Genomic DNA, 55,008 nt, shown 5'->3' with positions numbered 1-55,008 from the left:
CTGAGATGGAAGCGGTCGCGCGGCGCCTGCAAGACGAGTTCGGCGGTCTCGACGTGCTGTTCGCCAACGCCGGCATCGCGCAGCCCCGGCCGATCGCCGAGGTCGACGCCGACCACCTCGACCGCCTGATCGACGTGAACTTCAAGGGCGTCGTCCACAGCGTGCAGACGATGCTGCCGCTGCTGCGCAACCCCGCGAGCGTGGTCCTCAATGCCACCACGATGATCGAGCGCGGCATCGCCGGCATGAGCATCTACTCGGCGACCAAGGCCGCCGTGCGCTCGCTGGCCCGCTCGCTGTCGGCGGAACTGGTCCATCGCGGGGTGCGCGTCAACGCGGTGAGCCCGGGGCTGGTCGAAACGCCGATCTACGGCAAGCTGGGCCTGCCGCCGGAAGCCGTCAAGGCCTGGGCCGAGCAGTTGCTGGCCGGCGTGCCAGCCCAGCGCTTCGGCCGCGACGACGAGATCGCGAAGGCGGTGCTGTTCCTGGCGAGCGACGACTCGAGCTACGTGCTGGGCGAGAACCTGCTGGTCGACGGCGGCGTCGCGACGGTGTAGGGCGGCTCGCTCGCCGCGCCCGCCAGCCGGCGCGCCAGGCCACCGAAGCGCCGCCGGTACTGCGCGGGCGTGAGCCCGATCTTGCGCCGGAACAGCCGGCCGAAGAAGCTGGCGTCCTGGTAGCCCACCTCCAGCGCGACAGCCTCGACCGGCGCGTCGCCCGACTCCAGCATCTGCTTGGCCTCTTCGAGCCGCAGCGTGTGGATGTAGTCGAGCGGCGCGAGCCCGGTCGCCTGCACGAAACGACGTTGGAAGGTGCGCTCCGGCAGGCCGCTCATCTGCACCATCGCGGCCACCGGCGCCTCGCTGTCGTAGTGCTGTGCAGCCCATTCCTGGCAGCGCGCGATCACCGGGTCGGCCACCTGGCCGGTACGCGTCATCGCCGCATATGCCAGCGGGCTGGTCGCGTTCCAGTCGAGCAGGTTCAGACGCGCGAGCTGCATGGCTTCTTCGGCACCGATGTAGCGTGCAATCAGGAACAGCGCCAGCGCATGCCAGCTGGTGCCGCTGCCCGCCATCACCAGCCGCTGCCCGGTGCCGGTGGCGACGAGCGCCTTGTCGGGTTGCCAGCGGGTGTCGGGGTGCTCGCGTTGCAGTGCTTCGCAGTAACCCCAGTGCGAGGTGCCCTCCAGCCCCGCGAGCAATCCGGTGCGCGCCAGCAGCACTGCACCCGAGCAGGCCGACGCCAGCATCGCGCCGGCCTCGTGCTGCCGTCGCATCCACGCCGCCTCGACGTCGTAGCGATCGCCGACCGGTTGCCACGGCGGGATGGCGAGGTCGGTGACGACCACCACGTCGGCGTCGATCGGATCGGCGAAGCCTGCGTGCGGATGGATCTCGACGTCGTTGGCGGCCTTCAACGGCCGCCCATCGCGGCTGACGATCAGCGCGCGCACCGGCGGCTCCACTTCGACGCGATGCACCAGCATCTGCCAGTCGCGCCGCGCGCCGACCAGCAGGTCGTACAGGCCGAACAGGGTCGACGCGGTGGTGTCCGGCACGGCGAGCAGCGCGACGGTCAAGGCAGGAGCAGGCAGCTTCAGCATGGCGGAAATGTCCGGTTTCTTGCCGGGATGGCTTTGGTGCTGGCCGGCACCGACGGCCATCATGCCTCTCCCCGGCGCGCCGTTTGCGCGCTTCAACCCAGGAGAGGAAAGATGAAAGACACCACAGGGTACGAACTGTCCGGCTGCAATGCAATGGCGCTGGACCTGATCGAGCGCGGCCTGCACGAGTTCCGCTGCTACTCGCACGACCCGGTCGCGACGGCCGACGCCGCACTGGCTGCAGCGCCGGAGCTGGTGATGGGCCATGTGCTGCGAGGCTGGCTGCACCTGCTGGGCACCGAGCCCGCCGGGTTGCCGGTGGCGCGCGAGGCGCTGGCCGCCGCCCGGACCTTGCCTCACAACGACCGCGAAGCGCGCCATCTGCACGCGATCGAGCAGTTGTGCGACGGCCGTTGGCGCGCCGCCGGCCGCATGCTGGAAGACCTGAGCACCGAGTACCCGCTCGACGCGCTGGCATTGCAGGCCGGCCAGCAGATCGACTTCTTCACCGGCGACTCGCGCATGCTGCGCGACCGCATCGCCCGCGTGTACCCGGCGTGGTCACGCCAGGTTCCCGGCTGGCATGCGGTGCTGGGGATGTACGCGTTCGGCCTGGAGGAAACAGGCGACTACCTGCGTGCCGAGCGTTACGGCCGCGAGGCGGTGGAACTGGAACCGGCCGACGGCTGGGCACAGCATGCCGTGGCGCACGTGATGGAAATGCAGGGCCGGCGCGACGAGGGCGTGCGCTGGATGCGCGGCAACCCCGGCTGGCAGCGCGACAGCTTCCTCGCGGTGCACAACTGGTGGCACCTGGCGCTGTACCACCTGGAGCTGGGTGACCACGCCACCGTGCTGGAGCTGTTCGACGGCCCGATCGACGGTCACCGGCCGACGCTGCTGATGGAGCTGATCGACGGCAGCGCCTTGCTGTGGCGGCTGCAACTGCGCGGCGTCGACGTGGGGGCGCGTTGGCAGTCGCTGGCCGAACGCTGGGCACCCGCCGCCGAAGCCGGCAACTATGCCTTCAACGGCCTGCACGCGGCGATGGCCTTCGCGGCGGCCGGGCGCGACGACCTGCTGCGCTCGGTGCTCGAGGCGCAGGCGGCGGCGGCGCTGCGCGACGACGACAACGCGGCGTTCACACGCGAGGCGGGCGCACCCGCGACGCAGGCCGTCGTCGCCTTCGTCGACGGTCGGTATGCCCAGGCTGTCGATCTGTTGCGTTCCATCCGCAGCCAGGCGCACCGTTTCGGCGGCAGCCATGCGCAGCGCGACCTGCTCGACCAGACACTGGTCGCAGCCGCACACAAGGCCGGGCAGACCGCGCTGGCCCGCGCGCTGCTGACCGAGCGCTCGCTGCTGGCCGAACAGCGCCGCCCGGCGCACTGAGCCCTCGGGCAGCCCGCCTCAGCGGGCCACGCGTGCCACGCTGGCGCCGACGGCATGATCGATGAGCGTGCGCCAGGAGCCGTCGGCCTGGCGCCGTGCCACCTCCACCGAGCTGCCGTCCGCCAGCACCGCGCCGCGCTCGTCGTGGATGCTCCAGTCGCCGCGCAGCAGCGCGATCTCGCCGCGGACGATGCACCAGTTGGTCTTCGATACCATGCGGCCGGGAATCTGCAGCAGCGCGCGCAGCGACGCCTCGATCGCGTCGAGTCCGACGTCGGTCTGTCGCGTCTGTGCATTCAGGTGGGCGGCCTGCGGCTCGTACAGTTGCAGCAGGCCGCGCAAGTCTCGCCCGTTGTACAGGCGTGCGAAGGTCGCATTGAAATCTTTCGGGTCCATGATGCGGGTCATCGGTCGGGTTCCTGGGGCGAGAAGCACCACATTCCAGCGCCGCACACCGCAGGTATCCAAACGGAAAGGAATGGCGATGGCCCGTGCAGCCGCTTTCGAACACCCCCCGGGCGCCGATGCGCCGGCAGCCCGCCGCCCCGAAGACTGCAGCGTCGAGCACTGGCTGGCATTTCTGGGCCACCGCTGGAATGCGCTGCTGCTGTGGCATTTGGGCGACGGGCCCAAGCGTCATGGCGAGCTGAAAGGCCGCCTGCCCGGCGTGACGCCCAAGGTGTTGACCGCACGGTTGCAGGAATTGCGCGGCGCCGGGCTGGTGGTGCGCGAGGACATCGCAGGCTTTCCGGCCGGCGTGGTCTACCGCCTCACCGACGCGGGCCGCAGCCTGCTGTCCATCCTCGACCAGATCGACCTGTGGGCCCGCACCGCGCCGTGCTCGGCTGCATCAGCCATGCCCCGGAGCCTGTTCGGTGCCACCGGCAGCCATTGACATCGCCAGGCGCTCCCCCGCCACCCCGCTGAGCTGGGCGGTGGCCGCGGCCTGGGCCGGCTTCTGGCTGCTGATGGTGGCGGCGGAGGTGCAGAACCACCCGCAGGGTGGCTGGCAGGCGATCTGGCGGGCACTGGCGCAGGAAGGCAGCTCGGCGCTGGTGGCCACCCTGGTGCTGCTGGCGCAATGGCGGGCTGCCGGCCGCATGGACCGCTGGCTGCACCGTCCGGCACGCTGGTTCGGTGCCGTGCTGGCGCTCACCGCCCCCCTGGCGCTGGTCTTCGTGCCGCTGGTGCACGCGCTGCGCCTCGGGCTGTATGCAGCGGCCGGCACGGGCTATCCGCACGAGCCGCTGTCGGCAGTCTTTTTCCGCGAAACCGTGCGCTTCGCGATCTTCTATCTGCTGTTCTGCGGGGTGCAGTTCGGCGCGCGCTCCTACCTGGCGTGGACACGCGCCCGGCTGCAGGCCGAGCGCGAGCAGGCGCTCGCCCGCGAAGCCCAGCTGCTGCAACTGACGCAGCAGCTGCAGCCGCACTTCCTGTTCAATGCGCTGAACACCGTCTCGTCGCTGATCCACACCGACCCGGACCGCGCCGACCTGCTGCTCACGCGCCTGGCCTCGCTGCTGCGCGCCGCCACCGACCTGGCCCAACGCCCGCAGCATGCGCTCGGCGACGAGCTGCAGCTGCTGACGGCCTATGCCGACATCATGTGCGAGCGCTTCGGCGACCGCGTCTCGATCGACTGGGATGTCGACGACACGGCACGGGCCTGCGCGGTGCCGACACTGTCGTTGCAGCCCTTGCTGGAGAACTGCTTCCGGCACGTCGTCGAGCAGCGGCTCGAACCGACCCGCCTCGTAGTGCGTGCCCGGGCACTGCCCGGCCGGCTGCAACTCAGCGTGCACGACGATGGCGGCCGCCTGGCTCAGCCGGTCGTCTTCGGCGTCGGCCTCGGCAACTTGCAGCGCAGGCTCGACGCGCTGCATGGTCAGGCCGCCTCGCTGCGCCTGTCGCCGGCCGACGGTGGCGGCGTGATCGTGACGGTGGAGTTGCCGTGCGCGTGCTGATCGTCGACGACGAAGCGCCGGCGCGCGCGAAGCTGCGCCGCATGCTGGCCGCCTGGCCGGCGATCGAGGTGGCCGGCGAAGCGACCGACGGGCTGCAGGCGCTGCAGATGGTCGCGGCACTGGCCCCTGACGCGATCTTTCTCGACGTGCAAATGCCGGCCTGCACCGGCCTGGACGTGGCTGCCTCGCTGCCGCACCCGGCGCCGCCCGTCGTGTTTGTCACCGCCTACGATCGCTACGCGCTGCAGGCCTTCGACGCGGCTGCGGTGGACTACCTGCTGAAGCCGGTGGAGCCCGAGCGGCTGGCCCGCGCCGTGCAGCGCCTGCAGTCGCGCGGCTCGCAGGCACCTCCGCCCGGGCCCGCGCAGCGGCTGCTCATCGCCGATCGCGGCAGCCTGCATGTGGTGCCGTGCGAGCAGATCGAATGGCTGGAAGCGGCCGACAACTATGTCGCCGTGCACGCGGGCGGGCGGGAACTGCTGCTGCGGCGTCCGTTGGCCGCGCTGCTGGCCGACGTGCCGGCCCACTTCCTGCGCGTGCACCGCGGCGCGGCCGTCAACCTGCATCGGGTGGTGCGCGTGCTGCCACGCGGCAAAGGCGACGCCACCGTGGTGCTGGCCAGTGGCGCCGAAGTGCCGTGCAGCCGTGCCTGGCGGGCCGCGCTGGTCGATGCGCTGGGCGGCGCATAGACCATTCGCCCCGGCCGTGACCCGCTTCGTCCCACGTCTGTCGCCGCACCGGGCCGGCCTGCCTAGGCTGGAGGCATGAACACCTCCGCCCCCACGCCTGCGCGCCTGTTCTTCCTCGACTGGCTGCGCATCGCCGCCTTCGGGCTGCTGGTCGCCTACCACGTGGGCATGTACTACGTGCGCTGGGACTGGCATGTCAAGAGCCCGCATGCCGGCCCCTGGCTCGAGCCTTGGATGCTGCTCAGCTCGCCATGGCGGCTGGCGCTGCTGTTCCTGATCTCGGGCGCCGCCACCTCGCTGATGCTCGTGCGCGGCCCTGCGCCCGGCTGGCTCGGCACCCGCTCGAAGCGGCTGCTGCTGCCGCTGCTGTGCGGGATGCTGCTGGTGGTGCCGCCGCAGCCGTACTTCGAGGTCGTCCACAAGTTCGGCTACGCCGGCAGCTATCTCGACTTCCTCGGGCTGTACTTTCGTGGCCACGACGGGTTCTGCGGCAACGACGGCGAGTGCCTGATCCTGCCCACCTGGAACCACCTCTGGTTCGTCGCCTACCTGTGGGTCTACACGCTGGCGCTGTGGGTTGTCGTCAAGCGCTTTCCGCACGCGCTCGACGCCGCGGCTGCGCGTGCGGCGCGGCTGCTGCACGGGCCGGCGCTGCTGTGGGCACCGATCGCGCTGCTCGCGCTGTGGCGCGTGACACTGGCGCCGCTGTTCCCGTCGACGCATGCACTGGTCGACGACTGGTTCAACCATGCGACCTATTTCGGCATGTTCCTGCTCGGCGCCGCGTTTGCCCGCTGGCCCGACGTGTGGGAGCGGCTCGCCGCGCTGCGTCGGCCGGCCCTGGCGATTGCGCTGCTGGCCTGGGCATTGCTGGCGCTGCGCTACACCGGGTGGCTCGCAGAGCCGATGCCGCCGTGGCTGTGGCAGGCACGCGGCGCGATCTTCGCCGTGGCGCAGTGGTGTGCGATGGTCGCGCTGCTGGGCCATGCCCGCCGGCACTGGGACCGCGACCACGCGTGGCGTCGCTACCTGACGGACGCGGTGTTCCCGGTCTATGTGTTGCACCAGACGCTGATCATCGTCTTCACGCAGGTGCTCGCACCGCGGCAGTGGGCGCCGGCCGTCGAGGGGCCGGTGCTGGTGGCGCTGACGCTCGCGTGCAGCTTCGCGGGGTACGAAGCCGTGCGACGGTTGGCGTGGCTGCGGCCCTGGTTCGGCCTCGCACGGGCGCCACGCCAGCCGCGGGGCGACGCCGCCCTGACCGCCTGACCGTGGCTGGCAGGGAACATGTGGGCCCGGTCCCGACTCTGTCGAAGACCGGCCTGCGGCCGCCCCCCGGACTTTGCCCATGCTGCGCACCCTGAAAGACCTGTTCGACGCCCTCAAGCCCGCCCCACCCGCTGAAACGCCTGCCGAGCAGGAGCACGCGCTGCAGCTCGCCACTGCGGTGCTGCTGGTCGAGGTGATGCGCTCCGACCCCGAGCTGTCCGCCACCGAGCGCGAGGCCGTCATGGCGGCCCTGCGCCGCAAGTTCTCGCTGGCCGACGACGAGATCGACCGCCTGGTCGAACTGGCCGAGCGCGCCGCCCGCGACGCCTACGACTACCACGCCTTCACGTCGCGCATCAATGCCGGCTACTCGATGGAACAGAAGATCCGCATCATCGAGTACATGTGGCAAGTCGCCTATGCCGACGGCCACCTGAGCGCGCACGAGAACCACGTGATGCGCAAGATCTCGGACCTGCTCTACATCCCCCACGGCGCCTACGTCAGCGCCAAGATGCGGGCGCAGCAGGCCGGCGGCAGCGCTACCTGACCGGCTGCGCGCGGCGCCAGGCCTCGACCGCCTGCAGCGTGCTGCGCACATGCGCCTCGGGGTCGGAGCCCGCATGCACGTGCACGATCTTGCCGGCCGGGCTGATGACATAGGAAATGCGGTCGGCCATGTCGGGCCGCGACGCGATGGCTGCGTCGTATTGCTTCGTGATGCGCGCGCCCCGGTCGGCCGCGACCGCGAACCTGTCGCGGCAGGCTTCGACCGAAAAGCGCTGCAGGGTCGCGATGTCGTCGTTCGACATGCCGACCACGCGGGCGCCGAGCGCCGTGAAGCGTGGCGTGGCCTCGGCAAAGGCGTGGGCCTCGATCGTGCAGCCGCTGGTGAAGGCCTTGGGATAGAAATACAGCACCACCGGCCCGTCGCGCAACGCATCGGCCAGCGAAAAGCTGAAGGTCTTGCCGCCCAACGCCGCTTCGGTCGTGAAATGCGGCGCCGGCGCGCCCACGGGCAGCGCGGCTCGCGCCAAGCCGGTCAGACCGAGGGCCAGTGCAAGGCAGGCGAGTGTCTTCATCGTTCGGGCTCCTGTGGAGCGCTGACTCTACCGTTTCAGGGCCCGCCGGGCCCGGACACCCGCAACGGCATGTCAGGGACGATGCGCTGCCGGCTGACGTTGCGCGCCCTGCGGCGCAGCGGTTTTTGCGTGGTCGAAGCGCACCCGCTCGACCTTGAAGCCGCGGGCCGCCAGCAGCGCCGGCAGCCCGTGGTCGCCGGTCATGTGCAGCGCACCGACCGCCGCGAACACCTCGCCATCGCGGTGCAGTTCGGCGATGCGATCGGCCATGCCGGGGTTGCGGTCCGTCTGCACACGCTGCATCAAGGCGCGCTCTTCGTCGGTCTGGACGCAATCGCACCATTGTTCGTAAGCAGCCAGGTCGTCGAGGTCGCCGCGCTCCCAGGCAGCTGCCAGGCGTCGCATCATCGGGCGGGCCTTGCCCTGTTCCAGCTGTTCCAGCCCCTGTTCGAGCAGCCGCTGCACGGCGGCCGGATCGTCGGGGATCAGTGCGTCGAGCTGTGTCTTCGGCGTTTCGAGCGAGACGATCGGCCGCTGCATGCGCTGGGCAAAACCGGCCAGCATGACCTCCTGTGCCCAGGCGGTGTGCAGTTCGTCCCAGCGTGCATCGAGCAGCGTGTAGGTCAACCCCTGCATCACCGGGTGCAGCTTGGCGAGCTGTTCCAGTGGCACGCAGGCGCGCTCGCCCTGCGCGGCCAGCCGCTGCCGCAAGGCGTCGGGCAGCGGCACAGCGCCGGCCGACAGCTGTTGCAACTGCTGCACGACGGTGGGGTCGGTGATGTCGAGTTCCAGTGCGATGCTGCGGCTGCCGGTCAGCGCCGATCTGACCGTCGGCCCGACGAACAGCCACTCGAAGCGGCCCACATGGATGGTGCCGTAGAGCCACGACGTGCGCCCGTCGCGCTCGATGCGCCACAGGAAGCCGCGGTCGCGAGCGCCCGCCGCGGCGCGTTGCACGGCTTCGGCGCCGGGCTGTACCGGATTGGGCGGGCAGTTGCGTTCGCCGGTGTCGGCCGCGGACGCGGCGTGCATTGCCAGCACCAGCCCACCGGCCGCCCACACGCGGCGCCACTTGCGGATCGTCATGTTGTTCCTCCCTGGTCGAAGGAGGAAAGTATCCCCGAACGTCAGGCCGGGTTCAGACGCGCTGCCACAACGGGATGCGCACCGTGAACTCGCTGCCGCGTCCGGCTCCCTCGCTGCGCACCTCGACCGTCCCATGGTGCAGCGACACCAGCTCCTTGACGATCGGCAGTCCCAGGCCGAGGCCGGTCCCTGCGCTGTCGGCGGTGCGTACTTCCTGGGTGAAGAGATCGAAGACCATCGGCAGCATCTCCGGCACGATGCCGGCCCCGTCGTCCTTGACACGGATCACCGCCTCGCGGTCGTCGACGTTGGCGATCACCCAGATGTGGCCCGCTTCGCCGGTGTACTTGATCGCGTTGGCGACCAGGTTGACGATCACCTGGACCAACCGCTGGGGGTCGGCTTCCATCGTCACGGCCTCTGGCGGCACGAGCAGGTCGAGCGACTGCCGCTTGCGCTGTGCCTCGGGACGCTGGCTCTCGACTGCCTGGCGCACCAGCCCCTGCAGCTCCACCGACTGCAGGCGCAGCCGCAGCTTGTGGTGCTCCAACCGCGCCACGTCCACCAGGTCGTCGACCAGCCGCTTCAGCTGCGCCACCTGGTTCTCGATCATGCGCACGTGGGGCGGCGCCTCGCCGGTGCCCGCCTGCAACCGCAGCAGTTGCGCGACGTTGAGCAGCGGGGCCAGCGGGTTGCGCAACTCATGCGCCAGCGTGGCCAGAAAAACCTGCATCGAATCGCGCTCGCGGGCCAGCGCGGCGACGCGGTTTTCCAGCGTCTGCACGGTCGCCCGAGAGTCGGTGCGGTCGCGCAGCGCCTTCACGAAGCCGACGTGCTGCCCGGCTTCGTCCCACAGCGCACGCATCGTGCCGCTGGCCCAGATGCGGGTGCCGTCGCGGCGCAGGTGCCAGCGGTCGTCCTCGGCATGGCCGATGTGCAGCGCCACGTCCATTTCCAGGCGGTCGAGCCCGCGCGCAAGATCTTCCGGGGTGAAGATCACCGACGCACTGGTGCCGGCGAGCTCCTGCCCGGTGTAGCCCAGCACGGCTTCGACCCCGGCGAGCGTGCGCAATACCGTGCCGTCGCGGTCGAGGATCAGCACGGCACGCTCACGGTCCTGCTGCAACCACAGCTCGACCAGCCGCCCGGCGGCGGCCTGCGCACCGGGGGCCCGGCTCTCGTCGTCCACGCGGTCTCCGGCGAGCGCTTGCGTCGCTGGCTTCAGTGCTTCGCGGTGGTGTTCGGCCGCGCCGAGCGCTGCAGGAACTGTTGCGTCACCAGCGGCAGCTGCTGCTCCAGCCAGTCGGCCATCTCCTCTTCCTGCGCCAGGTGGCTTTCACAGACGCGCCGTGTCTCCTGGTCCCCCACCGCGTCGGCCGCCGCGATCAGCGAGCGGTACGAGGCGATTTCCATGTGCTCGAAGGTGTAGGTCGCCATCGCGGCCTTGACGATCTCATCGGACACGAAGATGCCGCTCAGGCCCTGTGCCATCGCAGTGGCCTTCGCGGCCAGGTCCTTCAGCGCCGACGGGTCGCCGCCACGCCTTTCGATGCACACTCGCAGCATGTCGGCCTGCCGCCGCGAGGCCTGCGCATGGCCCTCGAGCCGCGTCTTCATCTCGGGGTAGTTGTCGATGCGCGATGCGGTGGTGCTGAACATGCGCTCGGCCTGCTCCTCCATCGCGTGCGCGTCGCGCAGCCAGTCCATCAGGTTGTCGTCAACTGTCGCCATGTTCGGCTCCTTCGGTGCAAGGGTTGCAATCCGTTCCGGCGACGCCGGCACGCATGTGTCCGGGCGTGGTCGGGACGCCTCGACCTCAGTCGCGGCAACCGGCATGCCCGTCAGCACGGCGGCAGCGAAATGCCTATAGTGGTCGTCGATCACGGCCGCGACGGAGACCCGCATGACCCGCCTCCAGGAACTTCTGAACATCGACCACCCCATCATCCAGGCGCCGATGGCCGGCGTGCAGGGCAGCGCGCTGGCCGTCGCGGTGTCGAATGCCGGTGGACTCGGCTCGCTGCCCTGTGCGATGCTCGCACCCGAGGCGATGCAGAAGGAGCTGGCAGCCATCCGGGCACAGACCGAGCGGCCGTACAACGTCAACTTCTTCTGCCACACGCCGCCGGCGCCCGACGAGCGGCGCGAGGCGGGTTGGCGTGACGCGCTGTCGCCCTACTACCGCGAGCTCGGTATCGACCCGGCCGGCATTCCTGCCGGACCGGGGCGGCGGCCCTTCAGCGCCGAAGCGGCCGAGCTGCTGGAGACCTACCGGCCGCCGGTGGTCAGTTTCCACTTCGGCCTGCCGAGCGACGAACTGCTGGCACGCGTGCGCCGCTGGGGCGCCAAGGTGCTCGCATCGGCCACCACGGTCGACGAAGGCCGCTGGCTGGCACAGCGCGGTGTCGACGTGGTGATCGCCCAGGGCGTCGAAGCCGGCGGGCACCGCGGCATGTTCCTGAGCGACGACTTGACGACGCAGGTCGGCACGCTCGCGCTGGTGCGCCAGCTCGTCAAGGCACTCGACTGCCCGGTCGTCGCCGCCGGCGGCATTGCCGATGCGCAAGGCGTGGCAGCCGCGTTGGCGCTCGGTGCGGCCGGCGTGCAGGTCGGCACCGCCTACCTGCTGTGCCCCGAAGCGACCACCAGCGCCGTGCACCGCCGCGCGCTGAAGAGCGAAGCGGCGCGGCACACGGCGCTGACCAACCTCTTCACCGGCCGTCCGGCTCGCGGCATCGTGAACCGGCTGATGCGCGAACTCCAGCCGATGTGCCCGGCGGCGCCGGCCTTTCCGCTGGCCACCAGCGCGATCGCCCCGCTGCGCGCCAAGGCCGAGGCAGCCGACAGCGGTGACTTCTCTCCGCTGTGGTCGGGCCAGGACGCGAGCGGCTGCCGCGAGATCGGCGCTTCGTTGCTGACTCGCGAGCTGGCGCGCGGCTGCGGCTGAACGCGGCGCGCTGTTCAGGCTTGCGACGGGCGCGCCGGCTGCGGCCGCATCGCCTTTTCATCGAGCAGGCGCCGCAAGGCCTGCTCGACCTGACGGTCGATGGGCTGGGTTTCGGGAGACGACGCCGGCACCACCGAGATGCCACCGCTCGACTCCAGCACCGCGAACCTGATCTGGTCCATGCGCTCGATGCCATGCGCCAGGCGCGCACTCTGCAGGATGTCGTCTTCCGTCACCTGCGACATCTTCAGGCTGCCCTGCAAGGCCTTGCCGTTCTCGACCAGCACCAGCGGCGAGCCTTCGACGATCTTCTCGATCTTCTTGGAGCCGCTCTTGATGACCGACAAGCCCAGGTCCAGCAGCACCAGTGTCAGGATCACCGTCATGCCGGTGACCAGCGAATAGTCTTCGCCGAGCAAGGCATTCTGCGTGGCTTCACTGACGATGAGCAGCAGGATGAAGTCGAACGTCGACACCTCGCTGAGCGTGCGCTTGCCGATCAGGCGGAACAGCACCAGCAGGAACAGGTAGATCGTCAGGGTGCGAAGTACGGTGTCCATGGCGACTCCATCAGGGGTAGACGAACTGGCTGAACGGTTGGTGCGCCCGCTGGTCCACTGCCACCCAGCCTTCGATGGTGCCGATCGCCTGCGGATTCAACTCGATGTGCACGACGGTCCAGTGCCCCGGCCGGCCGGCGAACTCGAGCGTGGTCGCCTCTGTACCGGACAGCACCGCCTCGGGTTCGGGGAACACGCGCTCCAGTTCCACGGCGTCGAGGTAACGCGCATCGATGTGCAGCCTGACGCGTTCCGACGAGGCGAGCAGTTTCAGCTCCAGCCTGTCCGGCGCCAGGCGGCGCAGGAAGCGGTGGTACTCCATCGTGACTCCCGCGTCGCCCGAGCCGGCCTGTGCGCGAGCGATCGGTCCCTGCCCGAGCAGGCCGGCGACGATGGCGAGCAGCAGGAGTGTCATCAAGGGCCAGACGATCCGCTGGATGCGCCATTCGATCTTCTGCTGCCTGAGGTCGTCGTTCAGATGAAGGCGGGGACTGCTGGCTCGGGGCATGGTGTTGCAGGGTGATGACCAGTGCCTGCTCGGAGGCAAGCGGCGTGCCGTTCGCTGGCGCCAAGATTCCACGGCCGACCGGTCTGCCGGCGAACCCGGACCTTTGCGACTTAGAATGCTGCAGTGCAACACCCCTGTGTCCCACCGTGCCGCCATGCCTGCTTCCGTGGGTGCGGCCTGCCGCGCGGGTTCTTCCGCGCCGTCGCTCCGCCTTGACGTCGCGCGCCACCGCTTCGCGTTGAAGCGCGATACCGGGCCCTGCGCCCGCTTCAGCGCGCCGGCCGCGTCCTCGTCCCCTGCCCTTCCTCCACCCATGCGGTGCGCACCCGCCACGCGCCGCTACAGCTTGCGCACCAGATGCACACATCGTCCTTCCGCCAAGACTGGCTGTCCAACATTCGCGGCGACCTGCTCGCGGGCCTCGTCGTCGCACTGGCCCTGATCCCCGAAGCCATCGCCTTTTCCATCATCGCCGGCGTCGACCCCAAGGTCGGCTTGTACGCGTCGTTCAGCATCGCGGTCGTCATCGCCTTCACGGGCGGGCGGCCCGGCATGATTTCGGCCGCCACCGGCGCCATGGCGCTGGTGATGGTCACGCTCGTCAAGGAGCACGGCCTGCAGTACCTGCTGGCCGCCACCTTGCTGACCGGCGTGCTGCAGATCGCTGCCGGCGTGCTCAAGCTCGGCTCGCTGATGCGCTTCGTCTCGCGCTCCGTGATCACCGGTTTCGTCAATGCGCTGGCCATCCTGATCTTCCTCGCGCAGCTGCCCGAGCTGACCGACGTCAGCTGGGTCGTCTACGCGATGACGGCGGCCGGCCTGGCGATCATCTACGGCTTTCCACGCTTGACGAAGGCGGTGCCGTCGCCGCTGGTGACCATCGTCGTGCTCACTGCCGTGGCGATTGCACTCGACCTCGACATCCGCCGCGTCGGCGACATGGGCGAGCTGCCCGACAGCCTGCCCGTGTTCCTGCTGCCCGACGTGCCGCTCGACCTGCACACGCTGCAGGTCATCCTGCCCTACTCGGTCACGCTGGCGGTCGTCGGCCTGCTCGAATCGATGATGACCGCCTCGATCGTCGACGAGCTGACCGACACGCAGAGCGCCAAGAATCGAGAATGCGTCGGCCAGGGCGTGGCCAACATCGCCACCGGCTTCATCGGCGGCATGGCGGGCTGCGCGATGATCGGCCAGTCGGTCATCAACGTGAAGTCGGGGGGCCGCGGCCGCCTGTCGACTTTCGTGGCCGGGCTGTTTTTGCTGATCCTCATCGTCTTCCTGGGCCCCTGGGTGGCACAGATCCCGATGGCCGCGCTGGTCGCCGTGATGATCATGGTCAGCATCGGGACCTTCAACTGGGAGTCGGTGCGCAAGCTGCGCGAACACCCGCCCAGCTCGTCGATCGTGATGATCGCCACGGTGGTGGTCACCGTCTCGACGCACGACCTTGCCAAGGGCGTGTTCGTCGGCGTGCTGCTGTCGGGCATCTTCTTCGCGCACAAGGTCGGCCGCGTGTTGCGCGTCGACCGCAGCAGCAGCGCCGACGGCCGCGTGCGCACCTACGGCATCGTCGGCCAGGTGTTCTTCGCATCGTCCGAAGCCTTCGCCGGCGCCTTCGATTTCAAGGAAGTGGTCGAGAAGGTCGTCATCGACGTGAGCCGCGCCCACTTCTGGGACATCACCGCGGTGAGCGCGCTCGACAAGGTGGTGCTGAAGTTCAAGCGCGAGGGCGCAGAGGTCGAGGTGATCGGGCTGAACGAGGCGAGTGCGACGCTGGTCGACCGCTTCGCGGTTCATGACAAGCCCGGCGCCGTCGAACAGCTGATGCATTGAGGAGGCCCGCATGAACACTGTCTACGCCTGCATCGACGGGCTCGCCAACACCGACGCCGTGATCGACTGGAGCGCCTGGGCGGCGCGGCGGCTCGCCGCGCCGCTGGAATTCCTGCATGTGCTCGAGCGCCACCCCGAGCGCGCCGAAACCCGCGACCTGAGCGGCGCGATCGGACTGGGTGCGCAGGAATCGCTGCTGCGCGAACTCAGCGACCAGGATGAGCGACGCAGCAAGCTGGCCCGGGAGGCCGGCCGGCGCTTGCTGGCCGCGGCGCGCGAGCGTGCAGCCGCCGCGGGCGCCGTGGAACTGGACGCGCGGCTGCGCCATGGCGAATTCGTCGACACCGTGCTCGAAATGCAGCCGCAAGCCCGGCTCTTCGTGCTCGGCGAGCACCATCGCGCCGACGCGCCGTCCAGGGTGCATCTCGATCGCCACGTCGAGAAGGTGATCCGGTCGGTGGCGCGCCCCGTGCTCGTCGCCACCACCGAGGGCTTCGATGCGCCCCGGCGTGCGGTGTTTGCCTTCGACGGCAGCCCTGCCGCGCGGCGCAGCGTCGAGCAGGCGGCACGCGACCCGCTGCTGCACGGCCTGCCCTTGCTCGTCGTCAGGGTCGGCGAGGACAGCACGCTGGCACGCCGCCAGCTCGAGGAAGCCCGCCTCGCGCTGCAGGGGGCGGGTCTCGTCGTCGAGACCGAGCTGGCACCCGGCGCGCCGGAGACGGTGTTGCCGGCGCTCGTCCGGGCCCAGGCGCCGGCACTGCTGGTGATCGGCGCCTACCGCCATTCGCGCTTGCGCCAGCTGTTGCTCGGCAGCACCACCAGCACGCTGCTGCGGGTGAGCGACGTGCCGGTGCTCGTGCTGCGCTGACCGCCCGCGCTTCGTGTCGAAGCCGACACAAAGCGACGAAGCGCCGGACACCTTCGCTTGCTCCGCCTTCCATGCCGGGCCACGCGCCGGGCGACGACGAGCGCTGAGCTCCGGCCGCGGCAGGCCTTCGACAGGCGGCACTGGACAGTTTTATACAAGCGTATAAACTGACCTGCATGCCCACCCCCCGCAAACCCGACGCCGGCACCCGCGAGCGCCTGCTGCAGGCCGGCCTGTGCCTTGCACGTGACCAGGGGCTGAAAGCCACCACGGTGCGGGCCGTGGCCGAGCGTGCCGGTGCCAATCTGGGCACCTTCGTCTACCACTTCCGCACCCGCGAAGCCTTCATCGAAGCGCTGATCGAGCGGCTCTACGGGCCGATGTTCCAGCAGCTGCAGCTCACCGCGGACCACGGCGGGGACCCACTGCACGCGCTGCGCTCGGTGCTGCTGCAACTGGTGCGCTGGGTCGTCGACAACCGGGCCTTCATCGCGCACCTGGTGCTCGACGCGAGCGCCGGGGAAGCCGCCGCGCAGCGCTTCCTGCGCACGCTCGATCAGCGCCACCCCGTGCTGCTGCTGGCGCTCATCCGGCGTGCACAGGCGGGCGGCCAGTTGAGCGCCGCCGACCCACTGCACCAGATGCTGTTCCTGATGTCGACCACCGCGGCACCGGTGATGCTGTTCCACCTGCTGGGCCGGCGCGGCGTCGCACCGCCGGCGCTGGTCGAAGCACTGTCGGTCTTCACGACCGACATCGCGCAGATCGAGTGCCGCCTGGACTGGGCCCTGCGCGGCCTGTCCGGGCCCAGCGAAAAAGGGCGACCATGACACACCAGCCCGCACTTCCCGCCTTGGCCTGCATGGCGCTGCTGCTGGTCGCCTGCGACCACGCCTCGCAAACGCCGGCCATGAGCGGCTACGCGGAAGCCGATCTCGTCTACGTCGCGTCGCCGGGCGCCGGCACGCTGCGGCGCCTGGCGGTGCAGCGAGGCCAACGTGTCGAGCCCGGGCAGCCGCTGTATGCGCTCGATGCCGACGCCGAAGCGCTGGCAGGTGCCGCCGCGCGGGCCCGCAGCGAGCGCGCAAAAGCGCAGGAGCAGAACCTGCGCAAGGCCCGCCGGCCGGCCGAGCTGCGTGCGGTCGCGCAGCAACTGGCACAGGCCCAGGCGGCGCTGGCCGGGTCGAGTTCGGCGCTGGAACGCAACCGCCGGCTGGTCGACGACGGCTTCGTCGCGCCGATCCGGCTCGAAGAGCTGGTGGCGGCCCGTGACCGCGACGCCGCCCGTGTGCGCGAAGTCGAGGCACAGCTGGCGCTGGCCACGCAAGGGGCCCGCCCGGACGAGATCGCCGCAGCGGCCGCCGAGGTGACGGCCGCCGAAGCGGACGCCGCACTGGCCGACTGGCAGGCCGGCGAGAAACAGCGCAGCGCCCCGGTGGCCGGGCAGGTGTTCGACGTGATGTACCGGCCCGGCGAATGGGTCGCAGCCGGTGCTCCGGTGGTCGCTTTGCTGCCGGCCGGTGCGCTGAAGCTGCGCTTTTTCGTGCCCGAGCCCGCGCTGTCGCGCGCGGCCGTCGGCCAGGAAGTGCGGGTCGGATGCGACGGCTGCCCCGAGAACGGCCTGCGCGCGCGCATCCGCTGGATCTCTCCGCAGGCCGAGTTCACCCCGCCGGTGATCTACAGCAACAGCAGCCGCAGCAAGCTGGTGTTCATGGTCGAGGCTGTCCCCGTGGACGCGTACGCGCTGAAGCCCGGTCAGCCGGTGGACGTGCGCTTCCTGGAAACGCCCGCATGAACGGCGAACCGGCGATCGACGTGCGCGGCCTGACCAAGCGTTTCGGCCGGCGCACCGTCGTCGACAACGTGTCCATCCAGGTGGCGCGCGGCGAGATCTGCGGTTTCCTGGGTCCCAACGGCAGCGGCAAGACGACCACCATCCGCATGCTGTGCGGTCTGCTCGAACCCGACGCCGGCGAAGGCCGCTGCCTCGGCCACGACCTGTTGCGCGAGTCGCGCCAGATCAAGCTGCGCGTGGGCTACATGACGCAGCGCTTCGGGCTCTACGACGACCTGACGATCGAGGAGAACCTCGACTTCGTCGCGCGCGCCTACGGCATGCCGACACGCCGGCAGGTGGTCGACCAGGCGCTCGAACGGCTCGGCCTGGCCGCGCGCCGCGCACAACTGGCCGGCGCGTTGTCGGGCGGCTGGAAGCAGCGCCTCGCGCTGGCTGCCTGCATGCTGCACGAGCCCGACCTGCTGCTGCTCGACGAGCCCACGGCCGGCGTCGACCCCAAGGCCCGGCGCGACTTCTGGCACCAGATCCACACGCTGGCCGCGCAGGGCCTCACGGTCCTGGTCAGCACGCACTACATGGACGAGGCCGAACGCTGCCACCGGCTCGCCTATATCTCGTACGGCCGGCTGCTCGCCACCGGCACCGCCGAGGAAGTGATCGAACAGGCCGGCCTGCAGACCTGGGAGCTGCGCGGCAGCGACCTGGCGCGCGCCGCCGAGTTGCTGCAGCAAGACGGCCGCTGGAGGGTGGTGGCCTTCGGCAACGCGGTGCACGTCAGTGCCGCGCGCGGCGCCGACCTGCCGCAATGGCTGGCCCGGCATGCACCGCAGGCGCCGTGGCGCGCCGCCGCGGTGCCCACCGGGCTGGAAGACGTCTTCATCGCGCTGACCGAGCATGCGCAAGACAATTTCCAGTGAGCGGTCCCGCGGCCTGTCCTGGGGCCGCATCGTCGCCGTGCTGCGCAAGGAGCTGGTGCAGTTGCGGCGCGACCGCCTCACCTTCGCGATGATGATCGGCGTGCCGATCCTGCAGCTGTTGCTGTTCGGCTATGCGATCAACGCCGACCCGCGCCACCTGCCGACCGCGGTGGTCCACGTCGACGCCGGGCCGATGGCGCGCTCGGTGGTGCGTGCGCTCGAGAACACCGGCTACTTCCGCGTCACCGCGCAGGTCACCGACCGCGAGGCCGAAGCGCTGATCGCGGCCGGCCGGGTGCAGTTCGCGCTGGTGTTCCCGGCCGACTTCTCCGAACGGGTGCTGCGCGGCGAGCGGCCCGCGGTGGGCGTCTATGCCGACGCCACCGACCCCGCGGCGACCGGGCCGGCGCTCACCGCGCTGGCCGCCTTGCCGTCGCTCGCGCTGGCGCACGACCTGCGCGGCCCGCTGGCCCGGCTGCAGGGGAATGCGGCGCCGTTCGAGCTGCGCGTGCACCGCCGCTACAACCCCGAAGGCATCACCGCCTACAACGTGGTGCCCGGGTTGATGGGCGTGATCCTGACGATGACGCTGGTGATGATGACGGCGATGGCGATGACGCGCGAACGCGAGCGCGGCACGCTGGAGAACCTCCTCGCGACACCGGTGCGGCCGGCCGAGATGATGGCCGGCAAGATCCTGCCCTACGCGCTGATCGGCTACCTGCAGGTGTTGGTCGTCTTCGCGGCGGCTCGAGTGCTGTTCGGTGTGCCGATGATGGGCGGCTTCGCGATGCTCACGCTGGCCGTGCTGCTGTTCATCGTCGCGACGCTGGCGGTCGGCTTCACCTTCTCGACCATCGCGCGCTCGCAGATGCAGTCGATGCAGATGACGATGTTCTACTTCCTGCCCAACATCCTGCTGTCCGGCTTCATGTTCCCGTTCCACGGCATGCCGCGCTGGGCGCAATGGATCGGCGAGGCGCTTCCCCTGACCCATTTCGTGCGCATCGTGCGGGCCATCATGCTCAAGGGGGCCGGCTGGGCGGACGTCTGGACCGATGCCGCGGCCATCGCCGTCTTCACGGTCGCGGTCGGCACGATCGCGATGCTGCGGTACCGACAGACGATCGACTGACGCCGTGCCCGCCGCTGAATCTGAATTTATTCCTCACTGACAGGCACTTCAGTCGCGGCACATCGCGCCGATAGACTCGGCAACGCGATGGCCCTGCCGGCTCCGGCGCGCCGGGACGCCGATGCCCGACCTCCTTGCGCCAGCTGTCCCTTCCCGGCCCGAATCGCCTGCCGACGAGGCCTCGCCGCACAAATAGGCAAAAATCCGACAAGAAACCGAGCACCTGCCCGACAGACCCGCCGCACCGTGCGGCGGATCATCGCCCGAAAGCCCCCGGGCCTTGTTCCCGCCATGGACGTCCAGACCCTCATCATCGTCACGCTCGCGAACGTCTTCTCGGTGTCGCTGGCGATGCCTGCCTTGATGGGCTGGCGCGTCAGCCCGGGCGCACGCTACGCGCAGGGTGCGATCCTCGCGCAGGCCATCGCCTGGGGCTGCTTCCTGCTCGCGCGGGCGATCGACGACCGGACCTTCTCTTCGCTGTGGATGGCGTGGTTGAGCCTGTGCTTCGCGTGCTCGTGGCATGCCATGCAGCACTGGCTGGCCCCTCGTGCCGGCAGCTGGGCCGTGTGGGCCGTCGCGGTGCTCACCCCGGTGGGCTACTGGGCCGGTTTCGACAGCTACCCGTTCCGGGTCGCATGGGCGAATTTCGGGCTGGCAGCGCTGATGATCGCCGTCTGCATCTCCGTCGTGCTGCCGGCACCGCACGCCGGCCGGCGCTGGCGCGGCGTGATGTTCGTCGCCCTCGGTGTGCTGGCGGTCGTCACGCTCTGGCGCGGCGCGCTGGGCGGCTTCTTCACCGAGCTCTACCCCCACCTGCGCGCACCGCACCCGGCCAACCTGGCCGCCGCCCTGCTGCACCCGGTCGTCATCACACTGCTGACGATGGCCAGCCTCGCTGCCTGGCGCGAAGAGGCCGAGCGCGAACTGCAGCGCCAGGCCCAGACCGACCTGTTGACCGGGTTGCTGAACCGGCGCGCTTTCGTCGAGCGCGCTGAGGCGGCCCTCGCCGAAGCACGCCGCTACTGCGACCCGATGGCATTGCTGATCATCGACCTCGACCGCTTCAAGCAGATCAACGACCTGGGCGGCCACGCGGCGGGCGACCAGGCACTCCAGCTGTTCGCCGACGCGCTGCGCAGTTGCATGCGCAAGGGCGAGCTGGCCTGCCGATACGGCGGCGAGGAGTTCTGCGTGCTGCTGGTACGCGCCGAGGCCGGCGCGGCGACCTCGTTCGACGCCCGGCTGCGTGAGGCCGTACGCGAGCGCAACGAAACCCGTACCGCCGCGCCGCTGGCCTACAGCGCGGGCCTGGCCGTGATGGGCGACCCCGCGCGCACGCTGGACGAGATGCTGCTCGAAGCCGACCGGGCGCTGTACACCGCCAAGCAGCGCGGCCGCGGCCGCCTGATGCACCAGGACCAGGAACTGACGGTGTCAGCCCCTGCCGGCCTGCCGGCGGCAGCGCTGCGCCTGGTCACCAAATAGGCGCCGCCGCGTGCACCGCACGCAGGTCGGCATGTGCCACTGCTGGTCCTGGGTACAAGCTGCTCAACGAGGTGCGGTTGTGCGCGGACGAAGCCCGGGCTCGCTGCGTCCATTTCGCGTTTTCAATCATTCATTCCGGAGAACCGCCCCGCCGCGGCGCGGAACTGCGCCAATAGGGGCTCGTGGCCGGCCAGCAAGGTTGGGTCACACCGCACAACCGAGGGCTCGTTCGTCGCCCGCAGTTGCGCACCCAATGATCGTGTGGGTTCGGCGCGGCTTGTCGCGCAAGACCCTGAAGCTCGAAGCTGACGTGTGTCGGACGGGGGTTCGATTCCCCCCGGCTCCACCAGCGTGCAGATCCATCGTCTGCAGGCTCGTGGGGCCGACCGGTTTCGACGGCGCATCGACGTGGAGATCGACGATCCGAGAGGCGACTGCCGTAAGCAGAGCAAACCACGTAAGTGCCAACGACAGCATTTACCTGAAGCGGGCGTAGACCTCGCTTCGGAGTGGCCCGCAAGGGTCCCCAGCCCCTGCGGTCTTCTGCAGGCTCGGCAACAGGAAGGCTGGGATCCCTCTCCTGTGCACCGCCTGCGCCGTGCCAGGACCCCACCAACGCCATCACATCGGCGTGGGCAGCGTCGGGACCGAGCAGGCCAGGCGCACCCCAGCTCAGCCGGGCCGGCGCCGAAGCACCGAGACGTTCACCGCCGTCCGCACTTCGAAGCCCAGTTTTTCATAGAGCGCGATCGCGGTGGTGTTCGTCGTCCAGGCGTGCAGAAAAGCTTGCTCGCCGCGGCGCTGGATGTCGGCGGTCACCGCGGCGGACAGTCGCCTCGCCAGGCCTCGGCCGCGGAAATCGGGGTGGGTGCATACCCCGCTGACCTCGACATAGCCGGGAAAGCGCATGCGCTCTCCTGCCATCGCGGCCAGTCGACCGTCGATGCGCAGGCCGATGAAGCGGCCCATCGTGTGCGTGCGCGCAAGGAAGGGGCCGGGCTCCGTGAGCGTGGCGAGTGCCAGCATCTCCGCCGCGTCGGCCACGCCGAGCACCTGCACGCCGTCGTCGGCCTGCAGTTGTCGCGTCGCCAGCATCTGCACGCCCGACGCGGCCTTCACCGCCTCCAGGCCGGGCGGCACGGCGATGGGTGGCACCTGCAGCAGGTACACGCTGTCATCGCCCGGCTGCACCAGTTCGGCCAGCGCCGACAGGTGCTCGGGGTTTTCGTCGGGCGTCGCGGCGAAACGGTTGATGTCGGGCCGGAAGCGCCAGGCGCGCTCGTCACCCAGGCGCCAATCGGGTCGATGCCGCAGGCTGGCCCAGACAGGCCTGTCGAGGTCGGACATGCTCAGCCCTCCTGCACACGCTGCAACAGCGGCTTCTCGATCAACGCATCCTCCAGCGCGGCCAACTGGGCCAGCAGGTCGCCCTTCAGGCCCGCGCAGGCCTGGGCGACAGCCGCCTCGGTGGCAGGCCACGCTTCGCGCTGGGCGCGCTGCACCAGACCGCGACCCTTGCGGCTCAGCCCCACGCGGCGCACCCGCCGGTCGCCCTCGCCCGGCGCCGACTGCACGAGGCCGTCGTCCTCCAGCCCTCGCAGCGAGCGCGTGATGACGGGCTGGCTGACCCCCACCGCCTGGCTCAGCTCGCCCACGCTCAAAGCCCCCAGCCGATCCAGCGCCGCGAGCATGGGGAACCAGGCCGCAGGCTGCTCGAAGCCGTGCAATGCCAGCACCGCCTGCGTCTGCGCCTGCAGCGTCTCGCCGATGCGCTTCAAGCGCGTGCCGAGGCTCAGATGGCCCAGCTCCTTCACCACATCTTCCACCACGGCGGCTCCTCTCGGATCGAATGCATATCATGCTATTCAATTGTAGGAGCGTCGTCAACTGCCCCCGGCGGCAGCTCACTGCGCGGTCGCCCCGCCATCGATGAGGTAGATGGCACCGGTCACGAAGGACGCGCGCGGCGACAGCAGGAAGGCCACCAGTTCCGCCACCTCCTCGGGCTGCGCCATGCGGCCCAGCGGGTGCACCGCCGCGATCCGCTCGCGCTCGGCGCTGTCGAGCTGCTGCAGCTTCGGCGTGTCGACGTAGCCCGGCCCCACCGCGTTGAGTCGCACGCCCTGCGACGCGTACTCCAGCGCGGCTGCCTTCGTCAGGCCGATGATGCCGTGCTTCGCCGCCGTGTAGGCGGCGATGCCGGCCACGCCCACCACCCCGTTGGCCGACGACAGGTTGACCACCGCCCCCCCGCCGCTGCGCACGATGGCCGGCAGCTCGTACTTCAAGCCGTGGAACACGCCACCCAGGTCGGTCTCGATGACACGCCGCCATTCCTCGGGCGGCAGGTCGGCCACCGGCACGCCGTGCGGGCCGGTGACGCCGGCGTTGTTGACGGCCAGATGCAGTGCGCCGTAGCGTTCCACGGTGGCGTCGACCATCGCCTGCACGGCTTGCGGGTCGCGCACGTCGGTACCGCACGCAAGCACGCGCCGGCCCTGCGGGTCGAGCCGCTGCGCGACCGACGCCGCGCGCTCGGGGTGGATGTCGCTGATGCACACGCAGGCGCCCTGGCGGTGCAGGTGCTCGGCGATCGCCTCGCCGATGCCGGTACCGGCGCCGGTCACCAGCGCCACTCGGTTGTCGAATTCGGACATGATCGGCTCCTTGCGGAAAGGACAGGCCTTCCATGGTGCCGCCACGCCGCTGACACCGAGGTGTCAGGAGGCTGCACGCGCAGGCCCGACACGCCGGTAGCGTCGGCTGCTCCGCGCAAGGAGCAGCCCGTGCCATCGCCGGGCGCTCAGTCCGGGCGCAGTGCCAGCCGCCACAATGACGTGACTTCGCGGCTGCGCGCGCCGTGCAACGGGTCGTTCGGATCGACCGCACGAGGGTGGCGCGGCCGTGCGTCGAGCCGGCCCACCACGACGAGCCCGGCCCCGTCGATGGCCTGCGCCAAGGCATCGCGGGGGCGCAGCTCCAGGTGCTCGGCCAGGTCCGACATCACCAGCCAGGCCTCGCCGTCGGGTTCGAGGTGATGCACCACCCCGGCCAGAAAACCCTTCAGCATGCGGCTGTCGGGGTCGTACACCGCGTGCTCGATCGGCGAGCTGGGCCGTGCCGGCACCCATGGCGGGTTGCACACCACGAGCGGCGCGCGGCCGGGCGGAAACAGGTCGGCCTGCATCAGCTCGACCTGCTGCTGCAGCCCCAGCCGCTGCAGGTTCTCGTGCGCACAGGCGAGGGCCCGCGGGTCCTGGTCGGTCGCCACCACGCGGGCCACGCCGCGCTGTGCCAGCACCGCGGCCAGCACGCCGGTCCCGGTGCCGATGTCGAAGGCCAGCGCCTTGCCGGGCAACGGCGCCTTCGCCACCAGGTCGACATACTCGCCACGCACCGGCGAAAACACGCCGTAGTGCGGGTGTATGCGGCCGCGCAACGCAGGGATCTCCACGCCCTTCTTGCGCCACTCGTGTGCGCCGACCAACCCGAGCAGCTCGCGCAGCGACGTGACCGAGGCGCCGTCCGGCGGCCCGTAGGCCTCCTCGCAGGCCCGCCGCACGTCCGGCGCGCGTCGCAACGGGACGGCGTAGTGCTCGTCGAGCGGCATCAGCAGCAGTCCCAAGGTGCGGGCCCGCTGGCTTTGCATCAAGCGGTGGAGGTGGAACGCGTCGGCCGGCGTGGCGGCCGGCTTGCGCGGCCGGCGGTCGGCGCGACGGGCCATCGCCTGCAACAGCTGGCGTGCGTTCTGGAAGTCGCCGCGCCACAGCAGCGCGGTGCCCTCGCACGCCAGGCGGTAGGCGGCGTCGGCGGTCATCGTGTCGTCGGCCACGACCACGCGACGTGGCGGCGCAGAGCCGCTCTCGGAGCGCCAGCGCGCGCGCTGCGGCTCGCCGCGTTCGACCCACTCGATGGACTGCCCATCGCTCATCGCTGCCCCTTCTGCAGACGAGGCAGCGTCGCCGCCCCATGGAAAAACTCAGGCGCATCCCGGCCTCGCCAGACCGAGCCGGCGGCCCGCGGTACGCGCCGGCCGCGCATGGTACGCCCCTGGCCAAGGCCCTTCGACGTCACCGCTGCGCCCCCGCGACGGGGCCGGGCAGCGTGCCGGCGCGGCCGGACCGCTCCGAACACCGTCTATGCCTCGCGTACACCGTCCATGCTCGACAACCGGAACCGCAGTCCAGGCTCGGCCCGCTCGGCCGTGAGATGCCAGCCATGCGCCAAGGCGATCTCCCGGCAGATGGCCAGGCCCAGCCCTGCGCCGCGGTCTCGCCGGTGTGCGGCGCGCCAGAAGCGCTCGAACAGCAGCGCCAGCTGCGCCGGCTCGACGCCCGGCCCGAGATCCCGCACGGTCACGGCATCGCCATGGATCTCCACGGTCACCAAGGTTTTCGGGGGTGCATGCTGGATGGCGTTCTCGAGCAGATTCTTCAACAACGTGAACAATGCGCCACGATCGGCTCTCCAGGCAACCTCGCCCTCGGCGGCGGCGAACACGGCCAGGCGCACGCCGGCAGATTCAGCCATGCGCTGCAGGTACGACACAGCCTCCTGCGCCACCTCCTGCACCTGGACGACGCCGAACTTGTAGTTGTGCGCCTCGCTCGCTTCGGCCAACAGCAGCAGTTGCTGCACCTGGCGCGTCATGTATTCGACATCGCTCAACAGCGCATCGCGAGCGCTGCCGCCGTCTTCCTTCAGCTCGATCTGCGCACGGATCAGCGCCAGCGGCGTCTTCAACTCGTGGGCCGCATTGCCGAGAAACTCCTGCTGCACGCGATAGCCGTGTTCGAGGCGTTCCAGCGCTCGGTTGAAGCTGTCCACGAGCGGGGCGATCTCCGAGGGCACCGCATGCGCCTTCAGCCGGGCATGCAGCGAGCGCGGCGAAATGGCCGCCGCCGACTCCGACACGTCCCGCAGGGGCTTCAGGGTGTAGCGCAAGGTGATGTAGGCGCACAGACCGAAGGCGACGAACAGCACGAAGCCGAACACCGTGATGCCCGCCCCGACGAGCGGCAGGGCCACGCGGTGAAGGAGGTCCATGAACCTCGCGGTGGCCGCGAACTGCAGGTACCACGTCCTGCCCCCGTGCTCGAAGGGCTCGGTGACCCCGTAGACCGTCATGCCGTCGTGCTCGAAGTCGAAGCTCCCTCGCGCCAATCGCAGCGCGTCTCCGCCGGCCGGCCAGAACGCCGCTCCGGCACTCGAGAAATGTGCACCGTTCCCCGCATCGTCGAGGATGCGATACGCGGTCTCGCGCTGGGGGCCGTCGTACAGCCAGGACAGATCGTCCACGCTCGTGTCGAAGCCGAGGGGCTTGCCGTCGTTGTCGAACCGGACCTTCTGCGCCAGCTCCTCGGCGGCGTCGGCCAGATCCATCCGGGCCAGCGCGTTGGTCTTCACCATCACGACCGCGGCCACCACGAGCAGCGTGAAGCTGAGCACCATGCCGGCCACGTAGGCCAGCAACACCTTCACCCTCAAGCTATTCAGCGACATCATCTTCACGAAGCGCATACCCCAGGCCTCTGACATTGACGATGCGCTGGCGCGAGCCGATGGCAAGCAGCTTGCGGCGGATGCGGTGGAGCGCCACGTCCAGGGCGTTCGGCGTCACCGCCTCGTTCAGCCCCCAGGCTTCAGCCTCCAGTGCGCTGCGGCGCACCACCTCCTCGGGCTTGCGCAGGAGCAGCAGCATGATGTGCATCTCGGCCGGGGCCAGCGTGACGCTTTCGCCCGCGCAGCACAGGACACCGGCATCGGGGCGCAGCGTCAGGTCGCCGTGGCTCGGCGCGAGCGAACGGAACTCCACCGGGCGGCGCAGCAGCGCCCGCACGCGCGCCACCATCTCGTCCATCGCGAACGGCTTGGGAAGGTAGTCGTCGGCACCGGCTTCCAGCCCTTCCACCCGGTCGTGCAGCGCGTCGCGCGCCGTCAACACCAGGCAAGGCACACCGAGACCGGCATGGCGCACCTTCTGCAGCAGCACCAGGCCGTCCCCGTCCGGCAACCCCCGATCGAGAACCAGGGCCTGGTAGGGCATGCGCTGGACGGCGGCCCATGCGGCGTCGATGCGGCCGATCACGTCGGCGGCGATCCCGGCAGCAGCCAGTCCCTGGCACATCAGCTGCGCCAGCCGGTCGTGGTCCTCGATCAGGAGTATTCGGCTCATCGGAAGCGGTAAAGGTATCCGAGAAACACGCGATTCTCGGTCGAGCGATCCACCAGCGGGCTGTCCTTGATGCCCTTCGCCAGGCTGGACACCTCGAGATCGAGGAGCATCGAATGCCGCTGGTCGAACAGGTAGACGCCGCGCACCCCTGCTTCGGCGTTGACGCCCGACTTCCCCTCGTAGGCCGCACGGCCGGCACGGGCCTCGCTGTCGCGGACGCCGAAATAGTAGTCGACGTACTTCTTGTCGTTCCACGTCGCCCCCAGGCGCGGGGTGAGCATCACGCGCTCGCCGAACCGCCACGTGCGCTCCACGCCCAGGCTGAAACGTTGCCCTTTGCTGTGGCCGGACGCGTCGCCCAGCCACTCGGCGCTGACGTCGGCCAGGCCGGTGTTCCATTCCACCTTGGCACCGGCCCAGAAGCCGCCCCTGCGCTTGCTCATGCCGTCGAGGATCGACGCGTCGTCGTCCTCATAGCCGCTGCCGTCGTACTTGGCAACGAGGCTGAAATCGAGTTGCTGGTTCCTGCCGACGTCGAGACTCGGCAGCTTCAATCCGATTTCGGGCCCGAAGATGCGAACGTACTTGTTCTCGAAATGAAGCAACGGCAGGGCCTTGTTCTCCCGATCGAAGCCGGTGTAGGGCGTCTGCCGGCTGACGGCGCCGAGACCGAGCGACCAGGTCGTGGACGGCGGCTGGCCGTCGTTCGGCTCTGCAGCCGCCGGAGTGGCCCAGGTGCACACCCCGATGGCGAACGCCGATGCCGCCATGCGCAGGGCGGAACCATGGGAGATCAAGACGGACGGACGCGCTAGCGGCATGTGGATTCCTTGCGTGGTGTTGAAAAGCCTGCACTGTCGCCGCGGCCTTCTTACCGAACACTTACCGGGAGCGCGTGGCGCTTGTGCCTGCCGGTAAGTATTCGGAAAGACGCATGGCCGGACAGTCCTGTCCCGTGCAAGACAAGGTCACCGCATGCTTCCACCCGCTTCCTCCATGGCCGTCGCAGCCGCTGCGCTGCTCACCGGCTGCGCGTCGACGATCCCCACCACGCCCGTGCCGGGCAGCGCCGCAGCGCCCGTCGCCGCGCAATGGCACGCGCCGTTGCCGCACGGCGGCCGGCTCGCCGACCTGCGCCGCTGGTGGGCCCAGTTCGACGACCCGCTGATGCTGCGACTCATCGAGGCCGGGCAACAGGTCAGCCCGAGCTTGGCGCAGGCCTCCGCGCGCATCGCCGATGCACGCGCCGCACGCGTCGCCCGCAGGGCCGACCTGATGCCCTCGCTTGACGCGAACATCAGCGCGAGCCGGGGACGATCGGAACTGGGCATGTCTCCAGGGACGACCGCCTCGGCGGGCTTGCAACTCGGCTGGGAACTGGATCTCTTCGGTGCGGGACGAGCGGCCGCCGACGCCGCGCAAGCCCGGTTCGAGTCCAGTCTGGCGAACTGGCATGACGCCCGGGTCTCGGTGGCTGCCGAAGTGGCGACAACCTATGTCGAGCTGCGAGCGTGCGAGGCCCAAGTACAGCAGGCCGAGGCGGACGCCCATTCGCAGGCGCGCACGGCGCAGATCACCAGCCTGGCGGCGAATGCCGGCTTCCGGCCCCCGGCCGCGGCCGACCTCGCGAATGCCAGCGCTGCGCAAGGCCATGTGGCGCTGATCCGGGAGCGGGCGCGGTGCGATCTTCTGGTCGGCGCGCTGAGTGCCCTGACCGCCCGCGACGAGGCCGCATTGCGGCGCGACCTCGCCACCGGCACGGCTCAGCTGCCGCAGCCGCCCGAACTCGGCGTCACCGCCTTGCCGGCACAGGCGCTTGCGCAGCGTCCCGACATCCATGCGGCGGCGCACGATGTCGTGGCGGCGAGCGCCGACGCAGCCGAGGCGCAGGCGCAGCGGTGGCCGCGCATTGCCCTGGCCGGCACGATCGGGACGACACGTGTCGCCAGTGGCGGCGTCAGCAGCGACGGCACGGTCTGGAGCATCGGCCCCGTGACGGTCACGCTGCCGCTGTTCGACGGCGGGGCACGCCGCGCCAACGCGCAAGCGGCCCGCGCCCGCTACGAGGCAGCCACGTCGATCTATGCCGCTCGCCTGCGTGAAGCGATCCGCGACGTGCAGACCGCCCTCGTCACGCTGGACAGCACGGCCCGGCGCAGCGAGGGCGTTGCGAATGCTGCCAGCGGCTTCGAGCGCTCGTACCAGGCCACCGAGGCGGGCTATCGCGCCGGCGTGTCCAGCCTGTTCGAGCTCGAGGATGCGCGCCGCAGCGTGGTCGCTGCACGAGGCGCAGCGACCGACCTGCAACGCGAGCGCATCTCGGCCTGGATCGCGCTGTACCGCGCGCTGGGCGGCGGCTGGTCCCCCGCGGCAGTGCATGCGGCGGGCCGTGAACCTGCCCCATGACCCAGGCCGTCCACCCCCTCCGATCTCTCAATTGGCGGCCGAATGCGCCGTGCAGAAAGCAAGGAACAGAACGATGAAGAAGCCCCGTTCCATCGCGGCCGCCGTGGTCGTTGCGGTGATCCTCGCCGCCACCGCCGCATGGGCCGTCCATGCCTCCCGTCGAGCTTCAGCCGTGGCAGCCGTCGCGGTGCCGAAGCCCGCACTGACCGTGGCGGCGGCCACGCTGCAGTCGGCCGTGCTGCCCGTCAGGATCTCGGCCAACGGAAACATCTCGGCCTGGCAGGAGGCCAGCATCGGCACCGAGGCCGACGGCCTGCGTCTGGCCGCCGTCAACGTCAACGTGGGCGATGTCGTCCGGCGCGGCCAGGTGCTCGCCGCTTTTGCGTCCGACACGGTGAATGCCGACCTCGCGCAAAGCCGCGCCGCCGTCGCCGAACTCGAGGCAGCGCTCGCCGACGCCGAGGACAACGCCCGGCGCGCCCACGGCCTGCAGGCGACGGGTGCGATGTCGGCACAGCAGATCCAGCAGTACCTCACTGCGGAACGCACGGCACGGGCGAGACTGGAAGCGGCGCAGGCCGCCGAGAGAACGCAGCAGCTCCGCCTGGCCCAGACCCGGGTGCTGGCGCCCGACGACGGCGTGATCTCGGCCCGCAGCGCCACGGTCGGTGCCGTGCTCCCGGCGGGGCAGGAACTGTTTCGGCTGATTCGCCGCGGCCGGCTGGAATGGCGCGCCGAGGTCGCAGCGTCCGAGCTGGCAAAGCTGGCGCCCGGGCAGGTGGCGCGCCTGACGCCAGCCGGCGGGGAAACGATCGAAGGCAGGCTGCGGGTCGTCTCGCCCGCGGTCGACATCCAGACCCGCAACGGCCTGGTCTACGTCGACCTGCCGCCGGACACTCCGGCGCGTGCCGGCATGTTCGCGCGCGGTGAGTTCGACATCGGCACCGGCCGGGCGATGACCCTGCCGCAGAGCGCCGTGCTGCTGCGCGACGGCCACGCCTACGTGATGCGCATCGGCACGGACTCGAAAGTCATGCAGACCAAGGTGGTGGCGGGCCGACGCGCGGGAGACCGCATCGAGATCACCGGCGGCATCGATGCGTCGGCACGGGTGGTCGCGGCCGGTGGCGCCTTTCTCGGCGACGGCGATCTGGTGCGCGTGGTCGACGATCCGGTGGCACGAAGCAGCGGCAGGCTGGTCTCGGGCGCAGCGTCCGCTGCCGTGAACTGAGCCGGGGAACACGATGAACCTGAATGTCTCTTCCTGGTCGATCCGCAACCCGACCCCGGCCGTCCTGCTGTTCGTCATCCTGACGCTGGCGGGCTTGATGGCTTTCCGGGCGATGAAGGTGCAGAACTTTCCCGACGTCGAGCTGCCCGAGGTGACCGTGGTCGCCACGCTGCCCGGCGCCTCCCCGTCGCAGCTCGAAACCGATGTCGCGCGCAAGATCGAAAACTCGCTCGCCACCGTGCAGGGGGTCAAGCACATACAAAGCATCCTGACCGACGGCAACGCCAGCATCACGGTCGAATTTCATCTCGAAAAGCCGATCCAGGAGGCCGTCGACGACGTGCGCGACGCGGTGGCGCGCGTGCGGGCCGATCTGCCGCCCGACCTGCGCGACCCGGTGATCAGGAAGGTGGAGTTCTCCGGCACCCCCATCCTGACCTACACGGTGGCTTCCTCGCGCATGGATGACGAAGCGCTGTCATGGTTCGTCGACGACGAGGTCAGCCGCACCCTGCTGGCGGTCCCTGGCGTGGGCGCCGTCTCGCGCGTCGGCGGCGTCACCCGCGAGGTGCGCGTCGAGCTCGACCCGGCGCGACTGTTCGCGTTGAATGCCACCGCGGCCGACATTTCCCGCCAGCTGCGCCAGGTGCAGCAGGAGGCGTCCGGCGGTCGTGTCGATTTCGGACATGCCGAACATTCCGTGCGGACCCTCGGCACCGTGCAGACAGCCGAGGACATGGCCGCAGTGGAGATCGCGCTGAGCGACGGCCGCAGCATCCGGCTCGACCAGGTGGCCGCCATCGCCGATACGGTGGCCGAGCCGAGGTCGATCGCGCTCCTGAACGGCCGCCCGGTGGTCGGCTTCGAGATCGTGCGCGCACGCGGCGCCGGCGAAATCGAAGTCGCCGAAGGGGTGCGCGCCGCGCTCGACCGGCTGAAGGAAAGGCACCCGACGATCACCGTCACGGAAGCGTTCAACTTCGTCGATCCCGTGGTCGAGAACTACGACGGCTCGATGTGGCTGCTCTACGAGGGGGCAGCGCTCGCGGTGCTGGTGGTGTTCCTGTTTCTGCGCGACTGGCGGGCGACCTTCGTCTCGGCGGTGGCGCTGCCGCTGTCCGCAATACCGACCTTCGCGGTGATGTCCCTGATGGGGTTCACGATCAACATCGTGACGCTGTTGTCGCTGTCGCTGGTGATCGGCATCCTGGTGGACGACGCCATCGTCGAGGTCGAGAACATCGAGCGCCACCTCCTGATGGGCAAACCGCCCCTCCAGGCAGCGATGGAGGCCGCCAACGAGATCGGGCTCGCGGTGATCGCGACCACCTTCTCGCTGATCGCGGTGTTCCTGCCGACGGCGTTCATGAGCGGCACGATCGGCAAGTTCTTCGTGCAGTTCGGCTGGACGGCGGCAATCGCGGTGTTTTTCTCGCTCGTCGTCGCGCGCATGCTGACGCCGATGATGGCGGCCTACCTGCTGCGCGCGCCGAAGCAGCCTGCCGGGCACGAACCGAGATGGGTGCACGCCTACCTGTCGTGGGCGCGCTGGTGCCTGCGCCACCGCTTCGTGGTGATCGCCGGGGCATCGGCCTTTTTCGTCGGCGGTCTGCTGCTCGCCGCAGCGCTTCCCGGCACGTTCATTCCGCCGGATGACGAGTCGCAAACGCAGGTCACCCTCACGCTGCCGCCGGGCAGCCAGCTGCGCGAAACGCTGGCGCTCGCCGAGCAGGCGCGCGGCCTCCTGCAGCAGAACCATCACGTGAAGAGCGTCTATACGGCGATCGGCGCCGGCAACGCGGGTGCCGACCCGTCCGAACCGGCGGGCGCTTCCGCGGCGAACGTGCGCACGGCCGTCCTGACGATCAACATGACCCACCGCAGCGATCGTCCCGGCGTGAGAAGGCAGAAGATCGAGGAGCAGTTTCGCGCTGCACTCGCCAGTTTGCCCGGCGTGCGCGTGAAGGTCGGCCTGGGCGGTTCGAGCGAGAACTACATGCTGGTGCTCACCGGCGAGGACAGCCGCGTGCTCGCGCAGCACGCTCGACAGGTGGAACGCGAGCTGCGCTCGATCCGCGGCATCGGCGCGGTGACCTCGAGTGCCGGCCTGGTGCGTCCCGAGCTGGTCGTGCGGCCCGATTTCGCGCGTGCGGCCGACTTGGGCGTCACCTCGGCGGCGATCGCTGAAGCGCTGCGCATCGCCACGACGGGCGACTACGACCAGGAACTCGCCAAGCTGAACCTGAGCGAACGCCAGGTGCCGATGGTCGTCAGGCTGTCGGATGCCGCCCGCAACGACCTCGAGACGCTCAAGCGTTTGCCGGTGCCCGGTGCACGCGGACCGGTGCCGCTCGAGAACGTCGCAGTGCTGCAGGTCGGCAGCGGCCCGTCCGAGATCTCGCGTTACGACCGCATGCGCAACGTCATCTTCGAGATCGAGTTGAGCGGCCGTGAACTGAGTGACGTCGAGCAGGCGGCACTCGCGCTGCCCAGCCTGCGCAACCTGCCCCCAGGCGTGGCGCAAACGCCGATGGGCGACGCCGAATCGATGGGGGAGCTGATTTCCGGCTTCGGCCTGGCGATGCTGACCGGCATCCTGTGCATCTACATGGTGCTGGTGCTGCTGCTCAAGGACTTCATGCAGCCGGTCACCATCCTGGCGGCGCTCGTGCTCTCGGTCCCGGGGGCGTTTCTCGCGCTGTTCGTCACCGGGTCCGCGCTGTCGTTGCCACCGATGATCGGGCTGATCATGCTGATGGGCATCGCGACGAAAAACTCGATCCTGCTGGTCGACTACATCGTCATCGCTCGCCGGGATCACGGCCTGGACCGCTGGGACGCGATCGTCGACGCCTGTCGAAAACGCGCGCGTCCGATCGTGATGACGACGATCGCCATGGGCGCAGGCATGATGCCGATCGCTCTCGGCTGGGGCGCCGATCCGAGCTTCCGCGCACCGATGGCCATCGTCGTGATCGGCGGGCTGATCACCTCGACGGTCCTGAGCCTGCTCGTGATCCCGGTGGTGTACAGCTACGTGGACGACGCGGTGCAATGGGGCATCGGGCGCTTCGCAAGGCGCGAGCCGGGCGCTCGCGGGCAGCCTCTGCCGGCCACCGGCCCGGCAGAGGCCGCGTGATCGAAGGGCGCGAACCCCGGCGACCTACTTCGAACGCCCGTCGAAGTGCGTCACCTCGAGGGCCTCCAGGTCGACGCCCTCGAGGCAGCGCACGTTGATCGCGGCCATCGCCTTGCCGTCCGGCGCGGTGCCCTCGCCGTACGGATGGATGCCGCACACCGGGCAGAAGCGGTGCTTGATGACATGCTTGTTGAACATGTAGGTGGCCGCGGCGTCGTCCGGCGTGCGCAGCACCAGCTGCTCGCGCGGCACGAACCACAGCAGCGAGCCCTTGCGCGAACAGATCGAGCAGTTGCAGGCCATGGCGCCGTCGAGTTCGCCCTCGACCTCGAAGGCAACGCGGCCGCAATGGCAGCTGCCGGCGTAGCGCTGATTCATGGGTGTTCTCCCAGGTTGACCGCAACCGCCGGGGCATAGGCGCCCAGTCGGTCCATGCACTCGCTCCAGCCTCCCTCGTGGCCGTCGCGCGACGCCTCGTTCTCGAAGCCCGACTGGCGAAAGGTGAGCAGGGTCTGGCCAGCCCCATGCTCGGCCAGGCTCACCTCGACCAGCGTCACCGGCGCTCCCTCCTCTTCCCACTGGAAGGTGAACGACAGGCGCTCGGGCTCGATGATCTCTTGATAGACGCCACCATGCCAGTACTCCCGGCCCTGCGGCGAACGGATGCAGATGCGATATCGCCCGCCGGGGCGGAAGTCGAGCTCGACGGAAGGCGCGGTGAAATCGCGGCCTTCGTCATCGCGAGGCCCCCACCACCTGGCGAGATGCTCCGGCGAAGCCCATAGCCTGAAGACCAGCTCGCGCGGCGCTTCCAGCACCCTGGTCATCACCAATGCGATGCCGCCGGCCGGCGGCTCAGCGCTTCTTCCTGCTGCCATGTGTGTTCTCCTGCGTGGCCTTGCCCTGCAACTCGTCGAGGTAGCCCGACATGCGGTCGAGACTGCCTTCCCAGAAATCCCGATAGCGCTCGACCCACTGCGCCACCTCCTTCAGCGGCGCAGCGCGCAGCCGGCGCGGGCGCCACTGCGCCTGCCGGCTCTGCTCCACGAGGCCGGCCTGCTCCAGCACCTTGAGGTGCTTCGACACGCTGGGCAGGCGCATCTCGAACGGCGCCGCGAGTTCGTTGACACTGGCCTCGCCCTCGGCCAGGCGCGCCAGGATGGCGCGGCGCGTGGGGTCGGCCAGTGCAGCGAAGGTGAGGCTGAGCCGGTCGGGAACCATGTTTATTTCGCCAAATGGTTAATTAGCCTTTAATCTAAATTCCAACAGACTGGTTGTCAAGCGGCGCGCACCGGCCATCTCGGGCATGCACGACACCGGGATGGCCGCTGCGGGTTTCGCCGCCGATGCGGTGTGCCTGAGCACGGCCGTGGCGCAACTGGCGCACGCTGGGGCTCAGCGTCGCCGCCGAAGGTGTCGAACCGATGCCCGGCGCGACCTGCTGCGCGGCCTGCAGTGCGACGAATTGCAGGGCTTCCTGTTCGCCCGGCCGATGAGTGCCGACGCCATGAGCCGCTGGGCCGATGGCCTGGGGTTGCCGGACCGGGTCCGGTTCAGCGACTCCGCGTTCCTGCCGGCGGCGGCCTGAGCCGCAGCCGGCCTTCGACTGCGGCTATCGCCGGGATAGGAAAGCCTGATCGCCGCCGGCCACCCCGGGCCCGTGGGTTGCCTACTGAATCCCATGTGCGGGCCGCGCGGCCCGCGCGCCGCCCCACTTCTCAGGATTCAGTGCAGGTACCTGCAGGTACCAGGAAGGAGCTTTCGATGTTTGCTCACAACAAGCGACTGCAATACACCGTGCGTGTCAGCGAAACCAACCCGGGTCTGGCCAATCTGCTGCTCGAGCAGTTCGGCGGGCCGCAAGGCGAGCTGGCGGCCGCATGCCGCTACTTCACGCAGGCGCTGGCCGAGGACGACCCCGGCCGCAAGGACATGCTGATGGACATCGCCACCGAGGAGCTGAGCCACCTGGAGGTGATCGGCACCATCGTCGCGATGCTCAACAAGGGTGCCAAGGGCCGCATCGCCGAAGGCGCCGAGCAGGAAGCCGACATGTACCGCTCGATCACCGGCGCCGGCAACGATTCGCACCTCACCCAGGTGCTGTACGGCGGCGGCCCGGCCCTGGTCAATTCTGCCGGCGTCCCGTGGACAGCGGCCTACGTCGACACCATTGGCGATCCCTCGGCCGACCTGCGCTCGAACATCGCCGCCGAAGCGCGCGCCAAGATGATCTACGAGCGGCTGATCAACGCCACCGACGACCCGGGCGTGAAGGAAGCCCTGGGCTTCCTGATGACGCGCGAAATCGCCCACCAGCAGTCGTTCGAGAAGGCCCTGTATTCGATGCAGCCGAATTTCCCGCCCGGCAAGCTGCCCGGCGATCCGCGCTTTGCGAACACCTACTTCAACATGTCGCAGGGCGAAGGCGACACGCGCGGGCCCTGGAACATGGACGAGCATTTCACCTACGTCAGCGAACGCGAGGACCAGCTGGCCGTGGACGGCGGCAGCGGTCTGCCGGAAGTGATGCTCACCGACGAGGAGGCTGCGGTCGTGCAGCAGGCGGCCGCGCGCACCCGCTCGGACCCGAGCGAAGACCCGATGACCGGCGCCGACCTCGGCATGGGCGGCGCCCTTGCGCCCGGTGCAGGCAAGATGGCCAAGCCGTCGACCGGGCGTGGCGGCGCCCGCAAGGCGCATTGACGCACGCCTTCGAGGGGCGGCGCCCACCGGGTGCCGCCCCGGCCCTCGCGCTGGAGTTGCAACGTGAACCACCCTGACTCGGCGTCCGCCCGCCTGGGGCCGTATGCGGCCTTGCTGATGCAGCCACGGCGCATGTTCGGCCTGCTGATCACGCTGAGCGGCTCCCTCGCGGGCCTGTGGTTCCTGTGGGAAGCGCTGGCCCGGGCCGACGTGCGCGTGCTGTACGCCTTGCTCGGTGGCAGCGCGGCGGCGGCGGCGACGGCCCTGGGGACCGTGCCGGTGCTGGTCGCGCGCGGGCTGTCGGAGCGCACGCGCGACGCGATGCTGGGCTTCGGTGCAGGCGTGATGCTCGCCGCCGTGGCCTTCTCGCTGGTGGTGCCTGCGCTCGAAGCGGCCGCGGCCCGCGGTGCCGGCGACTGGGGTGCCAGCGCCACGGTCGGCGCCGGCGTGCTGCTCGGCGCTGCGCTGGTGCTGCTGCTCGACCGCGTGTTGCCGCACGAGCACTTCATCAAGGGACGCGAAGGCCGCAGTGCGCGCAGCGTGCGCCGCACCTGGCTGTTCGTGATGGCCATCATGCTGCACAACCTGCCGGAGGGCCTGGCCATCGGCGTCGCCTTCGCCGGCACCGACCTCACCTCGGCGAGCGCACTCGCCACCGGCATCGCCATCCAGGACATCCCGGAAGGGCTGGTGGTGGCGCTGGCACTCAGCAGCGCGGGCTACGGCCGCGGGTTGGCGGTGGGGCTGGGGGTGCTGTCCGGCGTCATCGAGCCGCTCGGCGCAGTAGCCGGTGCGGTCGTCGTCGCGTTTTCGGCGGCCCTGCTGCCCTGGGGGCTGGCGTTCGCCGCCGGGGCCATGCTGTTCGTCATCAGCCACGAGATCATTCCCGAGTCGCACCGCCAGGGGCACGAAGCCCAGGCCACCGTCGGTCTGATGATCGGCTTCGTGCTGATGATGATGCTGGACACCGCACTGGGCTGACACGCCGCGCGGGGTCGGCACGCCTCGCTACCATGGCGGCCTGCCATGAGCCGAGCCGCCCACCCGCCGCCAGCCGCCCGCTTGCCCCCGCTGCAAGTGAGCATCCTCGTGCTGCCGGAAACCGCACCGATGGCGGTCTACGGGCTGTACGAGGTGCTCGCTTCGGTTGGCCGCGCCTGGCCGCAGCTCACCGGTGAAGCGGTGCAGGTGCGCGGCATCGAGCCACGCATCGTCGCGCGTGGCGCCCGCCCCTTCCGCTCGCTGGTGGGGCTGCCCATCCATCCGCAGGCGTCGGTGGCCACGGCGCCCCTGGCGGACGTCGTCATCGTCTGCGACGTCGAACTGCCCTTGCCCGCCCGGCCGGGCCACCGGTGGTCACGCGAGCTGCGCTGGCTGCGCAGCCAGCATGCCGCCGGCGCGACGGTGTGCTCGACCTGCTCCGGCTCGCTGGTGCTGGCTGAAGCCGGGATGCTCGACGGCCTGGAGGCCGCTTCGCACTGGAGCGCAGCGCAGGTGTTCCGCGACCGCTATCCGGCGGTGCGCTTCGTGGCCAACCGCATCCTGTGCGACAGCAGCCGCGACGGCCGGCTCGTCACCACCGGCGGCGCATCGTCGTGGCACGATCTGGCGCTGTACCTGATCGGCCGCTACTGCGGGCCGGCCGAGGCGGTGCGAGCGGCGAAGATCTTCCTGATCGGCGACCGGCGGCAAGGGCAGTTGCCGTTCGCGGCCATGGCGCGCCCGCGCCAGCATGAAGACGCGGTGATCGCCGAGTGCCAGGCCTGGATCGCCGACCACTACCCGCAGCCGAATCCGGTGACGCGCATGGTGCAGCGCTCGGGCCTGCCGGAACGCACGTTCAAGCGGCGCTTCACGCAGGCCACCGGCTACGCACCGGTCGAGTACGTGCAGACGCTGCGCATCGAAGAAGCCAAACAGCTGCTCGAGTCCACCGGCGACGCGGTGGAAGCCATTGCCGCCGTGGTCGGCTACGAGGACCCGGCCTTCTTCCGCCGACTGTTCAAGCGCCTGGCGGGCGTCACGCCGGCGCAATACCGGCTGCGCTTCCAGTCGATCCGCACGCTGCACGCGCCGGCCACGTCGCCGCCCTGAGCGCCGCCGGCGCCGGTGGCCCGTATGCCCCGGTGCCGGCTCGTTTGCCGCTGGGCCACGCATGCCGCCCGCTCCACCATGGGCTCCATCGCGCCGCGCCTGTCGCGCGGCGCTGCCAAGGAGCCCGCCATGACACCCGTTTCTTCCGCCCGCGGACCGGCCGCCACCTGGACGCTGTACTTCGCGCCGGGAACCTGCAGCCTCGCGCCGCACATCCTGCTGCGCGAAGCCGGCCTGCACGCCGACCTGGTCGAGGTCGACATCGCCAGCCGCCGCACCGCCGCCGGCGACAACTACACGCAGGTCAACCCGCGCGGCTACGTGCCCGCGCTGCGGTGCCCCGACGGCCGGCTGCTGACCGAGAACGTGGCCGTGTGCGACTGGATCGCACAACAGTCACCGCAGCTTGCGCCCGCCACCGCCTGGGAGCGCACCAGCCAACTGGAATGGCTGGCCTTTGCGTCGACCGAGTTGCACAAGCCATTCATACGCTACTTCTTCACGGGCAGCGAGGCGGAACGCAGCGAGCTCGACGCCTCGCTGCGCGAACGCTTCGTGCAGGTGGCCCGCCGGCTGGCCGGCGAGCACCTCGCCGGCGCACGCTACGGCGCGGCCGACGCGTTGATGTACGTGATGCTGCGCTGGGCTCGCAACGCCGGATTGGCGGTGCCCGACACGCTGGCGGCCTACCGCGACCGGATCGAGGCCCGCGCCGCGGTTCAGGCGGCGCTGCAGCACGAAGGGCAGGCATGAACACGGGCGCGCGCGCCTGGCTGGGCCTGGCGGTGATCGCCGTGCCCTGCCTCGCCTACGCGATGGATCTGACCCTCCTGCACCTGGCGCTGCCGACCCTCAGCGCGCAGCTGGATGCCGACGCCATGCAGGCCCTGTGGATCGCAGACATCTACGGTTTCATGGTCGCCGGCCTGCTGTGGACGATGGGCGCGCTCGGCGACCGCTGGGGCCGGCGCCGCGTCCTGTTGCTGGGCGCCGCCCTGTTCGCGCTCGCCAGCCTGCTGGCCGCGCTGGCACGCAGCCCGGCCGAGCTGGTGCTCGCCCGCGCCTTGCAGGGCGTGGCCGGTGCCACCATCGCCCCGTCGACCCTGGCCTTGATCCGCAGCCTGTTCGCCGACCGGCGGCAGCGCGCCACCGCGCTGGGCCTGTGGATCGCCAGTTTCTCTGCAGGCACCGCCGCGGGCCCCGCCGTGGGCGGCTGGCTGCTCGAGCACGGCGGCTGGCAGATGGCCTTTCTCGTCAACCTGCCGGCCATGGGCCTCGTCCTCGTGCTCGGCCCCTGGCTGCTGCCGGAAGCGCGCGACCCCTCGGCGCAGCGTGTCGACCTGGTCGTCTGCGCGTTGTCTCTGCCGGCCGTGCTGGGCAGCGTGCAAGCCTTCAAGTCGCTGGTGAGCGAAGGCCCGGGCTTCCAGGCCGCCTCGATGGCCGCGCTCGCCCTTGCCGCTGCGGCGGGCGCCATGCGGCGCAGCCGCAACTCGCCCGGCCTGCCGGCGGCCGCACGACTGTGGCGGCAGCCGGGCGTGCGGCCGGCGCTCGCGGTCAACCTGCTCGCCACCTTTCTGGCGGCCGGCACCAGCCTGCTGGGTGCGCACTACCTGCAGACCGCAGCCTTCCTCTCCCCCGTGCAGGCAGGCCTGTGGATGCTGCCCGCCGGTGTGGCCACCGCCGTCGGTGCCTTGCTTGCGCCCCTCGCGATGCGCCGCTGGTCCCTGCGGCCGTCGCTGGTGGTCGCGTTCTCGGCAGCGATGGCTGCCATGCTGCTGCTCGCCTGGGCAGCAAGCAGCGGCATGACGCCGGCATTCGCGACCGGCATGGTGCTCCTCGCCGTCGCCACCGTCCCGATCGGCGTGGCCAGCACCGAATGGGTGATCGGCCACGCATCGAGCGCCGAGGCCGGCCGCGCTTCGGCACTGTCGGAAACCAGCTTCGAACTCGGCGGTGCGTTCGGCATCGCGGCGCTCGGTTCGGTGGCGGCCGCCCACTACCGCGACGCGATGGAGGGCGCCGGCGGCCTGGCCGCCGACACTTTCGCCGCTGCGGCGGCCGCCGCAGCGCACCTGGAGCCGATGGCCGCCCAGGCGGTGCTGTCGGCCGCCCGGCAAAGCGCTGCCGCGGCCGTTGCCGCCAGCGCAACGGTGGGTGCCGGTGTCGCCGCCGCGGGACTCGTCCTGGTGCTGGCGGCCCTGCGTCGTGGGCAGCCGCGCGGCGCATCTGCAGCCCGAGGCGCGCTCTCCGGATCCCCGCGCTTGAGCCGGCGGTGGCGACATGGCACGATCGCGCGGATGTCCCCCCACCCCCCTGCCGACCCGCACCTGCGCGACCTCGCGCGGCTGCGTCGCGTGCGCGACCGCATCGACCGCGACTACGCACAACCGCTGAACGTCGAAGCCCTTGCCCGCGGCGTGCACATGTCGGCCGGGCACCTCAGCCGCCAGTTCCGGCTCGCGTACGGCGAGTCGCCGTATGCCTACCTGATGACGCGGCGCATCGAACGGGCGATGACGCTGCTGCGCCGGGGCGATCTCAGCGTCACCGAGGTCTGCTTCGCGGTCGGCTGCGGCTCGCTGGGCACCTTCAGCACCCGTTTCACCGAACTGGTCGGCCTGCCGCCCAGCGCCTATCGGCAACAGGGCACGCATGCGATCGCCGGGATCCCGCCCTGCGTGGCGAAGCAGGTGAGCCGACCGATCAGGAATCGAGAAGCGCCGGTCACGCAGTCGCCCCTAGACTCGCGGCCGTAGCAACCAGGCCCCTCATCATGGACATCACCATCCACTCGACCTTTCTGCCGCAGAACGACCCCGATGCTTCGCTGGCCTTCTACCGCGACCAGCTCGGCTTCGAAGTCCGCAATGACGTCGCCTACGGCGGCATGCGCTGGATCACGATGGGCGCCGCCGGCCAGCCCGGCACGTCCCTCGTGCTGTACCCGCCGGTCGCGAGTCCCGGCGTCACCGACGCCGAACGTCGCACCATCGCCGAAATGATGGCCAAGGGCACCTACGCGACGCTCATCCTGGCCACCCCCGACCTCGACGGCGCCTACGCGCGGCTGCAGGCCGGCGGCGCCGAGGTCGTCGAGGAGCCGACCGTCCAGCCCTACGGCGTTCGCGACTGCGCCGTGCGCGACCCCGCCGGCAACATGATCCGCATCCAGGAGCGGCGCTGACACGATGAGCAAGGCCCCGAGCACGAAAACGCCGTCACCTGCGCTGCACAGCGCCGACCGCCACGACCTGATCCGCGTGCAAGGCGCACGCGAGAACAACCTCAAGGACATCAGCCTCCAGATCCCGAAGCGCCGACTGACCGTGTTCACCGGCGTCTCGGGCTCGGGCAAGAGCTCGCTGGTGTTCGGCACCATCGCCGCGGAATCGCAGCGGCTGATCAACGAGACCTACAGCGCCTTCGTGCAGGGCTTCATGCCGACGCTGGCGCGGCCCGAGGTCGACGTGCTCGACGGCCTGACGACCGCGATCATCGTCGACCAGGAACGGCTGGGCGCCAACGCCCGCTCCACGGTCGGCACCGTGACCGACGCCAACGCGATGCTGCGCATCCTGTTCAGCCGGCTCGGCCAACCCCACGTCGGCCCGCCCAGCGCGTTCGCCTTCAATGTGCCGTCGGTGCGGGCCACCGGGGCCATCACCGTCGAGCGCGGCGCCGCCCAGACCGTGAAGCAGACCTTCACCCGCACCGGCGGCATGTGTCCGCGCTGCGAGGGCATGGGCTCGGTCACCGACTTTGACCTGTCGGCGCTGTACGACGACAGCAAGTCGCTCAACGAAGGGGCCCTCACCATCCCCGGCTACAGCATGGACGGCTGGTACGGCCGCATCTTCGGCGGCTGCGGCTTCTTCGACGCCGACAAGCCGATCCGCAAGTTCACCAAGCGGGAGCTGCACGACCTGCTGCACAAGGAGCCGACCAAGATCAAGGTCGACGGCATCAACCTGACGTACGAGGGGCTGATCCCCAAGATCCAGAAGTCGATGCTGTCCAAGGACCCCGAGGCGATGCAGCCGCACATCCGCGCCTTCGTCGAGCGGGCCGTCACCTTCACCACCTGCCCCGACTGCCACGGCACCCGGCTCAGCGAGGCGGCGCGATCGTCGAAGATCAAGGGCCTCAGCATCGCCGACGCCTGCGCCATGCAGATCAGCGACCTGGCCGCCTGGGTGCGCGGCCTCGACCAGCCGTCGGTGGCGCCGCTGCTCGCCGCACTGCAGCACAGCCTCGACTCCTTCGTCGAGATCGGGCTGGGTTATCTCTCGCTCGACCGGCCATCGGGCACGCTGTCGGGCGGCGAGGCACAGCGCACCAAGATGATCCGCCACCTGGGCTCGTCGCTCACCGACGTCACCTACGTCTTCGACGAGCCGACCATCGGCCTGCACCCGCACGACATCCAGCGCATGAACGACCTGCTGCTGCGCCTGCGCGACAAGGGCAACACCGTGCTGGTGGTCGAGCACAAGCCCGAGACGATCTCCATCGCCGACCACGTCGTCGACCTCGGCCCCGGCGCCGGTGCGGCGGGCGGCAGCGTGTGCTTCGAAGGCAGCGTCGAGGGGCTGCGCGCGAGCGGCACCCTCACCGGCCGCCACTTCGACGACCGCGCCGCGCTGAAGAAGACGGTGCGCCAGCCCACCGGCCGGTTGCCGATCCGCGGCGCCAGCGCGCACAACCTGCGCAACGTCGACGTCGACATCCCGCTCGGCGTGCTGGTGGTCGTGACCGGCGTGGCAGGTTCCGGCAAGAGTTCGCTAGTGCACGGTTCCATCCCGGCCAGCGCCGGGGTGGTGGCGATCGACCAGAGCGCCATCCGCGGCTCGCGGCGCAGCAACCCGGCCACCTACACCGGCCTGCTCGACCCGGTCCGTAAAGCGTTCGCCAAGGCCAACGGCGTGAACGCCGCACTGTTCAGCGCCAATTCCGAGGGCGCCTGCCCGCCCTGCAACGGCGCCGGCGTGATCTACACCGACCTCGGGCCCATGGCCAGCGTGGCCACCCCCTGCGAAGAGTGCGAAGGCAAGCGCTTCCAGGCCGCGGTGCTGGAATATCGCCTGGGCGGCCGCAACATCAGCGAGGTGCTGGCGATGTCGGTGGCCGAAGCGCAGGCGTTCTTCGGTGCCGGCGAGGCCCGCACCCCGGCTGCGCACGCCGTCCTGGGCCGGCTGGCCGACGTGGGCCTGGGCTACCTCAGCCTCGGCCAGCCGCTCACGACGCTGTCGGGCGGCGAACGGCAGCGGCTCCGGCTGGCCACGCAGATGGCCGAGAAGGGCGACGTCTACGTCCTCGACGAGCCCACCACCGGCCTGCACCTGGCCGACGTCGAGCAGTTGCTCGGCCTGCTCGACCGGCTGGTCGACGCCGGCAAGTCGGTCATCGTGGTCGAGCACCACCAGGCCGTGATGGCCCACGCCGACTGGATCATCGACCTCGGCCCCGGCGCCGGCCACGACGGCGGCCGTGTCGTCTTCGAGGGCACACCGGCCGAGCTGGTGGCCGCACGCGCCACGCTCACCGGCCAACACCTCGCGGCGTACGTGGGCGCCGCCAAGAAGCGGCGGTGACGGAGGGCACTGCCGACTACGCAGTTGCCTGCCGTTTACGTCTGCTCGCGGCCCTTGCGCGGCTTCCTGCGGTGCATTGCCGCCAGCACGCCCAAACCGGCCAGCATCAAGGCATAGGTCTCAGGCTCCGGCACCGCCACGATGCTGACGTTGTCGAGCAGTGCGATGTAGGTCACCGACTGCGCGCCGTACTGGTTCGAACCGCCGAAGGTGATCAGCTCACCATGGTCGAGCCCGGCGAACCCGAGCGTGTAGACGCCCGGGTCGAGCGACAAGCTGAAACTGCGCGACGTGAAGTCCTGCCCGACGCCGGTTTGCACTTCCGCAATGGTGTTACCGTCCAGCGTCATCGCGTAATGCAGCCCACGCGCTTCGGGACCCGACGCGAAGTACGTCTGGTTGTAGTCGTTGCTCGTCTCCGGCGCGGCATCCAGCCACGAGATCGAATAGAGGCCGGTTTGCGTCACGGTGAACGTCTGCTGCACGCTGGAGACGTTGTACATCGCCAGCACCAGACCCGCCCCGCCATCGATGCTGCCATATGCACCGCTGTCCGCCACGATCGAAAAGTTCTGAGACAGGTCGCCGCCCGCCAGTTGACCGTCTTCGGAGAACGGCGCCACGTCCCAATGACTGGGCATCAGCGGGTTGAAGTTGGGAATGTCGCCCGGGCTGTATTCGTAGGTCTGGCTGAAGTCACCGTTCTGCAGCAGCGACGCCTGGGCCGCAGGTGCGCTGAGCGCGACGGCGATACACAACACAGAGCGAAGATTGCACAAGGACATGCTTGTCTCCCATGGTTTGCACGAGGATGGCTTCGACGCTGCGGGCCACTCTCGGCCACCAGCCCGCACGGCGCAGTCTTCGACCATGCCGCGCCGACGCCTGCGGGTCGCCCCACCAGCGCGCCGAAACTGCCGTTCCGGTTGAACGACGCGGCGGCATCCGGCGGGCAGGCCGCGATGGCTGGGGCCGTGAAGACGCGCAGAAAAATTGCCGACATGGCCTCCGGCCGTGACGCGGGTACCCCCCGCGTCATTACTGTAGGAGCGGGTGTGAGCGAAAGCACCCCCTGGGGTGGACGGTGCACAACGGTGCGGCGATTGCTTGTCGGTTACGTCTGCCACAGCGACCCGACGTACCCGGTGCCTGGCGGCACGACGCCGTGCAGAACTTCGCGGTAGGCCTCGCCGGCCGCATGCGTTCCGTGGTGGTGTCTGACGCTGAGCCGCTCGCCGATCCACGCCGGCGTGTGTCGACTCAGACCAGCAACCCCGTACGTCCATTCACGAAGCCGGCTTCTCCAATGGAACTCCAACCCGTGTTGCCCTTTGTGCTCCACGACGCTTGTCGTCGGTGATCGTCTTCTCGTCGACGTACTTGTCGGGGTTCGTGTACCCCGCGTCCCGCGTCTCGACCTTGTCGTGCACGGCACGGTGGGCCTTGATGCCTTCGATCGGGTGACCGGCTGCACGGCGAGCCGCCGGGTCGACCTTGCTGCGTATTGCGGGTTGTGCTCGTCGCCTTGCGGCACCTTCCTGCCTTCACGGAACGCCACGTTGGACGAGTTCCCGAGGGCGGGCAGCACGGTGGCCTTGAGGAGCGCCGTGCCGCGCTTGTGCGCCTCCTTCAGCACGGCCTGCCGCCGTGTTTCGTAGAAGCTGATGAACCACTTGTCTGCTTTCGCTGCGAGCGTCGCCACGTTGTTGGCCGATCGGAACGTGTTCTGAGTCAACGCAAAGGCGGTCGAATACGAAGCCAGGCGAGCCGCCCGCTCCTGCGGCTGCGGCTGCTGCGGCTTGGGTTGCCATGCCGCCCAGGCGTTGATCGCACCGATCAGTTGGCCCTCGCCGTCGAACGACGGTGCCAACGCGTGCAGTCCACCAGGTATTCCCAGGGCGGCTCCTCGTTCCACTTGAGCGCAAGGCCGGCCGTGAGCCACTGGCAGGCATGCGAGAACTCGCCATGCCCCAGCGCCAACGAATCCTTCCGCAGCACCCCAACCCGATCACGCCACAAACTGGGGGCGGCGTGCCGGCCCCGGGGGTCATGTGCTGGCCACCGACATTTCAGCAGTGCGCCGGCCGGCATGCACCCACCGTTTTCGCGCGCCGTAGGGCGGCCCCTGCTATCGAACGACGTCGATCGTCCCGACCGTTCTTCCGTCGCCGGTCCTGCACAGAATCAAGTACCGGTACAAGGCGGTCCATCCACGGAGGTCGACGGCGATGCAAGGGCCGCCGACCTGCCCTGCACGCAGATAACGGCCGTCCGGGCCGTGCACTGCCTTTCCGTCGCCGAGACAGAACCAGTTCTTCGCATACGCCGACTGCTCCAGGTGCTGTCGCCCCTCGTCATGCGGAACGTCGGGCAGCTGGATCGGGTGCACCCCCACCGGGATGGGCCGCTCGCCGCACGTGACCGCGCGGATCTCACCGGCCGGGTACTGCAGGATCTCGAAGCCCGGGTGGAACCGGAGGTGAGCCGCGCAGCGGTATTCGGGCCGCGCCTTGTGCAGGTGCCCTGCCTTCACCGAAAAGTGAACGCCGGTGCAAGCGCCTTCCAGCGGTGTGAAGTGGTGGCGCCCGGCCTGGGTGTGCGTCAGGTGCACCTGCAGGTATTCGGGCAGGCAGACGACGTCGCCGTCGACTTCCCGGCGGGCTCGCAGCCAACCATCGGGCCCGCCACTGGCGTAGCGCGTTTCGCTCATGTGGGTCTCCTCACCTGTGTCGCCGCGCGCAGCGGCTGTTCGACTTCTTGTGGGTCTCGCCGCGCCGACCACTCCGGTGCGGCTGGGGGCCGTCCTCATGCGGGCGACGGCAATCCTAGTGCGTGGTGTTGCTTCGGACGAACGTGCGCGGCGTAACGAGAAGTCTCGCTGCGGCCGCATGTCGAACGTGCCCCAAACGCACCGTGACGATGCCCCCCACCCCCGCCCCCCGACGTCGAACGGCAAGTTGCGATGGCCCCATTGCCGCACGCACGTTCGTACGCAAGAGGCGTGAAGCTGAACGGGAGCTGACGGCCCCCGTCGATCTGCTACACCAGATGGACCCAAGGCGCGGCACACTACGGCCCGCAGTGCGGCAGCAGACCCTGCCGCACTGACACGCCCCCACCGCCCCTCCACAAGAGCCGGCATGGTTCGCTTGGCGCCCACCTTCGCTGCCGAAGGCCACCTGGATGTACCGCTATGCTGGATGCAAAAACACAGCTGCGCACGAAGATCACGCTGCTGGCCTCGCTGGAGTACGTGGCCACCAGCAGCTTCCTCGCCCTGTACTGCGCGGTCGGGCAGGTCGACCTGTCGCTGGTGTGGAGCTTCGTGTTCATCGGCGTGTGCAACAACGCGCTGTTTCTCGGGTGCATCGTCAGCGGTTTTTCGAAGCGCTTCAAAGACCCGTCGATGACTGCGATCCAGATGATCGCGTCATGCGGGCGAGACATCCTGGGCATGTTTCTCGCGCCGCATCTCTGGTACCTGTTCGCGTTCAATCTGTTCATTGCCCTGCCCTTCGGCAGCCTGCAGTTCGACAAGCGCGCGTTCGCCGTCACATGGCTGTGCCTCAACCTCGCCCTCGGCTTTGCGATGCTGACGCTGCCGTCGCTGGCCTTGCCGCCCTTGCATTCGCTGCAGGACCGGCTGTTGCTGTGGCTGTTTCTGGGCGGCGCGCTGGCGCGGCTGATGCTGTTCAACGCCCGCGTCTCCGACCTGCGCAGCCGGCTGCGCAAGAAGCTGGTGGAGCTGGACACCGCGACCCGGCAACTGGCCGAGGTGGTGGCGCGCAGCGAGCGCGAGCGCATCGCCAGCGAACTGCACGACACGCTGCTGCAGGGCATCTATGGTCTGCTGCTGCGCCTGCAGGCCATGCTGCCGCGCCTGCCTGCCGACTCCCCGCTGCGCGAAGCGCTGGCACTGGCCGCAGAGCGCGCGCAGGTGCTGGTGGACGAAGGGCGCGACCGGGTCACCGGCCTGCGCGACACCGACGTGCCGGCGCCGGAACTGGCCGACGCGCTGCGACGCCTGGCGGCCGAGCTGCCCGTGGACCAGACGCTGCGTGTGGAGGTTTTGGTGCAGGGCGACATTCAAGCCTTGAAGCCGAGCGTCAGCGCCGGTGTCTACGGCATCGCCCGCGAGGCGCTCGTCAACGTGATCCGGCATGCCCATGCGCAACGTGCCCGCCTGCGGCTCGAATGCAGCGAGGCCGGCATGCGCCTGGTCATCGATGACAACGGCGTCGGCATCGACCCCACGGCCGCAACCATGGCCAGTGCGCGCGGCCACTGGGGGCTGACGGGCATGCGCGAACGCGCCGACCGGATCGGCGGCCGGGTGCGCATCGGCCGTGCGGTGAAAGGCGGCACGCGCGTGGAACTGCGAGTGCCGTCCCAGGCGGCCTATGTGGCAGGTGCCCACTGCGTCGACGCCGACCGCGCCGCCATGGAACGGCCCGCATCGTCGCGCCATTGATGCCGCTCCGGCACTCGGCTATTCACGCGAAAGAACACGTTCGGCGCACGCGCCGGACCGAGGGCGAACGTAGGCTGTCCACCGGTACAACCTGCTGTGCCCCGAAGCGGCGCTGCACACCACGTACCCGGCGCTTCGCGCATAGCTGTCGACAGCGGGACCGGCGATGAACGGGAGGCCGACCATGGACACCGCCCCCAGCAGCAGGCAATGCAGTGCAAACCGCTGCACCCTTTCGGATGGGAATCGCCTGCGCACGACCCCATACAAGCACACGAACGCCAGCGGCCCCATCGCGATGCAGGCCCCCAACAGCAAGGGCACATGGTTGTGATAGGTCACGCCCGGGGCGTCTCGCAGAAACCCACCCACAAGATCCACAAGCCCCGCCAAAACCGCCCACTGGACTGCCCCTGGTCTGGTAGACAGCCTGTCCCTATCCTTTGAGCATAGGAGGCAGTCAGTGGGCACAGCGAGGTTTACCCCGGAATTCAAGGAAGAGGCCGTCAAGCAGGTGACCGAGCGAGGGTACTCGGTCGCGGAGGTCGCAGCCCGACTCGGGGTGTCCGCGCACAGCCTGTACAAGTGGGTCAAGGCCGTCGCGCCGGACAGAAGCGAGCAGCAATCCAAGGAATTGCTCGAGGCCAAGAGCGAAATCCTCCGCCTGCGTGCGCAGATGCGTCGTCTGGAGGAGGAACGCGACCTTCTAAAAAAAGCCGCGCGGTACTTTGCCGGGGAGCCCGAGTGAAGTACCGCTTCATGAACGAGCATCGGAGGGAGTTCGCCGTCACGCTCATGTGCCGGGTGCTGAAGGTCAACCGAGCGGGGTTTTATGCGTGGCTGCATCAGCCTGAATCTGAGCGCCATAAGGAGGACCAGCGGCTGCTCGGGGTCATCAGAGACTCGTACGCCGGCAGCCATGGCGTGTACGGGTCGCGGCGGGTTTTCGGAGATCTGCGCGAGGCCGGTGAGACCTGCGGCGTACATCGTGTGGCGCGCATCATGCGGGCCCACAAAATCAAAGCTGTGCGTGGCTACAGGGCACCGCGCCATGCTGCGGAACGGCCCGCGTTGATAGCCCCCAACCACGTGCAACGGCAGTTCACCGTGGACAAACCCAACAAGGTGTGGGTCACCGACATCACGTACATCCGCACCTGGCAAGGCTGGCTGTACTTGGCGGCCGTGGTGGACCTGTACTCGCGCAAGATCGCCCGGATGGTCCATGAAGCCGACGCTCAGCCGCGAGCTGGCCTTGGATGCGTTGCTGATGGCCGTGTGGCGCCGCAAGCCTGCAGACGAGGTCATCGTACATTCGGATCAGGGCAGTCAATTTGGCAGCGACGACTTCAAGCGCTTCTGCCGCGAGCACAACCTGCAGCCCAGCATGAGTCGGCGCGGCAACTGTTGGGACAATGCGGTCGCCGAGTCCTTCTTCAGCAGTCTTAAAAAAGAGCGCATCCGCAAGCGCATCGACAAGACCCGGGAGATGGCCCGAGCCGATGTCTTCGACTACATCGAAGTCTTCTACAACCGTTCCCCCCGCCACAGTCATCTGGGCGGCGTCAGTCCCGAGGCGTTTGAACTCGCCGCGGCGTGAGGACAGGGTTTGTCTAGAAGACTAGGGGCAGTCCAGTACAAGGGTGATGAAGGGTTCAAGAAGGTTCGGGGCCGCCGGGGCATCGTCTTCATCAAGGACTTCTACAACGTGACGGGCGACCACATCGACCTTTGGAACGGCTGGCGGCTGAGTTCGGCGCTGTCTCCGCTCGCCGTCTACTTCAGCATTCGCAGCGACTACACCAAGGGCTCAATCTGGTTCTGGGAGATGGCATGAGCCAGTGGCGGTCGGGCGTATTGCTGGTGCTGGGCGTGGTGGTCGGCGGTGCTCTGTCCCTATGGCTCGGTGGCCTGGTCGCCACTGCACTCGGGCCACACGGCAGCTTCGACAGCCTGCTGCGCACCCATGCACTCACCGCCCTGATTGCGGCAGCCGTGTTGTGCCCTCTTCTCGGCTGGGGCGGCTGGAGGATGGGGCGCAGACTTTCAGGTGCTGGGCGCAGAACCTGAATCGCGGCCGGTTGCGCGCAGGCAGTGGCCTGGCTTGGGCGAGAACGGCCGCCGTCGAGAAGCAGGCCCCGGCGTCATGTCGTTCCAGTTGCCGACCCGGCAAACTCGACCCACGCTCACACTGCCCGGCGCCGCACCCGCATGAGCACAACGCCCAGGCCGGCAAACAACAAGGCCAGCGTCTGCGGTTCCGGCACCGGCGTCAGCAGCAAGGTGGCAGTGTCAAAAGTCAGCGCGTCGAATGCCGAGACGACGATCTGCCCGTGGTCGTTGATGGCTCGCGCCTCGTTGAGCAACCAGTTCGCCCCCGTGCGCGGGTCCAGCCGCGTCTGCAGGTCGATGACGATGCCGTCGCTGTACAAGTAGGCGCTGTAGCTTGATGGCCGGTGGTTTCTGAGGGCGCCAACCACTTCGCCGTGCTCGTTGATGGCGTTCGCACTGGTGGCGACGGCCCCGTCCGCGAAAGAGCTCAGGTCCACCATGCCCGAGTGCTCGTCCCAGACAAAACCGCGAGTATCGAGGAGGTCGTTGTCTGCGTTCGACCACCCCACCACCTGGCCGCGGTTGTTGATGTCCGCGGCCACGCTATTGGAGCCCCCGCTCAAGGTGCCCAGTTCGATCAGCTCACCGTTGCGGTACACGAAGGCCTGCAGCAACGGCAGATCGAATGGGCCCAGCTGCGTGTTGTTGACGGCCATGTCGCCATGGTCGTTGATGGCACTGCCGCTCAAGCAGCACCTGCCGTCGCCAACGACGTGCACATCGCTGCCGTCGTGGATGTACGGGGCCCGGAAGCCGCCATCGAGCGTCACGCCGCCTGTGACATGGCCCTTGGCATTGATGCCCAGGGCAGACGAGCTGGAGGCCCCGGGGATATTCAGCGCGCGCATGCCCGCATGGTTGTGGATGAACGCGTGGGTGCGCCCCGCGCTCAGTTCATAGACACCGACGACCTGACCGCCGTCGTTGATGTCGTAGGCGGTGCTGTGGATGCCGCCCAGCGTGCCGAGGCCACGCATGCCGCCTTGGCTGTCCCAGACGAATGCCTGCCCTTGGGCCGGCCCGTGCAAGGACGCAAGATGACCGATCACCTGCCCCTGATTGTTGAGTCCCAGACCCGTCGCGTTGGCGCCTCGTTCACCAACGAGTGTGGCGACGTATCGGGGCGCAGCGGCCGCGTGCGCCTGCTGCAGCGCGCCGCCGCACAGCGCCAGGCCGATGGTCAGCGACGATAGAACCGTGGCGAAAGTGCGGCGCATAGAACATCCTCGTGACGATGTGGCGGATGCCTAAGACCCTATGCCATCGGCGGCATGCCGGCCCCCCGCATACGCGGGGTGCAGACGCTGCCGGGTGTCGTCAGACCCGCCCACGCGAAAAGCGGCCACCTCGCCTTTGCAGGCCACGGCGATCAACCGGTGCAGCACTACGCCGACGGCGTAGCCCGCGGCTCCAGCAATTCGAGCACCTCAGCCAACCCGGGTGTTGGGTGTTTGGCGTGCCGCTCGCGCACCAGGTCGGCAGCGGTCTTGCCGTCGGCGTCCTTGAGCGTCGCGTCCGCACCGAAGTCGAGCAGCACGCGCACGCCCGCCGCGTCACCATCCAACGCCACCATGCGCAGCGCCGTCCAGCGCTGCCCGTTGCGCTGGTCCCCCGCGTTGATGTTCAGGCCTGCCTTGATGTAGTGGGCCAGCAAGCGGCGGGCGTTTGCCTCTTTCACCTGGTGCACGGCGAACAGCGCGCCGGCGCGCTGGTTCATTTGTCCCAGTTCTTGCGGCGTGGGGTGCTGCGAAAACAGCGCCTGCTCGCAGGCCCAAGCCACGGGTGCATACGCTGTGTCGGCGCACGACTGCAAAAACCACAAGGGCGAGCTGCGCAAATCATGGACAACATAGGCAGCCGCCGCAACGGCCGACACGCCGGCAAGGCCAAGGGTCCATCGCACGGCCTTCTTCACGATCTGCTCCAGAAGAACGGCACGCCAGGGGCACTGTGAGGGGGTCCGACGGCGGTGCGTGCCCCATGGGCGGACCGGCTTCCCTCACTCATCGTGCCGTCCTCAAGGCTTGGCAGCGTCACTTGCGCGTGACTCTTCAACGGGCTGCCGCGGCTTTTCCGCCATCAGCACCTGGAGCACTTGCGCACGTGCGTCGCTCGGTTCCTTCGCGTGCAGTTCGCGCGCAAGGTCGAGCGGTGCCTTGCCGTCAGCGTCTCGCATGGCGGTGTCAGCGCCATGCTCCACCAAGAGTCGAACGGCCATCGGGTTGCCTTGAACCACCATGGCGTGCAGCGCCGTCCACTTCATCGGCAGCCGCTGTACGGTGGCATTGATGTCGATGCCGGCCGCCAGATAGTGAGCGAGCAGCCGCCGTGCGAAGGCCTCGTTGTTCGTCGTCACCGCATACATCGGCCCGCCCTCGGCATTGAAGCGCTGCACTTCGGCGGGGGTGGGGTGATAGCGAAAAAGCGCGCGCTCGCACGCCCAGCCCATGGGTGCAGCGGCCTCTTCGGCACAAGTCTGCAGGATGCGAGGATCGCCGTTCTTCAACTGCATGAACAGGTAGCCGCCGGCCAACAGCAGGGCAACCAGCGCCGTGGTGCCGGCGACCAGGACGACACGCCTGGCTCTCAAATTGCGCCCCATACGTCGTTCAGCCCGCCTGCGGCGACGGTGAAAGGCGCCATGCGTGGAACGTAGGCGGCATTGTTGACCAGCAAGCCTATGTCGGTGCCGAAGTTTCGGGCGACGGTTGAGCGCACTGCCTCTGCCACCCGCGGGTTCTCAAGGTCCTTCTGCGTCGCGTGCCTCCACCAATGCTGAAGGTACCGCCGAGCCAGCTTCATCCCCATCGACTTCAGCCCGGTAAAGCCCGAGCGAGGCTGAAGATACATTTTCATCAACTGCTCCATGAAGCCCAGCGCGTAGCTGGAGTCGACCCCAACGATCAGCAACTGTTGCGCAAAGAGCCTCACGGCGTCGTTGATTTCCAGCTCGCCGAGCTTGCCGGCATATTGGGGCCAGTAGAAGCCAAGAATGGAGCGGGTCTCAGTCTCGTCGAAAAGCAGATCCGCTTGCGAGACATCTGGCGGTGTCATGAGGACGATGGTCATGGTGCGCCTCCCTAGGGCGTGAATGGGCCGCTTGTGCGGTCGAGTAATGCGCGGCCGATTTTATGCACCCTCGGTGCGGCCGTGGCTGCAGGACCTGACAGCCCCATCTGAGGGGTTGTCACGGTGAAGTCAGGGCGCTGCCGCATTGCACCTCGCTACGATGCGCGTTGCGACGAACCCATGGAGACAGGTGTCTTGATGCAGGATCGTTCTCGTGGCCGACGTTGCAACCAAGCGCAGCGCAGTTCAAGCCGCTGGCGGCTGCCTGAAACCTGTAGCAGGCGGGGCCGGTCTTGCCTTCTGCCCGGTCATCGATGGCGGCCATGAATGCCATCGACCATGCAGCGGCGGCCCAGCTTCGGCGGCCCTCGCATCTTGAGCGGGCGGCGCGGCGTCACTACACTCCACGGAGGGCGTTGAGGGAAGACACCATGTCGATCTGGAAACCCGCCGTCTCCGTCTTTCGAGGCGGCACCGAAGAGATCCGCAGGTTGTATGGCAGTCGGGTACGGGCGCGCATTTCCTTGCGCGGTATTGCGGTCTACAACCCGGCGGCGACACGGCCCCAGACCTGCGACATCGAGCAAGGTGCCGTCGGCTTTGTGACCCATCCGCACCCCCATAGATTCGATTTCCTCCTCGCGTTTCCCTCCGACCAGGGGCGACTGCCAAGGGACATCCAGGCGCTCTCGCGCCTGGCTTCGTTCAAGGTGGTGGAAGTCAACGAACCGACGTTCAAGCAACAATTCGAGATCGAGGTGCAGTAGCACCGTTCGCTTCGTCAAAGTGCGCGCGCGACGACGCCGTCGCCCATACCCAGCGAGCTCTTATGCCTCAGTCCATCGAGCTTTTTCGCGTTTGCCTCGGCCGGC

The 55,008-nt window shown here is 69.3% G+C and carries 56 protein-coding genes and 1 pseudogene (2 of these 57 only partly in view); 32 read left to right on the top strand and 25 right to left on the bottom strand.

What is annotated here, in order from left to right:
• Positions 1-557 carry the 3' portion of an SDR family oxidoreductase gene (locus M8A51_RS08765; protein WP_251777825.1) on the top strand. 193 nt of this gene lie to the left of the window's left edge, so the window shows 557 of its 750 coding nt (coding positions 194-750); its start codon lies beyond the left edge, outside the window; its stop codon occupies positions 555-557.
• Here M8A51_RS08765 and M8A51_RS08760 read toward each other — a convergent pair.
• Complete coding sequence (locus M8A51_RS08760; RefSeq protein WP_251777824.1) at positions 506-1,663, bottom strand: GlxA family transcriptional regulator; 1,158 nt, start codon at positions 1,661-1,663, stop codon at positions 506-508. The genes M8A51_RS08765 and M8A51_RS08760 overlap by 52 nt on opposite strands.
• Before the next feature lie 51 nt (positions 1,664-1,714).
• Here M8A51_RS08760 and M8A51_RS08755 point away from each other — a divergent pair, with 51 nt between their 5' ends.
• Positions 1,715-2,995 (top strand): tetratricopeptide repeat protein, encoded by a 1,281-nt coding sequence (locus M8A51_RS08755; RefSeq protein ID WP_251777823.1) that lies wholly within the window; start codon positions 1,715-1,717, stop codon positions 2,993-2,995.
• Positions 2,996-3,013: 18 nt separating this feature from the next.
• On the opposite strand, the gene M8A51_RS08750 is transcribed toward M8A51_RS08755, so the two are convergent.
• Positions 3,014-3,403 carry a YybH family protein gene (locus M8A51_RS08750; protein ID WP_251777822.1) on the bottom strand — a complete coding sequence of 130 codons (390 nt, stop codon included), beginning with the start codon at positions 3,401-3,403 and terminating at the stop codon, positions 3,014-3,016.
• 76 nt (positions 3,404-3,479) lie between these two features.
• On the opposite strand from M8A51_RS08750, the gene M8A51_RS08745 reads away from it, so the two are divergent.
• The 5 genes from M8A51_RS08745 to M8A51_RS08725 all read left to right on the top strand — a co-directional run bounded on the left by M8A51_RS08745 (position 3,480) and on the right by M8A51_RS08725 (position 7,467).
• Positions 3,480-3,890, top strand: a complete 411-nt coding sequence (locus tag M8A51_RS08745; protein ID WP_251777821.1) for a winged helix-turn-helix transcriptional regulator — start codon at positions 3,480-3,482, stop codon at positions 3,888-3,890.
• On the top strand, positions 3,871-4,959 hold the full coding sequence (locus tag M8A51_RS08740; protein ID WP_251777820.1) for a sensor histidine kinase: 1,089 nt from the start codon (positions 3,871-3,873) through the stop codon (positions 4,957-4,959). The genes M8A51_RS08745 and M8A51_RS08740 overlap by 20 nt, the downstream gene beginning before the upstream one ends.
• The gene (locus M8A51_RS08735) at positions 4,947-5,648 is read left to right on the top strand and encodes a LytR/AlgR family response regulator transcription factor (RefSeq protein ID WP_251777819.1); all 702 of its coding nucleotides are present in this window, start codon (positions 4,947-4,949) and stop codon (positions 5,646-5,648) included. The genes M8A51_RS08740 and M8A51_RS08735 overlap by 13 nt, the downstream gene beginning before the upstream one ends.
• A 75-nt stretch (positions 5,649-5,723) precedes the next feature.
• Positions 5,724-6,917 (top strand): acyltransferase family protein, encoded by a 1,194-nt coding sequence (locus tag M8A51_RS08730; RefSeq protein WP_251777818.1) that lies wholly within the window; start codon positions 5,724-5,726, stop codon positions 6,915-6,917.
• A gap of 79 nt (positions 6,918-6,996) precedes the next feature.
• The gene (locus tag M8A51_RS08725) at positions 6,997-7,467 is read left to right on the top strand and encodes a tellurite resistance TerB family protein (protein ID WP_251777817.1); all 471 of its coding nucleotides are present in this window, start codon (positions 6,997-6,999) and stop codon (positions 7,465-7,467) included.
• Here the strand turns inward: M8A51_RS08725 and M8A51_RS08720 are convergent.
• The 4 genes from M8A51_RS08720 to M8A51_RS08705 form a co-directional block, all read right to left on the bottom strand.
• Positions 7,460-7,999, bottom strand: coding sequence for a peroxiredoxin (locus tag M8A51_RS08720; RefSeq protein ID WP_251777816.1), 540 nt, complete (start codon positions 7,997-7,999; stop codon positions 7,460-7,462). The genes M8A51_RS08725 and M8A51_RS08720 overlap by 8 nt on opposite strands.
• 72 nt (positions 8,000-8,071) lie before the next feature.
• Positions 8,072-9,085: a TraB/GumN family protein gene (locus M8A51_RS08715; protein ID WP_251777815.1), complete on the bottom strand. Its 1,014-nt coding sequence runs from the start codon at positions 9,083-9,085 to the stop codon at positions 8,072-8,074.
• A 52-nt stretch (positions 9,086-9,137) separates the two neighbouring features.
• The gene (locus tag M8A51_RS08710) at positions 9,138-10,274 is read right to left on the bottom strand and encodes a PAS domain-containing sensor histidine kinase (RefSeq protein WP_251777814.1); all 1,137 of its coding nucleotides are present in this window, start codon (positions 10,272-10,274) and stop codon (positions 9,138-9,140) included.
• Positions 10,275-10,306: 32 nt separating this feature from the next.
• The gene (locus tag M8A51_RS08705; protein WP_251777813.1) at positions 10,307-10,816 is read right to left on the bottom strand and encodes a ferritin-like domain-containing protein; all 510 of its coding nucleotides are present in this window, start codon (positions 10,814-10,816) and stop codon (positions 10,307-10,309) included.
• Positions 10,817-10,988: 172 nt separating this feature from the next.
• Here M8A51_RS08705 and M8A51_RS08700 point away from each other — a divergent pair, with 172 nt between their 5' ends.
• Complete coding sequence (locus M8A51_RS08700; protein WP_251777812.1) at positions 10,989-12,032, top strand: NAD(P)H-dependent flavin oxidoreductase; 1,044 nt, start codon at positions 10,989-10,991, stop codon at positions 12,030-12,032.
• A gap of 14 nt (positions 12,033-12,046) precedes the next feature.
• On the opposite strand, the gene M8A51_RS08695 is transcribed toward M8A51_RS08700, so the two are convergent.
• On the bottom strand, positions 12,047-12,592 hold the full coding sequence (locus tag M8A51_RS08695) for a DUF421 domain-containing protein (protein WP_251777811.1): 546 nt from the start codon (positions 12,590-12,592) through the stop codon (positions 12,047-12,049).
• Between the two features lie 10 nt (positions 12,593-12,602).
• Complete coding sequence (locus M8A51_RS08690) at positions 12,603-13,100, bottom strand: hypothetical protein (protein WP_251777810.1); 498 nt, start codon at positions 13,098-13,100, stop codon at positions 12,603-12,605.
• A 357-nt stretch (positions 13,101-13,457) separates the two neighbouring features.
• Here M8A51_RS08690 and M8A51_RS08685 point away from each other — a divergent pair, with 357 nt between their 5' ends.
• The 7 genes from M8A51_RS08685 to M8A51_RS08655 all read left to right on the top strand — a co-directional run bounded on the left by M8A51_RS08685 (position 13,458) and on the right by M8A51_RS08655 (position 21,142).
• A complete protein-coding gene (locus M8A51_RS08685) occupies positions 13,458-14,936 on the top strand; it encodes a SulP family inorganic anion transporter (protein WP_251777809.1) in 1,479 nt (492 codons plus the stop codon).
• Positions 14,937-14,946: 10 nt separating this feature from the next.
• Complete coding sequence (locus M8A51_RS08680; protein WP_251777808.1) at positions 14,947-15,804, top strand: universal stress protein; 858 nt, start codon at positions 14,947-14,949, stop codon at positions 15,802-15,804.
• Positions 15,805-15,980: 176 nt separating this feature from the next.
• A complete protein-coding gene (locus M8A51_RS08675; RefSeq protein WP_251777807.1) occupies positions 15,981-16,634 on the top strand; it encodes a TetR/AcrR family transcriptional regulator in 654 nt (217 codons plus the stop codon).
• Complete coding sequence (locus M8A51_RS08670; RefSeq protein WP_251777806.1) at positions 16,631-17,599, top strand: HlyD family secretion protein; 969 nt, start codon at positions 16,631-16,633, stop codon at positions 17,597-17,599. Before M8A51_RS08675 ends, M8A51_RS08670 begins: the two co-directional genes overlap by 4 nt.
• A complete protein-coding gene (locus tag M8A51_RS08665) occupies positions 17,596-18,519 on the top strand; it encodes an ABC transporter ATP-binding protein (protein ID WP_251777805.1) in 924 nt (307 codons plus the stop codon). The genes M8A51_RS08670 and M8A51_RS08665 overlap by 4 nt, the downstream gene beginning before the upstream one ends.
• Positions 18,497-19,654, top strand: a complete 1,158-nt coding sequence (locus tag M8A51_RS08660) for an ABC transporter permease (protein ID WP_251777804.1) — start codon at positions 18,497-18,499, stop codon at positions 19,652-19,654. Before M8A51_RS08665 ends, M8A51_RS08660 begins: the two co-directional genes overlap by 23 nt.
• Positions 19,655-19,945: 291 nt before the next feature.
• The gene (locus M8A51_RS08655) at positions 19,946-21,142 is read left to right on the top strand and encodes a GGDEF domain-containing protein (protein ID WP_251777803.1); all 1,197 of its coding nucleotides are present in this window, start codon (positions 19,946-19,948) and stop codon (positions 21,140-21,142) included.
• Between the two features lie 672 nt (positions 21,143-21,814).
• Here M8A51_RS08655 and M8A51_RS08650 read toward each other — a convergent pair.
• From M8A51_RS08650 to M8A51_RS08620, 7 genes are all read right to left on the bottom strand, one after another.
• A complete protein-coding gene (locus tag M8A51_RS08650; protein WP_251777802.1) occupies positions 21,815-22,489 on the bottom strand; it encodes a GNAT family N-acetyltransferase in 675 nt (224 codons plus the stop codon).
• A 2-nt stretch (positions 22,490-22,491) separates the two neighbouring features.
• Complete coding sequence (locus tag M8A51_RS08645; RefSeq protein ID WP_251777801.1) at positions 22,492-22,971, bottom strand: MarR family winged helix-turn-helix transcriptional regulator; 480 nt, start codon at positions 22,969-22,971, stop codon at positions 22,492-22,494.
• A 75-nt stretch (positions 22,972-23,046) separates the two neighbouring features.
• Positions 23,047-23,799, bottom strand: a complete 753-nt coding sequence (locus M8A51_RS08640; RefSeq protein ID WP_251777800.1) for an SDR family NAD(P)-dependent oxidoreductase — start codon at positions 23,797-23,799, stop codon at positions 23,047-23,049.
• Between the two features lie 146 nt (positions 23,800-23,945).
• Complete coding sequence (locus M8A51_RS08635; RefSeq protein ID WP_251777799.1) at positions 23,946-25,073, bottom strand: methyltransferase; 1,128 nt, start codon at positions 25,071-25,073, stop codon at positions 23,946-23,948.
• 206 nt (positions 25,074-25,279) lie between these two features.
• Positions 25,280-26,644, bottom strand: a complete 1,365-nt coding sequence (locus M8A51_RS08630) for a sensor histidine kinase (protein ID WP_251777798.1) — start codon at positions 26,642-26,644, stop codon at positions 25,280-25,282.
• Positions 26,631-27,317 (bottom strand): response regulator transcription factor, encoded by a 687-nt coding sequence (locus tag M8A51_RS08625; RefSeq protein WP_251777797.1) that lies wholly within the window; start codon positions 27,315-27,317, stop codon positions 26,631-26,633. Before M8A51_RS08625 ends, M8A51_RS08630 begins: the two co-directional genes overlap by 14 nt.
• Positions 27,314-28,138 carry a MipA/OmpV family protein gene (locus tag M8A51_RS08620; protein ID WP_251777796.1) on the bottom strand — a complete coding sequence of 275 codons (825 nt, stop codon included), beginning with the start codon at positions 28,136-28,138 and terminating at the stop codon, positions 27,314-27,316. The genes M8A51_RS08625 and M8A51_RS08620 overlap by 4 nt, the downstream gene beginning before the upstream one ends.
• Before the next feature lie 154 nt (positions 28,139-28,292).
• Here M8A51_RS08620 and M8A51_RS08615 point away from each other — a divergent pair, with 154 nt between their 5' ends.
• From M8A51_RS08615 to M8A51_RS08605, 3 genes are all read left to right on the top strand, one after another.
• Complete coding sequence (locus tag M8A51_RS08615; protein ID WP_251777795.1) at positions 28,293-29,723, top strand: efflux transporter outer membrane subunit; 1,431 nt, start codon at positions 28,293-28,295, stop codon at positions 29,721-29,723.
• Between the two features lie 73 nt (positions 29,724-29,796).
• Positions 29,797-30,954: an efflux RND transporter periplasmic adaptor subunit gene (locus M8A51_RS08610; protein ID WP_251777794.1), complete on the top strand. Its 1,158-nt coding sequence runs from the start codon at positions 29,797-29,799 to the stop codon at positions 30,952-30,954.
• Positions 30,955-30,967: 13 nt separating this feature from the next.
• On the top strand, positions 30,968-34,093 hold the full coding sequence (locus M8A51_RS08605; protein WP_251777793.1) for an efflux RND transporter permease subunit: 3,126 nt from the start codon (positions 30,968-30,970) through the stop codon (positions 34,091-34,093).
• Between the two features lie 24 nt (positions 34,094-34,117).
• Here the strand turns inward: M8A51_RS08605 and M8A51_RS08600 are convergent, their stop codons facing one another.
• The 3 genes from M8A51_RS08600 to M8A51_RS08590 are packed head-to-tail and all read right to left on the bottom strand — an operon-like array spanning position 34,118 to position 35,314.
• On the bottom strand, positions 34,118-34,471 hold the full coding sequence (locus tag M8A51_RS08600; RefSeq protein WP_251777792.1) for a GFA family protein: 354 nt from the start codon (positions 34,469-34,471) through the stop codon (positions 34,118-34,120).
• Entirely contained in the window at positions 34,468-34,971 is a 504-nt protein-coding gene (locus M8A51_RS08595; protein WP_251777791.1) for an SRPBCC family protein, read from the bottom strand. Before M8A51_RS08595 ends, M8A51_RS08600 begins: the two co-directional genes overlap by 4 nt.
• A complete protein-coding gene (locus M8A51_RS08590; RefSeq protein ID WP_251777790.1) occupies positions 34,949-35,314 on the bottom strand; it encodes an ArsR/SmtB family transcription factor in 366 nt (121 codons plus the stop codon). The genes M8A51_RS08595 and M8A51_RS08590 overlap by 23 nt, the downstream gene beginning before the upstream one ends.
• A 100-nt stretch (positions 35,315-35,414) precedes the next feature.
• On the opposite strand from M8A51_RS08590, the gene M8A51_RS08585 reads away from it, so the two are divergent.
• The 8 genes from M8A51_RS08585 to M8A51_RS08550 all read left to right on the top strand — a co-directional run bounded on the left by M8A51_RS08585 (position 35,415) and on the right by M8A51_RS08550 (position 44,484).
• A complete protein-coding gene (locus M8A51_RS08585; RefSeq protein WP_251777789.1) occupies positions 35,415-35,681 on the top strand; it encodes a hypothetical protein in 267 nt (88 codons plus the stop codon).
• A 176-nt stretch (positions 35,682-35,857) separates the two neighbouring features.
• Entirely contained in the window at positions 35,858-36,799 is a 942-nt protein-coding gene (locus M8A51_RS08580; protein ID WP_251777788.1) for a manganese catalase family protein, read from the top strand.
• 132 nt (positions 36,800-36,931) lie between these two features.
• Entirely contained in the window at positions 36,932-37,780 is an 849-nt protein-coding gene (locus M8A51_RS08575) for a ZIP family metal transporter (RefSeq protein ID WP_407062216.1), read from the top strand.
• 45 nt (positions 37,781-37,825) lie between these two features.
• Positions 37,826-38,893, top strand: a complete 1,068-nt coding sequence (locus tag M8A51_RS08570) for a GlxA family transcriptional regulator (protein ID WP_251777787.1) — start codon at positions 37,826-37,828, stop codon at positions 38,891-38,893.
• 129 nt (positions 38,894-39,022) lie between these two features.
• Positions 39,023-39,646 (top strand): glutathione S-transferase N-terminal domain-containing protein, encoded by a 624-nt coding sequence (locus M8A51_RS08565; protein ID WP_251777786.1) that lies wholly within the window; start codon positions 39,023-39,025, stop codon positions 39,644-39,646.
• On the top strand, positions 39,643-41,649 hold the full coding sequence (locus M8A51_RS26725; protein WP_251777785.1) for an MFS transporter: 2,007 nt from the start codon (positions 39,643-39,645) through the stop codon (positions 41,647-41,649). The genes M8A51_RS08565 and M8A51_RS26725 overlap by 4 nt, the downstream gene beginning before the upstream one ends.
• A 17-nt stretch (positions 41,650-41,666) precedes the next feature.
• Positions 41,667-42,077, top strand: a complete 411-nt coding sequence (locus tag M8A51_RS08555; protein ID WP_251777784.1) for a VOC family protein — start codon at positions 41,667-41,669, stop codon at positions 42,075-42,077.
• A gap of 4 nt (positions 42,078-42,081) precedes the next feature.
• The gene (locus M8A51_RS08550) at positions 42,082-44,484 is read left to right on the top strand and encodes an ATP-binding cassette domain-containing protein (RefSeq protein ID WP_251777783.1); all 2,403 of its coding nucleotides are present in this window, start codon (positions 42,082-42,084) and stop codon (positions 44,482-44,484) included.
• A gap of 35 nt (positions 44,485-44,519) precedes the next feature.
• On the opposite strand, the gene M8A51_RS08545 is transcribed toward M8A51_RS08550, so the two are convergent.
• The 3 genes from M8A51_RS08545 to M8A51_RS08535 all read right to left on the bottom strand — a co-directional run bounded on the left by M8A51_RS08545 (position 44,520) and on the right by M8A51_RS08535 (position 47,194).
• Positions 44,520-45,269: a PEP-CTERM sorting domain-containing protein gene (locus M8A51_RS08545; protein ID WP_251777782.1), complete on the bottom strand. Its 750-nt coding sequence runs from the start codon at positions 45,267-45,269 to the stop codon at positions 44,520-44,522.
• Positions 45,270-45,598: 329 nt separating this feature from the next.
• A complete protein-coding gene (locus tag M8A51_RS08540; protein WP_251777781.1) occupies positions 45,599-46,354 on the bottom strand; it encodes a hypothetical protein in 756 nt (251 codons plus the stop codon).
• 258 nt (positions 46,355-46,612) lie between these two features.
• On the bottom strand, positions 46,613-47,194 hold the full coding sequence (locus M8A51_RS08535; protein ID WP_251777780.1) for a hypothetical protein: 582 nt from the start codon (positions 47,192-47,194) through the stop codon (positions 46,613-46,615).
• Positions 47,195-47,677: 483 nt separating this feature from the next.
• On the opposite strand from M8A51_RS08535, the gene M8A51_RS08530 reads away from it, so the two are divergent.
• From M8A51_RS08530 to M8A51_RS08515, 4 genes and pseudogenes are all read left to right on the top strand, one after another.
• Positions 47,678-48,955 carry a sensor histidine kinase gene (locus M8A51_RS08530; protein WP_251777779.1) on the top strand — a complete coding sequence of 426 codons (1,278 nt, stop codon included), beginning with the start codon at positions 47,678-47,680 and terminating at the stop codon, positions 48,953-48,955.
• Positions 48,956-49,418: 463 nt separating this feature from the next.
• Positions 49,419-50,555, top strand: a pseudogene (locus M8A51_RS08525) (IS3 family transposase).
• Between the two features lie 9 nt (positions 50,556-50,564).
• The gene (locus M8A51_RS08520) at positions 50,565-50,792 is read left to right on the top strand and encodes a T6SS effector amidase Tae4 family protein (RefSeq protein ID WP_251777778.1); all 228 of its coding nucleotides are present in this window, start codon (positions 50,565-50,567) and stop codon (positions 50,790-50,792) included.
• Positions 50,789-51,025, top strand: coding sequence for a hypothetical protein (locus M8A51_RS08515; protein ID WP_251777777.1), 237 nt, complete (start codon positions 50,789-50,791; stop codon positions 51,023-51,025). The genes M8A51_RS08520 and M8A51_RS08515 overlap by 4 nt, the downstream gene beginning before the upstream one ends.
• A gap of 116 nt (positions 51,026-51,141) precedes the next feature.
• Here the strand turns inward: M8A51_RS08515 and M8A51_RS08510 are convergent, their stop codons facing one another.
• The 4 genes from M8A51_RS08510 to M8A51_RS08495 all read right to left on the bottom strand — a co-directional run bounded on the left by M8A51_RS08510 (position 51,142) and on the right by M8A51_RS08495 (position 54,136).
• On the bottom strand, positions 51,142-52,284 hold the full coding sequence (locus M8A51_RS08510) for a PEP-CTERM sorting domain-containing protein (protein WP_251777776.1): 1,143 nt from the start codon (positions 52,282-52,284) through the stop codon (positions 51,142-51,144).
• 167 nt (positions 52,285-52,451) lie between these two features.
• Positions 52,452-52,784: an ankyrin repeat domain-containing protein gene (locus tag M8A51_RS08505; protein ID WP_251777775.1), complete on the bottom strand. Its 333-nt coding sequence runs from the start codon at positions 52,782-52,784 to the stop codon at positions 52,452-52,454.
• 300 nt (positions 52,785-53,084) lie between these two features.
• Positions 53,085-53,657 carry an ankyrin repeat domain-containing protein gene (locus M8A51_RS08500; RefSeq protein WP_251777774.1) on the bottom strand — a complete coding sequence of 191 codons (573 nt, stop codon included), beginning with the start codon at positions 53,655-53,657 and terminating at the stop codon, positions 53,085-53,087.
• Positions 53,654-54,136, bottom strand: coding sequence for a hypothetical protein (locus tag M8A51_RS08495; protein WP_251777773.1), 483 nt, complete (start codon positions 54,134-54,136; stop codon positions 53,654-53,656). Before M8A51_RS08495 ends, M8A51_RS08500 begins: the two co-directional genes overlap by 4 nt.
• Positions 54,137-54,459: 323 nt before the next feature.
• On the opposite strand from M8A51_RS08495, the gene M8A51_RS08490 reads away from it, so the two are divergent.
• Together M8A51_RS08490 and M8A51_RS08485 are read left to right on the top strand one after the other, a co-directional pair.
• Positions 54,460-54,903 carry a hypothetical protein gene (locus tag M8A51_RS08490; protein WP_251777772.1) on the top strand — a complete coding sequence of 148 codons (444 nt, stop codon included), beginning with the start codon at positions 54,460-54,462 and terminating at the stop codon, positions 54,901-54,903.
• A 62-nt stretch (positions 54,904-54,965) separates the two neighbouring features.
• Positions 54,966-55,008 carry the 5' portion of a hypothetical protein gene (locus M8A51_RS08485; protein WP_251777771.1) on the top strand. It continues 647 nt past the right edge of the window, so the window shows 43 of its 690 coding nt (coding positions 1-43); the start codon lies at positions 54,966-54,968; the stop codon falls past the right edge of the window.

Origin of the sequence: Caldimonas mangrovi (genome assembly GCF_023721835.1) — a bacterium.
In the GTDB taxonomy this organism is placed as follows: Bacteria; Pseudomonadota; Gammaproteobacteria; order Burkholderiales; family Burkholderiaceae_C; genus Caldimonas; species Caldimonas mangrovi.
This window is presented reverse-complemented; position numbering and strand designations above follow the sequence as displayed.

Coding starts and splice junctions, on each gene's coding strand:
- M8A51_RS08760 (WP_251777824.1), bottom strand. CDS start 1,663: ATGGCCGTCGGTGCCGGCCAGCACCAAAGCCATCCCGGCAAGAAACCG.
- M8A51_RS08755 (WP_251777823.1), top strand. CDS start 1,715: ATGAAAGACACCACAGGGTACGAACTGTCCGGCTGCAATGCAATGGCG.
- M8A51_RS08750 (WP_251777822.1), bottom strand. CDS start 3,403: ATGACCCGCATCATGGACCCGAAAGATTTCAATGCGACCTTCGCACGC.
- M8A51_RS08745 (WP_251777821.1), top strand. CDS start 3,480: ATGGCCCGTGCAGCCGCTTTCGAACACCCCCCGGGCGCCGATGCGCCG.
- M8A51_RS08730 (WP_251777818.1), top strand. CDS start 5,724: ATGAACACCTCCGCCCCCACGCCTGCGCGCCTGTTCTTCCTCGACTGG.
- M8A51_RS08725 (WP_251777817.1), top strand. CDS start 6,997: ATGCTGCGCACCCTGAAAGACCTGTTCGACGCCCTCAAGCCCGCCCCA.
- M8A51_RS08720 (WP_251777816.1), bottom strand. CDS start 7,999: ATGAAGACACTCGCCTGCCTTGCACTGGCCCTCGGTCTGACCGGCTTG.
- M8A51_RS08715 (WP_251777815.1), bottom strand. CDS start 9,085: ATGACGATCCGCAAGTGGCGCCGCGTGTGGGCGGCCGGTGGGCTGGTG.
- M8A51_RS08705 (WP_251777813.1), bottom strand. CDS start 10,816: ATGGCGACAGTTGACGACAACCTGATGGACTGGCTGCGCGACGCGCAC.
- M8A51_RS08700 (WP_251777812.1), top strand. CDS start 10,989: ATGACCCGCCTCCAGGAACTTCTGAACATCGACCACCCCATCATCCAG.
- M8A51_RS08695 (WP_251777811.1), bottom strand. CDS start 12,592: ATGGACACCGTACTTCGCACCCTGACGATCTACCTGTTCCTGCTGGTG.
- M8A51_RS08690 (WP_251777810.1), bottom strand. CDS start 13,100: ATGCCCCGAGCCAGCAGTCCCCGCCTTCATCTGAACGACGACCTCAGG.
- M8A51_RS08685 (WP_251777809.1), top strand. CDS start 13,458: ATGCACACATCGTCCTTCCGCCAAGACTGGCTGTCCAACATTCGCGGC.
- M8A51_RS08680 (WP_251777808.1), top strand. CDS start 14,947: ATGAACACTGTCTACGCCTGCATCGACGGGCTCGCCAACACCGACGCC.
- M8A51_RS08675 (WP_251777807.1), top strand. CDS start 15,981: ATGCCCACCCCCCGCAAACCCGACGCCGGCACCCGCGAGCGCCTGCTG.
- M8A51_RS08670 (WP_251777806.1), top strand. CDS start 16,631: ATGACACACCAGCCCGCACTTCCCGCCTTGGCCTGCATGGCGCTGCTG.
- M8A51_RS08665 (WP_251777805.1), top strand. CDS start 17,596: ATGAACGGCGAACCGGCGATCGACGTGCGCGGCCTGACCAAGCGTTTC.
- M8A51_RS08660 (WP_251777804.1), top strand. CDS start 18,497: ATGCGCAAGACAATTTCCAGTGAGCGGTCCCGCGGCCTGTCCTGGGGC.
- M8A51_RS08655 (WP_251777803.1), top strand. CDS start 19,946: ATGGACGTCCAGACCCTCATCATCGTCACGCTCGCGAACGTCTTCTCG.
- M8A51_RS08650 (WP_251777802.1), bottom strand. CDS start 22,489: ATGTCCGACCTCGACAGGCCTGTCTGGGCCAGCCTGCGGCATCGACCC.
- M8A51_RS08640 (WP_251777800.1), bottom strand. CDS start 23,799: ATGTCCGAATTCGACAACCGAGTGGCGCTGGTGACCGGCGCCGGTACC.
- M8A51_RS08635 (WP_251777799.1), bottom strand. CDS start 25,073: ATGAGCGATGGGCAGTCCATCGAGTGGGTCGAACGCGGCGAGCCGCAG.
- M8A51_RS08630 (WP_251777798.1), bottom strand. CDS start 26,644: ATGTCGCTGAATAGCTTGAGGGTGAAGGTGTTGCTGGCCTACGTGGCC.
- M8A51_RS08625 (WP_251777797.1), bottom strand. CDS start 27,317: ATGAGCCGAATACTCCTGATCGAGGACCACGACCGGCTGGCGCAGCTG.
- M8A51_RS08620 (WP_251777796.1), bottom strand. CDS start 28,138: ATGCCGCTAGCGCGTCCGTCCGTCTTGATCTCCCATGGTTCCGCCCTG.
- M8A51_RS08615 (WP_251777795.1), top strand. CDS start 28,293: ATGCTTCCACCCGCTTCCTCCATGGCCGTCGCAGCCGCTGCGCTGCTC.
- M8A51_RS08610 (WP_251777794.1), top strand. CDS start 29,797: ATGAAGAAGCCCCGTTCCATCGCGGCCGCCGTGGTCGTTGCGGTGATC.
- M8A51_RS08605 (WP_251777793.1), top strand. CDS start 30,968: ATGAACCTGAATGTCTCTTCCTGGTCGATCCGCAACCCGACCCCGGCC.
- M8A51_RS08600 (WP_251777792.1), bottom strand. CDS start 34,471: ATGAATCAGCGCTACGCCGGCAGCTGCCATTGCGGCCGCGTTGCCTTC.
- M8A51_RS08595 (WP_251777791.1), bottom strand. CDS start 34,971: ATGGCAGCAGGAAGAAGCGCTGAGCCGCCGGCCGGCGGCATCGCATTG.
- M8A51_RS08590 (WP_251777790.1), bottom strand. CDS start 35,314: ATGGTTCCCGACCGGCTCAGCCTCACCTTCGCTGCACTGGCCGACCCC.
- M8A51_RS08585 (WP_251777789.1), top strand. CDS start 35,415: ATGGCCGCTGCGGGTTTCGCCGCCGATGCGGTGTGCCTGAGCACGGCC.
- M8A51_RS08580 (WP_251777788.1), top strand. CDS start 35,858: ATGTTTGCTCACAACAAGCGACTGCAATACACCGTGCGTGTCAGCGAA.
- M8A51_RS08575 (WP_407062216.1), top strand. CDS start 36,932: ATGTTCGGCCTGCTGATCACGCTGAGCGGCTCCCTCGCGGGCCTGTGG.
- M8A51_RS08570 (WP_251777787.1), top strand. CDS start 37,826: ATGAGCCGAGCCGCCCACCCGCCGCCAGCCGCCCGCTTGCCCCCGCTG.
- M8A51_RS08565 (WP_251777786.1), top strand. CDS start 39,023: ATGACACCCGTTTCTTCCGCCCGCGGACCGGCCGCCACCTGGACGCTG.
- M8A51_RS26725 (WP_251777785.1), top strand. CDS start 39,643: ATGAACACGGGCGCGCGCGCCTGGCTGGGCCTGGCGGTGATCGCCGTG.
- M8A51_RS08555 (WP_251777784.1), top strand. CDS start 41,667: ATGGACATCACCATCCACTCGACCTTTCTGCCGCAGAACGACCCCGAT.
- M8A51_RS08550 (WP_251777783.1), top strand. CDS start 42,082: ATGAGCAAGGCCCCGAGCACGAAAACGCCGTCACCTGCGCTGCACAGC.
- M8A51_RS08545 (WP_251777782.1), bottom strand. CDS start 45,269: ATGTCCTTGTGCAATCTTCGCTCTGTGTTGTGTATCGCCGTCGCGCTC.
- M8A51_RS08535 (WP_251777780.1), bottom strand. CDS start 47,194: ATGAGCGAAACGCGCTACGCCAGTGGCGGGCCCGATGGTTGGCTGCGA.
- M8A51_RS08530 (WP_251777779.1), top strand. CDS start 47,678: ATGCTGGATGCAAAAACACAGCTGCGCACGAAGATCACGCTGCTGGCC.
- M8A51_RS08515 (WP_251777777.1), top strand. CDS start 50,789: ATGAGCCAGTGGCGGTCGGGCGTATTGCTGGTGCTGGGCGTGGTGGTC.
- M8A51_RS08510 (WP_251777776.1), bottom strand. CDS start 52,284: ATGCGCCGCACTTTCGCCACGGTTCTATCGTCGCTGACCATCGGCCTG.
- M8A51_RS08505 (WP_251777775.1), bottom strand. CDS start 52,784: ATGAACCAGCGCGCCGGCGCGCTGTTCGCCGTGCACCAGGTGAAAGAG.
- M8A51_RS08495 (WP_251777773.1), bottom strand. CDS start 54,136: ATGACCATCGTCCTCATGACACCGCCAGATGTCTCGCAAGCGGATCTG.
- M8A51_RS08490 (WP_251777772.1), top strand. CDS start 54,460: ATGAATGCCATCGACCATGCAGCGGCGGCCCAGCTTCGGCGGCCCTCG.